The sequence below is a fragment of the Microbacterium schleiferi genome, from assembly GCF_038150145.1.
GTDB classification, from domain to species: domain Bacteria; phylum Actinomycetota; class Actinomycetes; order Actinomycetales; family Microbacteriaceae; genus Microbacterium; species Microbacterium schleiferi_B.
Genome location: NZ_JBBWSA010000004.1, coordinates 171,798 through 228,858, shown reverse-complemented (window position 1 = coordinate 228,858; position 57,061 = coordinate 171,798). Strand labels below are relative to the sequence as shown.

The window sequence follows — 57,061 nt, the reverse complement described above, 5'->3', positions numbered from 1 at the left end:
GCATCCTGTGCCCGGCGTGGGGCCCGAGCCCTGCACGGTGCAGGGCGGAGTGCCCGGTCCGTGGCACTCCCGGCTGCCGCACTTCCGGCTCGAGTTCACGCCATCGGCTGGCGCGGAACTGCAGAGCGAATACCTCATCGACCGGCGCGATGTTCTCGCCGCGATCGAGGCGCTGCGGGCACTCGCGCCGGCGATCGCCCCGCTGCTCTATGTCTGCGAAGTGCGCGAGATGGCGGCTGACGACCTGTGGCTGAGTCCCGCGTTCGGGCGGGAGACCGTCGGTCTTCACTTCACGTGGCGACCTGACGTAGCGGGGGTCGAGGGGCTCCTACCCCGAATCGAAGACGCTCTACCCGAGTCGGCGCGGCCACACTGGGGCAAGGTCTTCACGATGGATGCTGACCGCATCCGCAGTCGGTACCCGCGGTGGGACGAGTTCGCGGCGCTGCGTGCGCGGATGGACCCCCGCGGCAGGTTCACCAACGACTACCTCTCGCGCCTCGGCTTAGCCTGACACGTGAGCGCCAGCGATATGTAAAGAACACTTGACACGGATGCCTCGCGACTCTACGCTCGGAGATGTCAAACATTCTATACATTCAAGCTCGAGGAGTCGACATGGGATACGTCGAGAGAAATACCTGGTCGCAACTGATTGCAAGTGCTGCGGGGACCGCTGTGTACCTGGTGCTGGTGCTGCCCCAGCTAGGGACCACCCCCATAGGAGAGATCGCCTGGCAGTGGCCGATGGTCTGGACGATCGCCGGTGCCATCGTGGTTTCGATCGTGATCAGCATCCTGTGGGGTATCGGCGCGGGCATGCGCGACCCCGACGAGGAGCACCGCGCCGACCAGCGTGACCGGGAGATCGAGCACCTCGGCGACCGCGTCGGACAGGCCTTTCTGGTCATCGGTGGGCTGGCAGCGCTCATCCTGGCGATGGTGCAGGCCGAGTGGTTCTGGATCGGCAACGCGGTCTTCTTCGGCTTTTTCCTGTCCGCGTTCATCGGCGGCATCGCCCGCATCGTCGTTTACCGCCGAGGGATGCCGTAATGGTCAAGCCGACAAGAATCACCAACACGATTCGCGCGACGCGGGAAGCTGCCGGGATGACTCAGGCCGAGGTGGCCCGCCACATCGGAGTCACCCGCCAGACGCTCATCGCGATCGAGCAGGGCAAGTACTCCCCGTCGCTCGAACTCGCCTTTCAGCTCTCGCGGCTGTTCGGGGTCGCGATCGACGACCTGTTCCAGTACCCAACGGATGCCCCGGACGGAGCGACACGATGATCGAGAACGAATCCGCGCCCGGCTCTTCAGCCTCCGCGACCACGATGGCGGCGTGGCTCCAGCGCCGCTACGGCGGACCCGAGGTCGTCGAGTCTGTTCAGCTGCCCCTGCCCACGCCGGGCGCCACTGACCTTCTCGTCCGGGTGCGTGCGTGCGGCATCCACGCCGGAGACGTGCGCCTGATGCGAGGCGACCCGTACCTCCTGCGGCTGGCATTCGGCATCCGTCGCCCGCGCACGGCTACCCGCGGCATCGATGTCGCGGGCACCGTCGTCGCTGTCGGATCCGAGGTCACGGACCATCGGCCCGGGGATGAGGTCGTAGCCGAGATCGGCGTCGGCGGGGGCCTCGCCGAGTATGCCATCGTGCCCGCCGCGCGCGCCGTAGTGCGGCCGGCTGACGTGCCGGTTCAGCATGCTGCGGCGCTGCCCGTCTCCGGCGGGACGGCCTGGCAGGCGCTGGATGCCGCGCACGTCGCATCCGGAAGCCGCGTCCTCGTGATCGGAGCGGCGGGAGGTGTGGGCACCTACACCGTGCAGCTTGCCGCCCAGCGCGGCGCGGAGGTGTGGGCGCTCGCCGGGGAGCGGGCGCTCGATCTCATGACAGACATCGGGGCGGCCCACGCGTTCGACTACCGGAGGGTCCAGCCGGGCTCGCCCGAGATTCCCGCGGAATCCTTCGACGCGGTAATCGATATCGCCGGCACCGCCCCTCTCTCCGCGCTTCGCGGACTGCTGCGGGACGGTGGCACGGTCGCGCTCGTCTCGGGCGCGGGGGGAAAGATTCTCGGCCCGATGGGACGGATGCTGAAGGCCGTCTTCCTTTCGCGGCGCCGGCGACGCATCCGCTCCCTCGCTGCCACCGCGAAACCCGAGATCCTGGCGCAGCTGGTGGAGCTGACCGGTCAGGGCAGCATCCGTCCCGTGATCGAGCGGACGTACCCGTTCCACGCGGCACGCGACGCGCTCGCGTACGTGGATGCCGGGCACACCGTCGGCAAGGTTGTCGTCATGGTCGAGTGACCCGCCCAGGTTCTCGGCCGGCGGCGACGATCGTGCGACAATGGATGCCGGCGTGCCCGTGTCGCCGGCATCTTTCTGCTCCGTCGGGCCTCTGGACAGCGTCCGCCAGCCGCACTCTCTTGGAGAACGACGTGACGACTACGACGCCCACAAACAATGCCCCAACGACTCGCACGGCTCAGCACCGCCGCTACCTGATGTGCCGTCCCGGGCACTTCACGGTCAGCTACACGATCAACCCGTGGATGGAGCCCGCGAAGCCCACCGACACCGCCAAGGCTGTCGCGCAGTGGCAGGTGCTCTACGACACCTACCTGCAGCTCGGCCACGAGGTCGAGTTGATCGACCCCGCCGAGGGGCTGCCCGACATGGTCTACACGGCCAACGGCGGCTTCATCATCGATGGCGTCGCGTACGCGCCGAAGTTCCGCTTCGCCGAGCGCGCCGGCGAAGAGCGCCACTTCATCGACTGGTTCCGTGCCGCAGGGTTCGACACCGTCATCCCCGAGGAAGTCAACGAGGGCGAGGGTGACTTCCTGCTCGCTGGCGACGTGATCTTGGCCGGCACCGGCTTCCGCTCTACCGGCGACAGCCACCGCGAGGTCGGCGAGGTCTTCGGCAGAGAGGTCGTGTCGCTGACCCTCACCGACCCGCGGTTCTACCACCTCGACACCGCGATCTCGGTCCTCGATCCCGTCGTCGGTGCTGCCCATGGCGGACCGGATGCCGCGAACATCGCCTACCTTCCGGGAGCCTTCGACGGGGCAAGCCAGCGGATCCTCGCCGAGCGTTTCCCCGACGCCATCCGAGTATCGGATGCCGACGGTGCGGTTTTCGGTCTGAACTCCGCAAGCGACGGCTACAACGTGTTCATTTCCCCCCGCGCTACCGGATTCGAGGCGCAGTTGCGCGAGCGCGGCTACAACCCGGTACTCATCGACCTGTCCGAGCTCCTTCTCGGTGGCGGCGGCATTAAATGCTGCACGCTCGAGCTGCGCGCGAAGCGGGAGCCGGTATGAGCGCCGACCAGATTTCCGTCGACACGACGACGCTCGAGATCATCCGGGCAGAAGACGAGCACCTCGCCCACAACTACCACCCGCTGCCGGTCGTGATCTCCCGCGGCGAGGGCGTGTGGGTGACAGATGTCGAGGGCAAGCGCTACCTCGATCTGCTGTCGGCGTACTCGGCGCTGAACTTCGGCCATGGGCATCCGGCTCTTTTGGCGGTGGCACGGGAGCAGCTGGACCGGCTGACCCTCACGAGCCGCGCGTACCACAACGACAAGCTCGGAACGTTTGCTGCGGCGCTCGCGAAGCTCGCCCGCAAAGACATGGTGCTGCCCATGAACACCGGTGCAGAGGCCGTCGAGACCGGCATCAAGGTCGCGCGGGCGTGGGGATATCGGGTCAAGGGCATCCCCACGGATGCCGCACGCGTGATCGTCGTGGGAGGGAACTTCCACGGCCGCACCATCACGATCGTCGGCTTTTCCGACGATCCGGCCGCCCGGGACGCCTTCGGCCCCTACAGTGGCGGTTTCGCGCAGGTTCCGTTCGGGGATGCCGCGGCCATCGAGGCAGCCATCGACGAGAACACCGCGGCGGTTCTTCTTGAGCCGATCCAGGGTGAGGCCGGCGTCATCGTGCCGCCGGAGGGCTACCTGCGGGAGGTTCGCGAGATCTGCGACCGCCACAACGTGCTGCTCATCGCCGACGAGATCCAGTCAGGGCTCGGCCGGGTGGGCGAGACCTTCGCGTGCGACCGCGAGGACGTCGTCCCCGACATCTACCTGCTCGGCAAGGCGCTCGGCGGCGGCATCCTGCCCCTGTCGGCAGTCGTGGCGAACGCCGACGTTCTCGGCGTCATCCGTCCCGGCGAGCACGGCTCGACCTTCGGGGGGAACCCGCTCGCTGCCGCGATAGGTGAGCGTGTCGTTGAGATGCTCTCGACCGGAGAGTTCCAGGAGCGAGCTCGAGCACTCGGGGAGCACCTCGAATCGCGCCTTTCGGACCTCGTCGGGCACGGGGTGACCGCGATCCGCGTCGCGGGGCTCTGGGCAGGCATCGACATCGACCCGAAGGTCGGAAGCGGGCGTGAGGTCGCCGAGCGGCTCCTCTCCCGTGGCGTGCTGGTCAAGGACACGCACGGTCAGACGATCCGGATGGCGCCGCCCCTCGTCATCCGTGCCACCGAGATCGACTGGGCAGTCGAGCAGCTGCGATTCGTCCTCGCGGCCTGACCGGCGGGATCAGGCCACGTTGCCGATGATCTCCTGAGGCGCGAACCCACAGCATCCTGCTTGAGCCCACAGGTTTTGGTGCCTTGAACGTGTGGGTTCGGCGCGAAGGTTGTGGGTTCGGCAGAAGGTGATTGACGGGCGCGGACGGATGCTGCGCGCGTTGCACCGCGCGCTGGCGGGCTATGCGACGTTGACGATGATGGTGTGCCAGCCGGTCGCACCGTCCGGAGCGGGCGGGGCCTGATCGGATGTCTGCGTTTGGCCGTCTGCGTTCGTGGCGCGGCACCGGATGGTGTGCTGGCCGGCATCCGTCGCGTCCCACGGGATGCTCCACTGCACCCAGGTGTCGTCCGAGATCGCGGTGGCAAGCTCTGCCTGCTGCCACAGGCCGTCGTCGATCTTCACCTCGACGCCGGCTACCCCGACATGCTGCTGCCACGCCACACCGGCGATGACGGTCTGGCCGACGGGGAGGGTCACGCCCGACCGCGGCACATCGATGCGCGACTGCAGCTTGATCGGGCCGAGTGCCGACCAGCCGCGCGGGGTCCAGTAGCCCTCGGCCTGATCGAACCGGGTGACCTCGAGATCGACGACCCACTTGGTGGCCGACACGTAGCCGTACAGGCCTGGCACGACCATCCGCGCCGGGAACCCATGTTCGGGTGGAAGAGGCTCGCCGTTCATGCCGATAGCAAGGATCGCGTTGCGGTCATCGGTCAGCGCTTCCAGCGGCGTCCCAGCGGTGAATCCGTCGACCGAGGTCGACAGCACCATGTCGGCATCCGCCGTCGGTCGAGCCCTCGTGAGCAGTTCGCGGATGGGGTAGCCGAGCCATACGGCGTTGCCGATGAGGTCGCCGCCTACGTTGTTGGAGACGCAGGCGAGCGTCGTCGTGCTCTCCTCCAGGGGCAGGTCGAGCAGCTCGTCCCAGGTGAGTTCGACCTCTTCCTCGACCATGCCGTGGATGCGCAGACTCCACGTCGCGGGATCGACCTGGGGGACGACCAGCGCCGTGTCGATGCGGTAGAAGTCGGCGTTCGGGGTGATGAGGGGCGAGATCCCGTCGATGCCGAGTTCCGTGCCCGCTGGGATCGGCGGAGCTGTCGTGGCGGGGGTAGGCAGTTTCAGCGCCTCCCGCACGCTCGTCACGACGCGCGCGCCGCCGCGGGCGATGTTCCCGGCGATCGCCGCGACGATGCCGACGACTGTTGCGCCGCCCATCCAGGCCAGTGCTTGGCGGCGGTTCGGTCGGGTGTCGGCATCCGTGTCGGCAGTGTCGTCATCGCGAACGCCGGTGCGTCGCAGCAGCCCGATGAGGTACCGCAACACCACGACCGAGACGATGCCTGCGATGCCCGAGGGAAGCCACGCGATCCCGCTGGCATCGCTGCGGGTGAGGGCGACGACAGCACCCACGACACCGAACGCGCCGAGGATGACCAGGCCCCACGGGGGCTTGCGCAGCTGCAGGATGCCGGCAATGCCCGCCAGCAGCACGAGCACGATTCCGATGCCCGTCAGCAGCGCGATCTTGTCGTTCGTCCCGAACAGGGCGATTGCGAGGTCCTTGCCCCACGGCGGCGCGGCATCGATGATCGCCCCGCCGACGACGGCGAACGGGCTGGATGCCGGAGCGAACAACACCGCCGAGAGTTCCCCCAGGCCCGCGCCCAGTATCGCCGCGGCGGCACCCGCGAGAGCGGCGACGGCGTTGTCTTGCCTGTGTCGGGTGTCACCCACGTCCTCGAGGCTAACCGCGTTCGGAGGGGGTGCGGCCCGTTCGTACGGAACCCGAAAGAAGGAAACATCCGTGCAACACGCCCGCGACTAGGCTCAACCCATGGGTGACCTGTTCGATGGATACGGCTCCACCGCATCGACGCGGAAGACCTCGTCGGGTATCCCGCCATTCGATGAGATGTTCGCGTCTGCACCGGCCAAGGACGGTTCCGCCGAGTTGAGACGGGCGTACCGCGAGCTGTACCAGGCGCTCGCGCAGATGACCCAGGAGGAGCTGCGCGGACGCACCGAGTCGCTGGCGAGTTCTTACCTCGCACAGGGAGTCACGTTCGACTTCGCGGGTGAGGAACGCCCGTTCCCCCTGGATGCCGTGCCTCGCGTCATCCCCTACGACGAGTGGTCGCGCGTGGAGGCGGGAGTCTCGCAGCGCGTCCGCGCGCTGGAGGCGTTCCTCGACGACGCCTACGGTCGCCAGCACTGCGTTCGCGACGGTGTGCTGCCGGCGGCTGTGATCGCGTCCTCGCAGTACTACTACCGGCAGGCAGCCGGGATTCACAGTGCCAACGGAGTCCGTATCCAGGTGTCGGGGATCGACCTCATTCGCGACGAACACGGCGAGATGCGGGTGCTCGAAGACAACGTTCGTGTGCCATCCGGTGTGAGCTACGTCATTTCGAACCGGCGAGTGATGGCCCAGACCCTCCCCGAGCTGTTCGTCTCCATGCGCGTGCGCCCGGTCGGCGACTACCCCAACAAGCTGCTGGGCGCGCTGCGCGCTTCGGCGCCGCCCGGCATCGAGGACCCGAACGTCGTCGTCCTCACCCCCGGCGTCTACAACTCGGCGTACTTCGAGCACACGCTGCTGGCCCGGCTCATGGGCGTGGAGCTCGTCGAAGGCCGGGATCTCGTCTGTATCGGCGGCAAGGTCTTCATGCGTACCACCCGCGGACCGCAGCGCGTCGACGTCATCTATCGGCGGGTCGATGACGACTTCCTGGACCCACTGCAGTTCCGCGCCGACTCGATGCTCGGAGCTCCGGGTCTGTTGCTGGCGGCGCGCTTGGGCAACGTCACGATCGCCAACGCAGTGGGCAACGGCGTTGCCGACGACAAGCTGCTCTATACCTACGTTCCCGACCTCATCCGCTACTACCTCGCGGAGGAGCCGATCCTCAAGAACGTCGACACGTGGCGCCTCGAGGACCCGAACGCTCTCGAGGAGGTCCTCGACCGCCTCGACGAGCTCGTCGTGAAGCCGGTCGACGGCTCCGGCGGCAAGGGTCTGGTCGTCGGCCCGGATGCCTCGCCTGCCGAACTCGGGAGGCTTCGCGAGCGCCTGCTCGCTGACCCCCGCGGCTGGATCGCGCAGCCGGTCGTCATGCTCTCGACCATCCCGACTCTCGTCGAGGATGGGGTGCGGCCACGGCACGCAGACCTGCGTCCGTTCGCTGTCAACAACGGTGACGAGGTGTGGGTGCTCCCGGGCGGTCTCACCAGGGTGGCGCTTCCCGAAGGACAGCTTGTCGTCAACTCGAGCCAGGGCGGCGGATCGAAAGACACGTGGATCGTCGGAGGCGATGCGCCGCCCCACGTGGAGTACGGGCAGGGTCACGGGCTTGCCGGGCTCGTCGCCGATCAGGCGTCGGTCACCGAGGCGATCCGGATCATCTACCCAGAGCAGACCGAGCCGACGCACTCGCCGCAGGATCGTCCCCGGACGCGCACCGAGCAGCAGGAGCAACAACAGCAGCAGGCCGAGGATGGTGCGCCATGCTGAGCCGCATCGCCGAGAGCCTCTTCTGGATCGGACGCTACATCGAGCGCTCAGACGGGACCGCCCGCATCCTCGACGTGCACCTCCAGTTGCTGCTCGAGGACCCGTGGATCGACGAAGACACCGCCTGCCGTTCGCTCCTGAGTGTCATGGGATCAGTCCCTCCGGATGGCCTGGAGGTCGTCGGGCGCGACGATGTGCTGCAGCGGCTCGCTGTCGACCGGATGAACCCGTCGAGCATCGCCTACTCGGTGGCATCCGCTCGCGAAAACGCGCGCCGGGCCCGCGAGATCGTCTCGACCGAGCTCTGGGAATGCCTCAACACCACCAATTCCCGGATGCCGCGGCGCCTACAGACCGAGAAGGTGCACGACTTCTTCCAGTGGGCCCGCGAACGCGCAGCACTCGCCGTCGGAATCGTCGACTCTTCGACCAGCCGTGACGAGTCGTGGCAGTTCTTCACGCTCGGTCGCAGCATCGAGAGGGCCGACATGACAGCGCGGCTCCTCGCCACGCGATCCCTGACCGAGGCATCCGGCCCGTCGTGGACGACGATTCTGCGCTCGTGCGGCGCGTACGAGGCCTACCTGCGTACCTACCGGGGCATCCCGAGCGCGCGCAACGCCGCCGAGTTCCTGCTCTTGGACCGCCTCTTCCCGCGCTCGATCATCTACTCGATCCAGCAGGCCGAGGCATGCATGTCGGCCATCGACCCGCGTGCCGACAGGGTCGGACACTCCAACAGCGTGCTACGGGCCCTCGGCCGGATCCGCAACGAGCTCGAGTACAAGCCCGTGGCCGACATCCTCAGCGACCTCCCCGAAGAAATGGAGCGGGTCCAGCTCGTCACCCGCGAGGCGTCGGAAGCGATCCGCCACCGCTTCTTCCCCACGCAGGCTGAGCCGAGCTGGATCGGAGAGATCTCATGAAGCGCCTGCGCATCGAACACCAGACAGCGTTCGCCTACCAGGGCGACGTCTCGGCGTCTTACAACGAGGCACGGATGCTGCCGGGTTCCACCGACAGCCAGTTCGTCCTGAGCGCATCGCTTGATATCGAACCCTCGACCTCGGTCAACCAGTACGTCGACTACTTCGGCACGCGCGTGACCTCGTTCGACATCCTGTCTCCTCACGCCTCACTGACCCTCACCGCAAGGTCCCTCGTGGAGGTGCGCCCGCGTCCGCTGGAGCACGCTGACATCACCTGGGATCAGCTCCGCCGGGAGGCGGCGCGTTCGGTCGAGGTCGTCGAGCAGCTCGGCCAAACCTCGCGTACTAAGCCGCACCCGGATGTTGCCGAGATCGCGCGGGCGATTGCTGCGCAACACGATCAGCCCGGCCAGGCCGCACACGCCATCGCGATGGCGATCGGGGATGCCGTCGAGTACGTCCACGGTGTGACCGGCGTGCACTCCACCGGGGCAGAAGCCTGGGAGGCGCGAAAGGGCGTCTGCCAGGACATCGCGCACATCGTGCTCGGCGCGTTGCGAGAGGTAGGCATTCCCGCGCGCTACGTCTCGGGATACCTGCACCCGAGCGTGAACGCCGAGGTCGGCGTTCCGGTCGAGGGAGAGTCGCACGCCTGGGTCGAGTGGTTCGCGGGGTCGTGGGAGGGCTTCGACCCGACGAACAACACCGAGATCGGAGACCGCCACGTCTTGGTCGGTCGCGGCCGCGACTACAACGACGTGCCGCCGGTGCGAGGCGTCTATGCGGGACCGTTCAAGAGCGACATGTCGGTGAAGGTGACGATCACCCGCGAGGCGTGAACCCCGCGGGTGATCTGGCCCGCATCAGTGTGCGAGAGCTGGCGCCTCGGTCGATTCGGTGTGGAAGGCGCTTGCCACCGAGAACCGCTTACGTCGGAACAGGATCGCCGCGATGATCGCGCCGCCCGCGAAGAACGCGGCGCTCCACCAGTACGCGACCGTGTAGCTGTGCACAGCGGCGTCGGCGAGCACGGCATCGGATGCCGGCTGGTTGGCAGCGACATAATCGGCCAGGGCGGTCGCGGCGAGGGTGTTCAGGAGCGCGGTTCCGATGGAGCCGCCGACTTGCTGGCTGGTGTTGACCATGGCCGAGGAGACGCCGGCGTATCGGCGATCCACCCCGAGCGTTGCCGTCTGGATCGCAGCGGGCATGATCGTTCCCATACCGAAGCCGAGGGTGAGCAGGGCTGGGAGGGCGTCGAGGTACGCGCTGTCGACATCGAGCCGGGTGAACAGCACCATCGCGGTGGCAGCCAGCAGCATCCCGGTGGGCACGAGGATCTTCGGTCCCAGCCGCGGCAGCAGCAGGTTCGTGCTGAGCTGCGCAGCGATGACGAGCATCACGATCATCGGGAGGAAGGCGACTCCGGTCTGCATCGGGGTGTAGGCGAGCGACAACTGGAAGTAGTAAGTCACGAAAAGGAAGACCCCGAACATTCCGGCGCCGGTGATCATGACCGACAGGAACGATGCACCGCGGTTGCGGTCGACGACGACGGGAAGCGGGAGCAGCGGATGCGTCGTGACACGCTGCCAGATCACGAAAGCAACCAGGAGCACCGCCGAAGCGACCAGTGACCCCCACGTCAACGAGGCATCCCACCCGTCTGACTCGGCGTGGGAGAAGCCGAACACGAGGGCGAACAGCCCAGCAGACGCCAGGAGGGTGCCGGGGATGTCGAGGTGGGGGCGCGGACCCTGCCGGGATGCTGTGGGAACGAACACGAGGGCCAGAACGAACGCGATCGCCGCGAAGAAGACGTTGATCGTGAGGTTCCACCGCCAGTCGAACTGCTCGGTAAGGAAGCCACCGAGCAGCAGGCCCACAGCACCTCCGGCGCCGGCGATCGCGCCGAAGACGCCGAACGCGCGGGATCGCTCGCGCGGAATCGTGAAGGTTGTCGTCAACACGGCAAGGGCGGTGGGTGCCAGCAGTGCCGCGAACACACCCTGCAGCGCGCGAGCGGCGACGAGCATCTCGAACGACACGGCAAGACCGCCCAGCAACGAGGCAGCCGCGAATCCGACGAGTCCGATGAGGAAGGCGAGTTTGCGGCCGATGAGGTCGGAGAGGCGGCCGCCCAGCAGCAAGAGGCTGCCGAAGGCGAGGGAGTAGGCGGTCACCACCCACTGGCGGTCACCGTCTGAGAATCCGAGGTCGGCTTGTGCGGCGGGCAGTGCGATGTTCACGACAGTCGCGTCGAGCACCACCATGAGCTGGGCGATGGCCACGGTGCCGAGCGTCCACCAGCGGCGCGTGGCGGGGGTTGTCGATGAAGAGATGTCGGGAGTCGTCACGGCGTCAGCGTATACGAAACCGGCGAGTATCGGAAATGAATAGTTTCTGAAGTAGACTGGCGGTGTTCGACAACCAGGGAGTGCGATGGATCCGCAGGCGACGCAGCCGGCAGCCGCCGGGGCGCGGCTGGGACGCCCCCGGGACGCGTCTCGCGACACCGACATCCTCGAAGCGACGATCGAGGTTCTCGCCGAGCAGGGCTTCGACGGGATGACGATCGACATGGTCGCGGCGAGGGCAGGAGCGGGCAAGGCGACGGTCTACCGACGGTGGCCGTCGAAGGCCGACCTCGTCATCGACGCCGTGGCATGCATGAAGAAACGGGATCTCGACCCCGCGCAACTGCCCGACACGGGGACGCTGCGTGGTGACCTCATCGCCCTGGTGAGAGCGCCGTCGGCTGCCGATGCCGATCGGAAGATGCATGTCATGGGGGGGATCCTCTCGCTGATGTCCCGGGAGCCTGAACTGGCGCGCACCGCGTATGCGGCGATTCTGCAACCGCGCATCACGGCGAACCGCATTCTGCTGGAGCGCGCGCGCGACCGGGGGGAGACCCGGCCCGATATCGACGTCGACCGCCTCGCCGCCCTCATGCCAGCGATGGCCTCGTTTCGCACTCTGGCTCAGCGCGAACCGATCACGAGGGAATTCCTCATCTCGCTCATCGACGACGTGTTGCTCCCCGCGGCCGGCGTCGTGAGGGCAGCGGTGTGACGGTATCTGACACTGCGTGACGGCATCTGACGGTGCGTGACCATACGTGACGTACTGAGTATTCAGGATGCTGTCGAGCGTCTAGCGTCGCGGCATGACAACTCTTACCCCGACCTCTGATGACCTTGCTACCGAGCGTGCGTCGCGCCTGGATGCTGCGGCATCCGCGTGGGGAGCGCGGATCGACGCCGACCGCACTGCCTCCCATCTCACCTATCGCGTCCGCGGCACTGGCGAGGGAGCCGTTGCGACCCGCATCCGTGCCGGCGGACACGAGTTCGTGATCGACGAGCCCGCCGCGCTCGCCGGTGACGATGCAGCTGCCAGCCCCGTCGAGTACGCGCTGGGCGCGATCGCCGCCTGTCAGGTTGTCGTTTTCCGCCTCTATGCCCATGCGCTCGGCATACCGCTGGATCACGTCGAGGTGACTGCAGAAGGCGACCTCGACGCCGCGCGACTGTTCGGAAAGGACGAGACGGTGCGCCCTGGCTTCTCTGCGGTGCGCGTCGCGATCGACGTGAGCGGCACAGCGAGCGCCGCCGACTACGAGCGCCTGCGCCAGGTCGTCGACGCGCACTGTCCTGTGCTCGACCTGTTCGCCAATCCCACGCCGGTCACGACATCCGTGACGGTGCGCTGATCGACCTCCTCAGGACTCGGCCCGGTCGACCTGTTCGCGCAGGTCTTCCGGGTCGAGGTTTGCCTGGGCGAACTCGGGGGTGCGGGGGAGCTCAAGATGCAGATCCGTGCCCACGCACACCTGCACCCGACCGTGCAGCATGACGTGATCGAGCACGTGTCCACCGCTGCGGCGCTCATCGAGCAGCACGTGGGCGTGGTAGCCAGGAACTGACAGACCTTCCTCGAACGCCGGCGTTCGAAAGCCGACGACGGTGCCGGAGACATCGGTGAACTCCGTCACCTTCTGCTCGGCGGTTGCCTGCACGAGTGGGCGGTACGGCTGCTGCTGAACGTGGACGGCACGCACCGTCATCCGCTCATAGACGCCGTCGACCCGCACCGCGTACATGTAGTTCGCCGAGCCGAGCTTCTCATCGATGAGCGCCGTGACTTCCGCCCGGGTGTGCCGCCCGGTGATCTCGAAGCTCAGGTGCGGTTCGAAGCGCGTCACGACGGCGTAGGGCACTCCTTCGCCATCGGCTGCCACCGTCGCCGTGCCGTCGTCGCGGATGCGGTAGCAGGTGTCGTCGAGAAGGATGAGCTCGCCGTCAAGGCCTTCGAAGGTGCCGATCCCGAAGTCACCGCGGCGGCGAAGGCTGCCGACGGTGGTCTCGCCGTCGTAGACGCCGTCGAGCAGAGCAGCGATGACGCTCGTCTGGTGGATCGTGTGGCGTGAGGTCATCACTGTTCGAGGGTAGCCGGGACTGGTTGCTCGATCGCAACGTGCTCGATAGCGGGGATGCCCTGCATGAGTGTTTCGAGTCGATCGCCGACCTCAGTTCCGTGCGGGAGCCTGCGCTATCGGCTGAGTGACGATCGACAGTGGGCGCGTCTCGTCAAGTCGCAGACGGAGCCTGCCGCCGCGGTGTACGCGCCCCGACCAGACGAGCCAGGTGATCGCTATCGCAGCGGCGACGAGCGCTGCCAGAGTCCCCAGCTGGATGGCGGCACGCGGACCGAGCTCGTCAGCGACCCATCCGACGATCGGTGCGCCCACCGGGGTGCCTCCGAGCAGAATCGCGACGTAGATCGCGAGCACTCTGCCGCGCAGGTGGGCATCTGTCGTGGCCTGCACGTACCCGTTGGCCGTCGAGAGGATCGTGACAACCGTGAACCCGGTGAACACGAGTGTCACCGCGTACAGGGCGTATGTCGGCATGACCGACGAGATCGCTGATGCCACCGCGAATCCGAGAACTCCGGCGATCACGACGCGAACGCGGGCGCGGTCGCGTCGGGCGGCGAGCAGGGCGCCCGTGAGTGACCCGATCGCAAGGACCGAGTTCAGCAGGCCGAAGCCGTCGGCTCCCGCGCCGAACTCGAGCGCCATCGTGGATGCGTAGATCGGGAAGTTCATGCCGAACGCGCCGACGAGGAACACGACGATGAAAACCACAATCAGATCGGGTCGGGTGGCCACGTACCGGAATCCGTCGGACAGGCGGGACCGACCGTGGGTGATCGCGCGGGGCGTGAGTTCGTGTCGTCGCATCGCGAGGAGCGCGCCGATCGTCGCGAGGAAGGTGAGCGCGTTGACGAGGAACATCCAGCCGGTACCGACCAGAACGATGAACAGGCCCGCTACGGCTGGGCCGATCATCCGGGCCGCGTTGAAGGATGCCGAGTTCAAGGCGACGGCGTTGCTGGTGTTCTCCTTCGTCACCAGGTCGGAGACGAAAGCCTGACGCGCCGGATTGTCGAAGGCGGCGACGATCCCGAGTCCCAGGGCGAACGCGTACATGAGCGGAAGGGTCATGGCGCCGGTGAGGATGAGGATGCCGATCGCCGTGGCAAGAAGGAGCGAGACGCCCTGTGTCGCAAGAAGGATATGGCGTCGCTCGAACCGGTCGGTGGCCCAGCCCGTGAGGCCGACCAGCACGAGGGGAGGACCGAACTGGAGGGCCATCGTGATTCCGACTGCACCAGCGTCGCCGGGGGTCAACTCGGTGAGGACCACCCAGTTCTGCGCCGTGGACTGCATCCAGGCGCCGATGTTCGATACCAACGCCCCGATGAACCAGACGCGGTAGTTGAAGATCCCGAGGGATCGGAACATCGTGCTCATTGTGCCGCCAGCCGCTGCAGAATCTCGGCAGCGGCAGCCAGCGTCATCCGGTCGGCTTCGCTGACGTCGGCCAGTATCGTCTCGACCCAGGCATCGCGGCGCCGCGTCGTCTCGTCGACCACGCTACGACCGGCATCCGTGATCGTGATCACGACCTTGCGACCGTCGTTGTCATCCGCCGACCGCGCCACGTAGCCAGCATCCTGCAGGCAGTTGACCGTGCGGTTCATCGACGGCGGCGAGACCCGCTCTCGCTCCGCGAGCTGGCCGAGCGTGCGTGGTCCGTGCAGGTACAGGCCCGCGAGAACCGCGAACTGGCCGTCGCTCATCGAGTCGACCGACCGCTCCGTGCGCATCCGCCGCGCGAATCGGAAGACGCCGATACGCAACTGCGCGGCGTCGCCGGCGAGGGGGTGCGAATCAGGATGCGGTGTGGAGTCGGTCACGATGTCTTTAGCATAGCTCATTAGTCATGCTAAAAATATGAGCACTGCGCCTCCCCGGGACCGGCGCCTCGGGCGTCAGGTTGGCTCGCGCGCAGACCACACGGTGCGTGTCGCTGCGCGGGCCCGAGCCGCTGCATCTCGCACCAGCCTGCCTACGGCTTGCTAAGCTTCCGGCATGCCCGAGTACACCGACGTGCACGGTGTCGAGATCGTCTACGACCTCGCCACTCCCGTGACCACTCCCCGCGGCGTCATCCATCTCCTCCACGGCGTGGGCGAGCACGCCGGCCGCTATGGCGCGGTGATCGGTGCGCTGACGGATGCCGGGTTCATCGTCTACGCCGACGATCATCGCGGTCACGGCCGCACCGGGATGCGCCAGCACGGCAGCAGCGAGCGCCTCGGTCGCCTCGGCCCCGGCGGCTTGCGTGCGACGATCGACGCGGTCTGGCAGTTGAGCGAGATGGCTAGGGCGGAGCATCCGGATCTTCCCTTCATCCTGCTCGGTCACTCGTGGGGATCCTTCATCGCGCAGATCCTCGTGAACCGTCATTCGGCGGCGATCGATGGACTGATCCTCAGCGGGTCGGCGTTGCGCTGGCCGGGATCGCTGAACTCGGGTGATCTGAACGCGCCGTGGCAGGGCCCGAACGCCAACGGCATGGAATGGCTCTCGACCGATCCGGCAGTTGCCGAAGCGTTCCTCGCCGATCCGCTCACGACCTCGACTCCGCTGGCCAAGCTCTTCGGGCCCGTCGATACGCTCCGACTGATCGGCAAACCCGGTCGTCATCTCGAGCACGACGTGCCGACCCTCATCATGGTGGGGCGCGAGGACACCGTCGGCGGCCCGCGCAGCAACCATTTGCTGGCGGATGCCTATCGCACGCGTTCGGGGTTCACCGATGTCACCACGCTCGTCTACCCGGGAGCGCGGCACGAGATCTTCAACGAGGCCCAGCAGGCCGAGGTCCGCGCTGACCTCCTGGCGTGGCTCGATGCCCGCTTCCCGGTCCGCGACTGACGGTCCGCGCCTCGGCGCGCAGCTCCTCCTAGGCTGGTGCCATGCACGCTGAGTACAAGGTCCCGGGCGGAAAGCTCGTCGTCGTCGACCTGGATGTCGAAGCCGGGCGCTTGGCGAATGTGCGACTCGCTGGCGATTTCTTCCTCGAGCCCGACGATGCCCTCGGCGCGATCAACGCGGCGGTGTCGGGCCTTCCCTCCGAAGCCGACGTGCCCACGATCGCTGCGGCCGTACGTGCGGCGCTCCCTGACGGAGCACAACTTCTGGGGTTCACGCCCGAGGCCGTAGGCACCGTGGTGCGCCGGGCGCTCGTGACCGCATCCGGCTGGAAAGACTTCTCATGGCAGATCGTCCACGACCGCCCGGTCTCGCCACGCATGAACCTCGCGCTCGACGAGGTGCTCACGACCCGGGTCGGCGACGGGCGACGGATGCCGACCCTGCGCCTCTGGGAATGGAACGAGTCGGCTGTCGTCATCGGGTCGTTTCAGTCGTACCGCAACGAGGTGGATCCCGAGGGCGCGCGCCGTCACGGCTATGACGTCGTGCGGCGGATCTCGGGCGGCGGCGCGATGCTCATGGGCGCTGATGCGATCATCACGTACTCGCTCTCGGTTCCCGCCTCGCTTGTCGCGGGCATGACCTTTGCCGACTCCTACGCGTTCCTCGACGACTGGGTTCTGCAGGCGCTCCGCTCCCTCGGGATCGATGCGACGTACCAGCCGCTCAACGACATTGCGAGCCCGGAGGGCAAGATCGGCGGTGCAGCGCAGAAGCGCCTCGCGAACGGTGGGGTGTTGCATCACGCGACTCTCAGCTACGACATGGACGGCGAGGTGCTCACCGACGTGCTGCGCATCGGCCGTGAGAAACTCAGCGACAAGGGAACGACCTCGGCCGCCAAGCGCGTCGATCCGCTGCGGCGCCAGACGGGGCTGCCGCGCGAGGCGATCATCCAGGCATTCGCCGACACCTTCACCACGCTGTACGGTGCCGAGGTCGGACATATCACCGAAGAGGAATACGCCGAAGCGGAGGCTCTCGTCGCCTCGAAGTTCGCCACCGACGCGTGGCTGCATCGGGTTCCGTGACCGTCACGATCCATCACGGCGACAATCTGTCGGTGATGCGCGGACTGCCGGATGCGTCATTCGGTCTGGTCTACCTCGACCCCCCGTTCAACACCGGTCGCGTGCGTGAGCGAGCGGTCGAATCAGCCAGCACGCCGCGCGATGCGCCCCTTCCCGGATCGGTGACCCGGCGCGGCTTCCACGGCCGCGACTACGAGCGGTTGCGGGGAGACCTGCGCGTGTACGACGACAGGTTCGACGACTACTGGGGCTTTCTCGAACCGCGGGTGCTCGAAGCCTGGCGTCTTCTCGCCGACGACGGCACTCTCTACCTCCACCTCGATTACCGGGAGGCGCACTACGCGAAGGTGTTGCTGGATGCGGTGTTCGGCCGCGACCACTTTCTCAACGAGATCATCTGGTCGTATGACTACGGAGCGAAGACCCGCAAGCGCTGGCCGACCAAGCACGACACGATCCTTGTCTACGTGAAGGACCCGGCGCGCTACTGGTTCGATTCCGAGGCCGTAGATCGCGAGCCCTATATGGCCCCGGGACTGGTGACCCCCGAGAAGGCGGCGCGTGGCAAGCTCCCGACTGACGTGTGGTGGCACACGATCGTCCCGACGACCGGGCGTGAGAAGACCGGGTACCCCACCCAGAAGCCCGAGGGCGTGCTGCGGCGAATCGTGCAGGCATCCTCGCGCCCGGGCGGAGCTGTGCTCGACCCGTTCGCCGGCTCGGGAACGACAGGTGCTGTCGCGCAGGGGCTGGGACGAGACGCCGTGCTCATCGACGCCAATCCCGAGGCGATAGCGATCATGCGAGAACGGATGCCGCTCGCGACGATCATCGAAAGCTGACCCGCCTCCGCCTCGGCGACCTAGGCTGGAGCTATGCGATTCGGAATCTTCATCCCGCAAGGCTGGCGTCTCGACCTCGTGGGGATCGATCCCGCGCAGCAGTGGGAGGCGATGAACGGACTTGCCCAGCGGGCCGATGCCGGCCCCTGGGAGTCCCTCTGGGTCTACGACCACTTCCACACCGTGCCTGTTGCCACCCAGGAGGCTACGCACGAGGCGTGGACGCTGATGTCGGCGTTCGCCGCGTCGACCAGCCGCATCCGTCTCGGCCAAATGTGCACCTGCATGGGCTACCGAAACCCGGCCTACCTCGCAAAGGTCGCGGCGACAGTCGACATCATCTCGGGTGGCCGTGCCGAGATGGGAATCGGCGGCGGATGGTACGAGCACGAGTGGCGCGCGTACGGGTACGGCTTTCCGGAGGTTCGCGATCGCCTCGCGATGCTCCGCGAAGGAGTCGAGATCATGCACCAGGCCTGGACGACCGGGTCGGCAACCCTCGACGGGAAGTACTACCAGGTCGACGGCGCGATCGTGCAGCCCCAGCCGCTGCAGCGTCCGGGAATCCCGTTCTGGATCGCCGGCGGCGGCGAGAAGGTCACGCTGAAGATCGCCGCGAAGTACGCGTCGTACACGAACTTCACCGGCAGCGTCGAGGAGTTCGACCACAAACTCTCGGTGCTGCACGAGCACTGCGCAGCGCTCGGCCGGAACCCGGGCGAGATCACCGCATCCTCGAATGTCAACACGATCATCGGCGCGAACGAGGCCGAGGCCGAGGAACGTCTGCGCGCGGTCCTGGATCGGTTGGCGCCTTTCGTCGGCGGCGAGCGCCTCGCCAGCATCGAAGCCGAGTACCGCGGATCACTCGGATTCGGGACTCCTGAACAGGTCGTCGAGCGTCTGCAGGAGCGCGCCGATCATGGACTCGGCTACGCCATCCACTACTTTCCCGAAGCGGCATACGACACGAGCGGCATCGAGCTGTTCGAGCGCGAGGTCATACCGGCGCTCTGACCCCCGCGCCGGCGGCTCCGAGGCGAGTCGCGCCTACAGGAGCGCCCGGACGCTGCGGTAGCCGTCGTCGATCTCGTCGGGCCCGGTGACGTCGAAGACGCGGGTGCGACCGGGCTCGGTCGACCACGGCTCCCATCCGGGCGCGCCGTTACGGACGAAGGCGGATGCGGCGCCGTGAACGGCCTCCGCGAGGGCAACGGGCGGGTTCTCGCCCGTGAGGAGGTCGACCCGTTCACGGTCGAGCACGTCGAACCAGAACGGCACGTCGATGCAGTGGCAGGCCCAACCGATGCGGGTGGAAGCCCACGAGAAGCGGTAAACCCAGGTCGGGGCCGCGCCACGAGCCGTCGCGATCCGAGCCACACCGCTACGGAACACGGCGTCCGAAACGTAGCGACCGAGCAAAGCAGCGGTGCCGAGTCGGTGTTGCTCAGCGTTGTCGGCGAGGTATCCGCGCCGAGTCGGTCCATCCACTCCCAGGGCGCCGAGTGCGACGGCGGCCGGCACGAACCGGAGCTTTGCCCGCGCGTCATCGGTGACCATCGTGAACTCGTCGTCGGTGGAGCCGACGACGAGTGGCTTCTCGGCGCCGACCCCGTTCGCGATGGATGTCGGCGTGGCGGTCGGCAGCAGATCGCCGTCGACCGAGGGGCCCCACGGGAGGCCGTCCTCGAGCAGCTCGCGCATCCCGGACAGCCGGGTACCCCCGCGCTCGCTGACCGTCTGTTGCAACCCGATCAGTACATCCGGATCGACGGATGCGAATCCGTCCCGCGTGGGCGCCACGCCGGCGAGCTCCGCGAGCTGCGTCGCGACGCTCCGGGCCCGCGCCTGCGACACATCGCCGAGCGCTGGCGAGAGCGCCCACGCCCGGTGGAACAGGTGCTGGGCTGCCGGCATCCCGAGCAGCGTGAGCACGGCGCCGCCGCCAGCAGACTGCCCGGCGATCGTGACGGCATCCGGGTCTCCGCCGAACGCCGTGATCTCGCGCTGGACCCACTCGAGCGCCGCGAGCCAGTCGCGCACACCGCGATTGCTCGGCGCGCCCTCGATGAGACCGAACCCGTCGAAACCGAGCCGATACGACACCACGACGGTCACGACCCCGTCGCGCGCAAACGACGCGCCGTCATACCAGGGGCTCGCCGGCGATCCCGAGACGTAGCCGCCCCCGTGGATGTAGACGAGCACCGGCAGACGTGCCGACGAGTCGCCGGGTCGGGGCGTGAAGACGTTGACGTTCAGTGTCGAGTCTCCGGGGACCGACGGCTCGGGGATGAGCGTGACTTCGGCGACGGGGCCGCGCTGTGGGGTCGCACCGAAACTTGTCGCATCTCGGACGCCGGCCCACGGCTCCACCGGAACCGGTGCAGCGAACCTCAGCTCGCCGATGGGGGGCTGCGCGAACGGGATGCCGAGGAAGGCGGCAGATGGAGCCTCGGGGTCATCCCGCCACAGGCCCCGGAATGCTCCGGCAGTGGTATCGACAACGGGTGCCTCGCGGGTCGGCCGGGATGGGGGCGTGGTCACGATGCTGACGCGGGATTCTGCTGCAGGGTGGCGAGGAGTTGGTCGACAATGCCCGCCATGTCGACGGTGGGGTCGACGAGCCACTGGAGCTGGAGGCCGTCAGCGACTGCCTGGAGGATCCGGGCGTACACGTCCGGGGGCATGGGGCCAGTCGGCGCCGTCAGGGTAAATCCATCACGCACCGCTTCGCCTCGCTCGAGAAAGTAGTCGTGGGCGGGATGCTCGGGGTTGGCGGCCTCGACGGCAAGGCGGGAAAAGAGCTCAACGAGCCCGGGAACCTCTGTGTTGTGACGGATGACGCGCAGGAAGCTCTCGCGGATCACGGCGACATCGATCGCGGCGGCGTCAACGGATCTGCCATCCGGAAGGCCGAACTCCTCACCGTCGTGCTCATCACGCTTGCGCAGGACTTCGGTGAACAGCTCCTCTTTGCTGTCGAAATAGTGCAGTAGTCCCGCTTGACTGAGCCCGACGGCCTCCGCGATGCGCTTGACGCTTGCGCCGTCGTAGCCCTCTGTCGCGATCACGTCGAGGGCGCGTTCGAGGATCTCTTCGCGTTTGGCCACGCCCTTCGCATATGAACCTCGCTGTGCCATGAGTCGAGTGTGCCGAAGAATGCTTGTAATTCAAAACCTAGTGCCGTATGGTTTTCGCAGGTCCGATGTTGGACCCCTCGTTCGCCCGAAAGAAGCGTGCCATGACATCGCCGTCTGAATCCCCCCTGAGCCCCGCCGATCCCGCGTTGGTCGCGGCATCCGCGCCCATGACCGAGACCACGTTCCTGGCCTCGGCCTCCGGCACCGACGACCCGCCGCCGCCCATCAAGGGACTGCGCCGACTGATGTGGTGGATCATCCCCGCCAACCTCGGCATCTTCATGCTCTGGGGCGCGATTCCCGGCATCCTGCTGCCGCAGCAGATCACGGTCCTGTTCGGTGAGGCCGACAAGGTCGCAAACCTCGCGATCGCCTCGACGATCGGCGCGTTCGCCGCGATGGTGGCCCAGCCGATCGCCGGCCAGATCTCGGACCGCACCCGCACCCGATTCGGCCGCCGCGCGCCGTGGATGATCATCGGCGCCCTCGCAGGCTCGCTCGCGCTTGTCGGCCTCGCGTTCGCGAACTCGTTCCTCGGTGTCGTCATCGCGTGGACGCTCGTGCAGATCAGCTTCAACTTCGCGCAGGGGCCCCTGTCGGCGGTCATGCCTGACCGGGTGCCGGTCGCTCGTCGCGGGACCTTCGCGGCGCTCACGGGCATTGGGCTCATGGTGGGTGCCTTGGGTGGCTCGATCCTCGGGGCGCTCTTCTACAACAGCGTCACCGTCGGGTACATCGTGTTCGCCGTCTTCGCCCTGGTGATGCTGATCCTGTTCGTACTGTTCAACCCGGACTACTCCAGCCGCGACATCCAGCCCGAGCCGTTCAAGCTCGGCGACTTCCTCCGTACGTTCTGGGTCAACCCGATCGCGCACCCCGACTTCTTCTGGGCCTTCACCGGGCGCCTCCTGCTCTACACCGGCTACTTCGCGGTAACCGGGTATCAGCTGTTCCTTCTGACCGACTATTTCGGCGTTGAGGCGCCCGAGACCGTCATCCCGCTTCTCGGGCTCCTGAGCCTCGTGGGCATTCTGATCTCGACAGTCGTCTCCGGACCACTCTCTGACCGGATCGGACGTCGCAAGCCTTTCGTGTTCGCCTCCGCTGCAGTTGTGAGTCTCGCCTTCCTTCTGCCGTGGTTCTGGCAGGACCTCACGGCATGGTTCATCATGACCTTCATTGCAGGCTTTGGCTTCGGCATGTTCCAGGCAGTCGATACGGCTCTGATCAGCCAGGTGCTCCCCTCGGCGAAGTCCTTTGCGAAGGACCTGGGTGTCGTGAACATCGCCGCGACGCTGCCGCAGACTCTCGCGCCCGCGGTCGCTGGCGCAATCGTGTTGACCGTGGGATACCAAGGCCTGTTCCCCGTCGCGATCGTGCTCGGCATCCTCGGCGCGCTCGCCGTCTGGCCCATCCGATCCGTCAAGTAGCGTCTTGCCCGGGGCGCGTCGAGCACGCCCCGGCGACCTGTCCATCCCCGCGAAAGGAACCCCATGACTGACAACGACCGCGCCGTCGAGGCGACAGTCGCCGATCTGACCCTGGAAGAGAAGGCCTCGCTGACCAGCGGCCTGAACTTCTGGCACACCAAGCCGATCGAGCGGGTCGGGATCCCCTCGATCATGGTGACCGACGGACCCCACGGCCTCCGCAAGCAAGGGGGGACCGGTGACCACCTCGGCCTCGGCTCGTCGGTTCCGGCGACGTGCTTCCCGCCGGCGGTGGGCCTGGGCTCCTCGTGGGATGTCGAGCTTCTCGATCGGGTCGGTCAGGCCCTCGGCGCCGAGACATCGATCGAGGATGTGGCCGTCCTGCTCGGGCCCGGCATCAACATCAAGCGCTCGCCGCTGTGCGGGCGCAACTTCGAGTACTTCTCCGAAGACCCGCTGATCTCGGGAGTTCTGGGCGCCGCCTTCGTGAAGGGCGTCCAGTCGCAGGGAGTGGGCACCTCGCTCAAACACTTCGCCGCGAACAACCAAGAGACGGATCGGATGCGGGCAAGCTCCGATATCGACCCGCGGCCGCTGCGCGAGATCTACCTGCGGGGGTTCGAGCGCGTCGTGCGCGATGCCCAGCCGTGGACTGTCATGTGCTCGTACAACAAGATCAACGGGGTTTACGCCTCGGAGGACCCGTGGCTGCTCACGCGCGTGCTTCGCGACGAGTGGGGCTTCGAGGGTCTGGTCGTCTCGGACTGGGGTGCGGTCAACGAGAGGGTGAAGGGTCTTCCCGCCGGTCTCGACCTTGAGATGCCCTCCTCGAACGGGCGGACGGATGCCGAGCTCGTCGCCGCTGTCCGCTCCGGTGAGCTCGATGAGTCGGCGCTGGATATCGCAGCGGGCCGTGTCATCGACCTTGTCCGCAAGGCCCAGGCCGGGGCCGGCGCGGTGCCAGGACCGCTCGACGTCGACGCACACCATGCCCTCGCCCGCGAGGCTGCTGGCCGCTCGATCGTGCTCCTGAAGAATGAGGGAGGCATCCTGCCCCTGGCCAAAGACGCGAACCTCGCCGTCATCGGCGCGTTCGCCGAGAAGCCGCGCTACCAGGGGGCCGGCTCCTCGCTGATCAACCCGACCCGTCTGGACACGGCGATCGACGAGATCCGTGCGCTCGCGACAGGTGAGGTCGCCTACGCTCCCGGGTTCTCGCTTGCTGCCGAGGTCGAGGAAGCCGAGACGGTGAGCCTACGTGACGAGGCGGTGGCCGCGGCATCCGCTGCCGACGTCGTCGTGCTGTTCCTCGGGTTGCCTGCGCGCCTCGAGTCCGAAGGCTATGACCGCGACGACATCGATCTGCCCGCCGAGCAGCTCGCCGTGCTGGATGCCGTGCGTGCCGCGAACCCGAACGTCGTCGTCGTGCTCTCCAACGGCGGGGTCGTCGCCCTCCCCTTCGCGAACGAGGTTCCCGCGATCCTCGAGGGGTGGCTCCTCGGTCAGGCCGGCGGTGGGGCGACAGCCGACGTGCTGTTCGGTGACGTGAACCCGTCGGCCAAGCTCACCGAGACGATTCCGCTGCGGCTCTCGGACACCCCGGCGTACCTGGACTTCCCGGGTGAGTTCGGCCACGTCCGCTACGGCGAGGGTCTGTTCGTCGGCTACCGCTGGTACGACGCGCGGAACCTCGAGGTTGCCTATCCCTTCGGCCACGGCCTGTCGTACACGACGTTCTCGTACACGGATGCCGCGGCCCGCGTCACCGAGACGGGAGACCTCGAGGTGACGGTCACCGTGACCAACACGGGTGAGCGCGACGGTCGCGAGATCGTGCAGGTCTACACCTCGCTGCCGGGGTCGGCGGTGCAGCGCCCGGTGCGCGAGCTGAAGGGCTTCGCCTCGGTGGCGCTCGCTGCCGGCGAGTCCCGGAAGGTCGCGATCGCGGTGCGCCGCGCGGACCTCGCCTACTGGGACATCCGTGTCGACGGTTGGGTCGTCGAGGGTGGGGCGTACACCGTGGAGGTCGGGGCATCGAGCCGCGACATCCGTAGCTCGGCGACGGTTAGCGTCGAGGGCGACCCGGTGGCGGTCCCGCTGTCGCGCGAGTCGTCGCTCGGCGAAGTGATCGCGCATCCGGTCGTCGGCCAGATGGTGCAGGCGGCGATGCAGCAGCTGATGGCGGGGATGGATGGTCTCGAGTCCGTCATGCCCGAGGGCGTGTCGATGGACAAGATGATGATGTCGTTCCCCATTGGCCGGATGTCGATGATGGCCGGCGACCAGGTCAGCCCTGAAATGATCGACGGCCTCATCGCGATGGCGAACGCGCCGCAGCAGTAGGTGCCCGCCGCCTCATGAAGGTAGGCGAAATCCCCGGGGTAGGACGTTTGGTGAACCATTCGTCCTCCCCCGGGGATTTGTCCTACCTCGGCGAGAGGGGTAGCGGTCACTGTCGCGCTGCGGTCAGCTGTCGCGGTGGGCGCCGGCCGAGGGCTGCACCGTGAAGATGCGCGGAGTCCGGAAGTCGGATGCCGAGAAGGCGGCGGTCACGGCATCCGTCACCGCGTCCAGCCGGTCGCGGGGGACCAGGGCGATCGCCGCGCCCCCGAAGCCGCCGCCGGTCATGCGCGCGCCGATTGCGCCACCCGACATCGCCGCCTCGACCGCCGTGTCGAGCTCCGGGACCGAGATCTCGAAGTCGTCGCGCATCGAGGCGTGCGAGGCCAGCAGGAGTTCGCCGATGGCCCGCGGGCCGGACTCGCGCAGGACGCGAACGGTCTCGAGCACGCGGGCGTTCTCGGTCACGACGTGCCGCACCCGGCGCAAGGTGACCTCGTCCATGACGGATGCCGCCCGCTCGAGGTCGACAGGCGTCAGATCGCGCAGCATCGCGACGTCCATCGCCGCGGCACCCTGCTCGCAGGATGCCCGGCGCTCGCGGTACCCGCCGGTGGAATGTGCGTGGGTCACGAGCGTGTCGATCACGAGGACCTCGAGGTCGGCTGCCTCCAGCCCCAGCGGCACGACCTCGGTCTCGAGCGTGCGGCAATCCAGGAACACGGCGGCATCGGCTTCGCCGAGCATTGACGCGGTCTGATCCATGATCCCCGTCGGTGCGCCCACTGCCTCGTTCTCGGCAGTGCGGCCGACGCGCGCGAGATCCTTCGCGCCGAGTCCGGTGCCCCACAGCTCGTTCAGCGCCACCGCGACGGCGCATTCAATGGCGGCGGATGACGACAGACCCGCGCCGACGGGAACCGAAGACGCGATCGCGAGGTCGAGCCCCTGCGGGTTCGCGGTCTCACCGGCGGCGTGCAGCAGGGCCCACGCGACCCCGAGCGGGTAGGTCGTCCATTCAGGGACGGATGCCGGTGCGGGGGTCTCGAACAGCGCGTCGAGCTCGGCGATGGCCACGGAAGCACCGGACTCGTCGAAGCTCGAGCGAACCCGCAGGACCCCATCCGTGCGCGCGGCGACAGCGACCGCAGTGCGGGCGTCGATGGCAAACGGCAGCACGAAGCCGTCGTTGTAGTCGGTGTGTTCGCCGATGAGGTTCACGCGTCCCGGCGCGGACCAGACGCCGAGCGGGGCGGCATCCGTCATCTGGTCGAGCAGAGCGAGGGCAGCGGCCTGGGGATCGCCGGCGCTCACAGCTGCACCCCCTCGACGGCCTCGCGCAGGCGTTCGGCGGCGGCCTCGGGCGGGATGTCGCCGATCCAGGCGCCCATGGCCGCCTCGGACCCGGCGAGGAACTTCAGCTTGTCGGCGGCTCGCCGCGGCGAGGTGATCTCCAGGTGCATCCGCACGGTGTCGCGGGCGACGCTCACCGGAGCCTGATGCCAGGCGGCGATGTAGGGAGTCGGGGTCTCGTAGAGTGCGTCGATGCCGCGCAGGAGACGCAGGTACACGCGGGCGAGTTCGTCGCGTTCGGCATCCGTGGACTCCGCGAAGTCGGGGACGTGGCGGTGCGGCATAAGGTGCACCTCGATCGGCCAGCGGGCGGCGAACGGGACGTAGGCGGTCCAGTGTTCACCGGCGAGGATGACGCGGCCGCCCTCTCGCTCGAAGTCGAGCACGCGCTGCATCAGATCGGGAGAGGTGCGCGAGATGTTCTCGAGCAGACGACGAGTACGCGGGGTGACATACGGGTAGGCGTAGATCTGGCCGTGCGGGTGGGGCAGAGTGACCCCGATCGCCTCACCGCGGTTCTCGAACGGGAACACCTGCTCGACGCCCGGGAGGGCAGACAGGGCTGCGGTGCGATCGGCCCACGCTTCGATGACGGTGCGGGCGCGGGTGACCGACTGGGTTCCGAACGATCCGGTGTGCTCGGGACTGAAGCACACGACCTCGCACCGGCCGACGGAGGTGCGCACGCTGCCGAGGCCGAGGGCATCGAGATCATCGAGACCGCGGGGCGGGTTCGCAGCCTCAGGTGCGTCGCCGTGAGCCTCGGTGAGGGCCGGGCCGAACGAGGGTGAGCGGTTCTCGAAGACCGCAACGTCGTAGCGCGACGGGATCTCGGACGGATTCGTCGGCGTCTGCGGGGCGAGCGGATCCAGCTCTGCCGGCGGCAGGAAGGCGCGGTTCTGCCGCGCGGCGGCGATCGAGATCCAGTCGCCGGTCAGGATGTCTTGCCGCATCGTCGCCGTTGTCGGGCGCGGATCGAGCGTTCGCTGATCGATTCCGCGATCAGCGCCGAGCGTCGTATCGGGATCGTCGTAGTAGAAGAGGTCTCGCCCATCGGCCAGCGTGGTGTCGCGTCTGATGACACCGGCGCCGAGGGTTATCGGTTCCCGAAGCATGTTCACGATAACACGCTAGTGCTCGGCCGTGATATCGTCAACATTGGAGGGCCCAATGACCCAGCAACGACGCGCATCCATGGCCGATGTCGCGGAACTGGCCGGCGTGTCGACGCAGACTGTATCGCGGGTTGCCAACGGCAGCCCGCGCGTCGACCCCGTGACGCGCACGCGTGTCGAGGCGGCCATGGCCCAGGCCGGCTATCGAGTCCACCGGGCAGCCCGGGCGCTGCGCACCGGCCGCACCGGAGTCGTCGGGGCCGTCGTGTCGACCCTCGCCACCGTCGGTAACTCCATGCTGCTCGAGGCCGTCGTCGACGAGGCATCTGCGCGCGGCTACGCCGTCGCCGTCGCACGTATCGGCGAGGGTGGCCCGGCCGAGGCCTTCGAGCGGCTCCGCGATCAGGGTGTGGATGGGGCGATCGTGGTCAACGAGGCGTCAGCGCTTCTTCGTCAGAGCGAGCTGCCCACCGACCTGCGTCTGGCTGTGGTCGATTCACCGCCCGACGACCGGTACGCGGGGGTGGAAACCGCCCACGCTGCCGGCTCAGCAGCCGCGACGGCGCACCTTCGTGAACTCGGGCACCGTGTCATCGCTCACATTGCCGGGCCAGAGTCGTCCTATGCCGCCGCCGAACGTGAGCGCGGGTGGCGTGAGACTCTCGTGGCTGCGGGTCTGCAGCCAGGCGCGCTGTTGCGCGGCGCGTGGGACTCGGCGTCGGGTTACCGGGCGGGTCTAGAGCTTCTCGCGAACCTCGACGCCAGTGATCCCGTGACAGCGGTTGTCGTCGCAAATGATCAGATGGCGCTCGGCGTCCTGCGAGCGGCCTCCGAACTCGGCATCCTCGTGCCCGAACAGCTGAGTGTCGTCGGGTTCGACGATGTGGCGGATGCCGCGAACTTCACCCCAGCGCTCACGACGGTGCGTCAGCGATTCGATCTGCTCGGACAGCGCGCGGTAGCCGCCGTACTCGACGGCGCAGAGGCGGGATCGCGAGAGGTGATCGATGCGCCGCTGGTTGTTCGCGGCAGCAGCGCAGCGCCCTTCGTGCAGCCTGCCTGATCGTTTCGCGACCGCGACCGCGACCGCTCAGAGCGCGTTCTGGCGCGCTTCCCACCCGGTGCGCACCATCTCGTCGATCGAGTAGCGCATCTGCCAGTCGAGGTCGCGGGCAGCGAGTTCTCCCGTCGCGACGATTCGGTCGGGGTCGCCAGGGCGACGCGGCCCGACCTCGGGAGTGAACGCGATCCCGGTGACCCGAGCCATGGCATCCATGATCTCGCGCACCGACAGCCCGTTCTGCGACCCGAGGTTGTAGGCGGCCTCGATCGGTTCGCCCGCGATCAGGCGTTGCGCGGCGGCGACGTGAGCGGCGGCGATGTCACCGACGTGCACGTAATCGCGCACGTTGGTGCCGTCGGGGGTGTCGTAGTCGTCGCCGTTGATGCGTGGTGTCTCGCCCGCAATCAGCTTCTCGAAAACGATCGGGAAGAGGTTGTGCGGGCTCGTGTCGTAGACGCTCGGGTCGGCCGACCCGACGACGTTGAAGTAGCGCAGCGACGTGTGCCGCAGCGGTGCGTGGGTGTCGGCAGTCGCGCGCGCCTGATCGGCGATGAGCCACTCGCCGATGAGTTTGGACTCGCCGTAGGGGGAGGCTGGGCGCTTGGGGAGGTCCTCGACCACGAGCGGCACATCCGGGGTCCCGTACACCGCGGCGCTGGACGAGAACACGATCTTGGTCACTCCCGCCGCCGCCATCGCCTCGAGCACGATCCGGGTGCCCTCGACGTTCTGGTGGTACGTGTGCAGGGGCCGGGTGACCGAGACGCCGGCGTACTTGTAGCCGGCGACATGGATGACGCCCTCGACCTCATGCTCGCGCAGCGTTTCTTCGACGAGCTCGCGGTTGAGGATGGAGCCGCGCACGAACGGCACGCCCGCCGGCACGAAGCCGTCGTGTCCGCTGGACAGGTCATCGATGACGACCGGGGCGATCCCCGCGGCGGACAGCGCGCGGACGACGTGGGCACCGATGTATCCGGCACCGCCGGTGACAAGCCAGCTCATGGCTTCCATCCTGTCAGGTCGGGGATCACTCTTCGGTCGGGCCGAGGAGCGCGGAGGGGACGAAGCGTGCGGTCGCCGAGCTCGCGGCATCCAGAGTCAGCACGACGATCTCATTGGTCCTGGCGCGCGTCACCGGCGCTGGGACGTAGAGCGTGCGCTGGGGGCCTGCGCTCCAGAAGCGGCCCAGGAGGAACCCGTTGATCAGGGCGAAGTTCGGAATCGAGCTTGTCGTCGCTCGCAACTATGCGCTCGCGCTCGTGCTGATCACGCCCCTGGTCCTCGTCCTGACAGGCGCGGCAGCCGGAGAGTTCGGCTCGGTGGCGATCGCCGGCGAGCGTGTCGTCGACACGATCGTCGGGTCAGCGCTGGCGGTTGCCGTCAGCTTCGTTCCGCTTCGGGCGTACCGCAGGCCGGCCTAGGAACCGAGAGCCGCGGAAACGACGGCGCGCGCCTGCTCCTGCACCTCGCGCAGGTGCTCTTCGCCCTTGAGTGATTCGGCGTAGAGCTTGTAGACGTCTTCCGTGCCCGACGGCCGTGCAGCAAACCACGCGCTCTCGGTCTGCACCTTGAGGCCGCCGATCGCTGCGCCGTTGCCGGGCGCGTGCGAGAGCTTCGCGGTGATCGGTTCGCCGGCAAGCTCGGTAGCTGTCACCGACTCGGGGGAGAGCTTCGAGAGCGTCGCCTTCTGCGCGGGAGTGGCCGGCGCATCAACCCGCTGGTAGGCGGATGACCCGAACTGTTCGTCGAGCTCGGCATAGCGCTGCGAGGGTGTTTTGCCGGTGACGGCGAGGATTTCAGCGGCGAGCAGGCACAGCAGGATGCCGTCCTTGTCGGTTGTCCACACCGACCCGTCCTTGCGGAGGAAGGACGCGCCGGCCGACTCTTCACCGCCGAACGCGACAGATCCATCGAGCAGACCTGGCACGAACCATTTGAATCCAACCGGCACCTCGTAGAGGTCCCTGCCCAGGGCCGCGACGACGCGGTCGATGATCATCGACGAGACCAGGGTCTTGCCGACCGCGGCATCCGATTCCCATCCGTCGCGGTGCGAGAAGAGGTAGTCGATCGCGACGGCGAGGTAGTGGTTGGGGTTCATGAGTCCGGCATCCGGGGTGACGATGCCGTGGCGGTCGGCGTCGGCGTCGTTGCCGGTGAGGATGTCGAACTCGTGGCGGCGGGCGACCAGCGATGCCATCGCGGAGGGGGAGGAGGGATCCATGCGGATCTTCTCGTCCCAGTCCAGCGTCATGAATCGCCAGGTCGGGTCGACGTCGGGGTTCACGACGGTAAGGTCCAAGCCGTAGACCTCGGCGATGTAGGCCCAGTACTCGACTGACGCACCGCCGAGCGGGTCGGCGCCGATCCGGATGCCGGCGCGGGCGATCGCGTTGACGTCGATGATGTTCTCGAGGTCGCGCACGTAGGCGTCACGGAAGTCGTAGGAACCGATGCGCTCGCCGTCCATATCGGCGAAGCGCACCCGCTTCACACCCTCGAGACCTGCCGCGATGAGCTCGTTGGCCCGGTTCGCAATCCAGCCCGTCGCGTCGGTGTCGGCGGGACCACCGTGGGGCGGGTTGTACTTGAAGCCGCCGTCCCGGGGCGGGTTGTGCGATGGGGTGACGACGATGCCGTCGGCACGCGTCGGGTCGTCGCCGGCCTTGCCGCGGTTGAAGGTCAGGATCGCGTGGCTGAGCGCCGGGGTCGGTACCCAGGAGTCACGCGAGTCGACGCGCACGCCGACGCCGTTGGCCACCAGCACTTCGATGGCGCTGCGCTCGGCCGGTCGGGAGAGCCCGTGGGTGTCGCGGCCCAGGAACAGGGGACCGGCGATGCCATTAGCCGTGCGGTAGTCGACGATCGCCTGCGTCGTGGCGAGGATGTGCACCTCGTTGAAGCTCGTCGACAGCGATGAACCGCGGTGACCGCTCGTTCCGAACGCGACGCGCTGCTCCGGCACCGCCGGATCCGGGACCCGTTCGTAATACGCGGCGATCAGTTCGTCGATGTCGATGAGGTCGGATTCTTCGGCTGGCAGACCTGCGCGGCTCATGAACACAGTCTGTCACCCGAGCGAGCGCACGCAATCCCGCGTGGCCTCTCGATGCCGATGCCCCCTGCTCTGGGGGCTGAACTGCGTGGGGTCGAGCCGCAGGTCTAGGCTGGGTTGCCGTGAGCGACGAGCCCGAAGCTACCCGCCGGACCTATAGCTATCTCGGACCCGCGGGGACCTTTACCGAAGCGGCTCTGGCGCAGGTGCCGGAGGCCCGCGGGCAGATCTGGCGCCCCGTCCGCAATGTCGGCGAGGCGCTCGCCGATGTCGTCGAGGGTCGATCGGATGCCGCGATGATCGCGATCGAGAACTCGGTCGACGGTGGGGTTTCGACCGCGCAAGACGCCCTCGCGACGATGCCCGGACTGCGCATCGTCGGCGAGTACCTCGTTCCGGTCGAGTTCGTCCTCGTCGGGCGGCCCGGCACACGGCTTGAGGACGTGTCGCTGGTGGCTGCGCATCCCGTCGCCTACGCCCAGTGCCTGCGGTGGCTTACCGGCACTCTTCCCGCCCACGCCCATATCCCGGCGGCGTCGAACGTCGCGAGCGCTGTCGGGCTGATCGACGGTACCTCGGATGCCGATGCCGCGATCGCTGCCCCCGGCATCCTGGAGCACCTCGATGTCGAGCTGCTGGCCGAGGGTATCGGTGACAACGCCGAGGCTGTCACGCGGTTCGTGCTGGTCAGTCGGACCGTCGCGCCACCTGAGCCGACCGGTGCCGACAAGACATCGCTCATCGCCGAGCTGCCCGATGATCACCCCGGGGCCCTTCTGGAGATGCTCGAGCAGTTCGCAACGCGCGGGATCAACCTGAGTCTGCTTGCATCGCGGCCGATCGGCGATGCGCTGGGCCGCTATCGATTCGTGATCGACGCCGACGGGCACATCAAGGACGAACGTATGGCCGATGCGCTCTTGGGGCTGCGGCGTTTCAGTCCCAAGGTCATCTTCCTCGGTTCCTATCCCCGCGCCGACCACGCGGTCGTCCGCTACCCCGACCGGTACTCCGACGATGTGTTCGTCGAGGCTCGAGACTGGTTGCGCGGCCTGCTCTCGGGTGAACCCGACCGCTGAGGCCTGCGATGGAAACTCTGGCGGTGGTTGCGGCATGGGTCGCGGTGGTCCTGCTCCTTGTGCTCGTCGGATTTCAAGTAGCGCTCGCGGCCGGGGTGTCGTGGGGGAAGGCGGCCTACGGTGGCGCATCGGCGACGCTCGAGCCACGGCTTCGTATCGCCAGCGGCATAGCGGCGGTGGTCTGGGCACTCGTCGCGTGGTTCTTCCTGTCCCTTGCAATCCCCGCTCTCGCGGGGCCGGTGCCTGACTCGTGGAACATCGTTGTGCTGTGGGTGCTCGTGGGGCTGTTTGCGATCGCGACCGCGATGAACGGAATCTCACGGAGTCGCATCGAACGTGCGATCTGGACGCCCGTTTCTGCCGTGCTCCTGGGGTGCGCGTTGGTGATCGTCTTTCGCATCATCGGCGCCTCGACCATGGCCGGTTAGTCAGCGCGCGTTCTTGACCGTCTCGTAGGCGGCCAGCGCCGCGTCACGTGTGGCCTTGAGGTCGACGATCGGCTCGGGCGCATCCTCACCGGCGTGCTCGGGAGCCCACCGGCCCACGTAGGCTCCGTCGGGATCGAACTTGGCGGCCTGCAGCTCCGGGTTGAAGATGCGGAAGTAGGGTGCGGCGTCGGCGCCGGAGCCGGCCACCCACTGCCAGCCGAACGGGTTGGATGCGGCATCCGCATCCACGAGGGTGTCCCAGAACCACTGCTCGCCCTTACGCCAGTCGATCATGAGGTTCTTGGTGAGGAAGGATGCCGTCACCATCCGGACGCGGTTGTGCATCGTTCCGGTGTGCCAGAGCTCGCGCATCCCGGCATCCACGAGCGCGACACCGGTGCGCCCGCGCTGCCAGGCCTCCAGTCGGGCCGGGTTCAGCCGCGGCCAGGGGAACGCGTCGAACTCGGAGCGCCAGTTCTTGGTCGCAAGGTCGGGGAAGTGGAAGAGGACGTGCCAGGCGAACTCGCGCCAGCCGACTTCGGCGAGGAACTTCTGTGCCGCGTTCGCGTGAGGCCCCCCTGCGTGGCGCGCCCGTGTCTGATGCCAGATCTCGTGCGGGCTGATCTCTCCCCACCGGAGGTGCGGGGACAGGCGCGAGGTCACTGCACGGTCGGGCCGGTCGCGCTTTGTCGCGTAGTCAGGCAGGTCGTCGGCCAGGAACGCCTCGAGTCGGGTATGAGCTGAGGCCTCGCCGGGTTCCCAGGTCTCGCGAAAGCCCGTGGCCCAGTCGGGGTCGGTGGGCAAGAGCTGCCAGTCGGTCACGTCGTCGCTGTCGACGGCGGGCCGGGCGCCGCGTGCCCCCGTGGGGGCGGGAAGCGGCTCGCGTGGTTCGGGGAGTGCCAGGCACGCCTTCCAGAACGGGGTGAAGACACCGTACGGTGTGCCGGAGCCGGTGCGGACGGTCCACGGCTCGAACAGCAGGTTCGCGCCGAAGGAGCGCACATCGAGGCCGGCATCCCGCAGCTCGGATTTCAGCTGGGCGTCGATGTCGCGCTCGGGCAGGCCGTAGCGCCGGTTCCAGTAGATCGCGTCAGCGCCTGTCTCGGCGACGAGCTCGCGGATCATCTTGCCCGCGGCTCCTCGCCGCAGGACGAGGGTGATGCCGAGCCCGTTCAGCTCGCCCTCGAGGGCGTTCAGGCTGTGGTGGAGCCACCAGCGACTCGCTCCACCGAGCGGACGGATGCCGGGGGAGCGTTCTTCGAAGACGAAGACCGCGACGATCGGCTCTCCGCGGTTCACGGCTTCGTGAAGGGCGGGATTGTCGCCGATCCGCAGGTCGTCTCGGAACCAGACGATCGTGCGAGAGGTCACGTTGGGATGCTAACGCCCTGTCAACGCTGCTGGGGCCGTTCGAGCGCGACCCGACGCGATAGGTTCTGTCGTGTGGGCACACCCGAGTGCCTGCGTCATCGGTGCAGAGGAGCCCCCGATGCGACGTCAGGTCGTCTCCACCCCACCTCGGTCCCGCCGGTCGGTCGGCCCGACGCGCGGCATCCGTCGCTCGGCCATCGTGTCGGCGGTTGCCGGGGCTTTGCTGCTGTCGGCGTGTGCCGCCGACACCGATCCGGACCGGTCTGTCACCATCGAGGGCGCCGACGCGTCTCTCATTCGCGCCACCGTGGAAGAGTCGATCGCCCAGACCGGCGCGCAGGCCGTCATCGTTCGGGTGATGCGCGGCGACGAGGTGCTTCTCACGCAGGCCTGGGGTGAGTCCATGACGGGGGTTCCCGCCACCGTTGACATGCACTTCCGAAATGGTGCGGTGGCGATCCCGCAGGTCGCGACCGTGCTGCTGCAGCTCGTCGACGAAGGGGTCGTGAGCCTGGATGACCGGCTGTCGACCTGGCTGCCCGACGTGCCGTTCGCCGACGAGGTAGAACTCGGTCAACTCGCCCAGATGACCTCGGGGTATGCCGACTATCTGTGGAGTGATGAGTTCCGCGATGGATTCTTCGCCGACCCGTTCCGGCAGTGGACACCCGACGAGCTCGTCGCGATGGCGACTGCCCAACCCCACGTGTACCCGCCGGGGACCAACTGGAACTACGCGCACACGAACTACGTGCTGCTCGGTCTCGCGCTCGAGGAGATCATGGGGCGACCTCTGGACCAGCTCATCCAGGAACGCATTCTTGATCCGCTCGGGATGACCGAGACTGCCGATCCTGGGACGCCGGAGCTGCTGCAGCCCGCGCTCCACGCCTATGACAGCGAGCGGCGGCCAGCGCTCGGGATCCCGGACGGTGTGCCCTTCGTTGAGGAGTCGACGTCGTGGAACCCGTCGTGGTCTCTCGCGCGCGGAGCGATTCAGAACTCCGACATCACCGATACCGCCACGGTGATCCGTGCCGTGGGTCGAGGCGACCTTCTCAGCGACGAGAGCCACGCCCTGCAGATCGCGCCGACATTGCGGGGCACGACGACTGCCGTCGACGGATGTCCGTCCTGCTTGGAGCAGAACGAGGCGTACACCTACGGCTATGGGATCGTGCTGTCCGGCGACTGGTTGATACAGAACCCCCTCTTCCACGGATATGCCGGCGTTGCTGCCTATCTCCCCACCGAGGACCTCACGATCGCGGTCGCTGCCACATACGGCGACGAATCGTTCGACGAGGACGGCCAGCCTCGAGGGAACATCGCGATGACGATCTTCCGCGACCTTGCGGCGGTGCTCGCCCCGGAGCACCCGGTTCCGTCCCGCTCCTGACGAGAGGTCGGGTCGTGCCCGGTGGGTGCTCTCAGGCCGCCGGTGCGAGCAGTTCGAGGGTTCGAAGGCGGGCGGGCGCGGCATCCATCGGGTCGCTGTCGCGAGCGGCCGCGACCGGCGAGATCATGACCTCATCTACCTGCCACCGCGTTGCGAACTCCCGCAGTCGCTCGGCCACGGCGTCCGGTGTGCCGATGAACCAGCGCTCTGCTGCCCACGATTCCAGAGGCGCCGCCAGGCGGTCTGCTGCCTCGGCGGCGTGCGCCTGTTCCACGGTTTCGAGTGCTGTCAGGGGCCGCCCTCCGCGAAGCCGCGCCATCATGCGAAGCTGCGGCAGAGCGAGGGCTCGGGCTTCGGCATCCGTGTCGGCGACGACGACGTTTGCCGTGAGGAACGTCCTTGGGGTCTCGCCTTCGCTGGCCGGGCGGAACTGCGAGCGGTACAGGTCGAGTGCGCGTTCAAGCCCGTCACCGGAGAAGTGATTGGCGAAGACGTAGGCAAGACCCATGGATGCCGCGAGCTGCGCCGAGTAGTCGCTGGAGCCGAGCAGCCAGACCTCCGGTGCGGCACTGGCCGCGGGAGTGGCCCGAACGGCGTACTCCTGGCCGGAGGTGAAGCGAAGGCTCGCGCCCTCGGGAGAGGCGAGGGCGAGGATGTCGCGGATGTTGTCGGGGAAGCGGTCGACGTCGCTCGTGGTCCCGGACTGTCGCAGGAGTTGCGTGATGACGGGGTCGCTGCCGGGCGCTCGGCCGATGCCGAGGTCGATGCGCCCCGGGGCGATCGCTTCGAGCGCGGCGAACTGTTCGGCGACGACGAGGGGCGAGTGGTTGGGCAGCATGACCCCGCCCGAGCCGAGCCGGATGCGCGAGGTGCGTGCCGCTGCTGCCGCGACCAGGACCGGCGGTGTGGTGGAGGCGACCGCCGGCATGTTGTGGTGCTCGGCAAACCAGTAGCGCCGGTACCCGAGCCGGTCCGCCGCGTCGGCGGTGGCGAGGGATGCGGCGATCGCCTGGGCGCTGGTCTGCCCGGTGCGGACCGGGACGAGGTCGAGGACGGAGAGGGCAAGCGGTGTGGCAGACATCGGTATCGGAAACGCCGGATGTCCCCCGGTCATTCCGGTGCGCAGCACCCGCTCTATCGGGTGGCGCCGGGCTCGGACGCGTGGACGGCGTCGGCGAGCAGTGTGATCGCTGCGTCAACCGCGGCGGGCAGGACCTCCTCGGGTTCGTCGCCGAGGTCGAGGCGAACGTGCCCCACACCGCTCGCGGAGGCCCAGCCGAGGTAGACCGTCCCCGGCGGGTGGCCGTCGCTCGGCTCGGGACCGCCCACGCCCGTCGTGGAAACGGCGACGTCGGCATCCATGAGGTCTCGGACTCCCGCGGCAAGTTGTTCGGCGCATTCGGGCGAGCAGGGGTCGAGGTTCGGCTCGACGCCGAGCACGTTCTGCTTGATGTCGTAGAGGTAGGCGACGACGCCGCCGGCGAACCATTCCGCGGCGTTTTGGCCCTTGCCCACCTCGCTCGCCAGCAGCCCTGACGTGAGCGACTCGGCGACGGCTACGCGGATGCCTCGGTGCTGTGCGATCTCGGCGAGTCGACGAATGTCGTTCATGGTCACCTCCGCGAGCAGGATAGCCGCCGAGGTGTGCCACAGCGTGCTCAGTCGAGGGGGCTTGCGCGCGAGTCAGAAAGGTGCTGGGTCGCTCTGACTACTCGGGGGTTCGTCAGGTGTGAAGTGCACGGAGACGGGCGGCGGATGGTCTGTGTAGATCCGGCCGGTCGGCGAGGTGAACTGGAGGATGCCGCCGTCGAGTTGCTGCACCTGCCAGGCCGTGAATTGCTTCATCGAGTGATGTCGCTGACAGAAATGGCAGAGATTCCCGTGCTCGGTCCTGCCGCCCGTGGCGTGATCATCGTTGTGGTCGACCTCGCAGCGGATGGCTGGGATGCGGCATCCGAGTGTCCGACAGTGTTGGTCCCGGGCTCTGAGCCAGCGGTTCAGTGCCGCGGGCCTCGCATACCCGTCGGCCGCGAGCACCGACCCGTTGACCGGATGGGTGACGAGCCGCTCCCACCAGGTCGCGCCAGCGGCGAGCTCACGCGCCGTCTCAGGGTCGATGGGGGAGTGCCCGACGAGGTCGGCGGGCCCAGCGGTTTCGGTACCGGCCAGGGCGAGCGCGGGAACGACGACCTGTACCTTGGCGCGGATCGCGCCGAGCGGGCCCGGTCCGTCGCCGGCGGCAGGGTCGACAACGGGTGAGCCAGCGAGCAGTAGCTGTGCGAACAGGTCGGCCCGGATCTGATCGATCGTGCGGGTATCGCCGGTGAAGACGTTTCCCTGCACGTCGGGCCCCTGCTCGGTGGCATCCGGGCTCGGTCGCGAATCGATGACGGCGCGCGCCATCTGGGTCAGCCGGTCGTCGATGCCGACAGCGATCACCGTCGGCACCGGCGTGCACACCTCGCTCATTCCGTCTGACAACGGCCTGATTCGCACGGCGCGCCCCTCGCGCGCTTCCTGGTGTCGCTCCTGCGGGGTGCGGGGGTGTATGCGCTCGGCGAGGATCATGACAGAGGCGCGGACCCGGTTCGCCGAGTCGGTCAGGCATCGTTCGGTGGCCAGCCGGTCGAACTCCGCGCGCACGTCGGCGGGAAGTGGGGTGCCGGCCTCGACGACGAGGCTGACGTGCTGTCGGGTGATCGAGCCGGTCTCGCGTGCCGCGAGCAGGGTGGGGTAGTCCTCGACGAGCTGAACCGCGTCATTGATCTGGCGCTGCATCGACCGGTCACTGACCCGCGAGGCGGCGCCGAGCTCCAGCGCGATCGACCGCAGCGCCATGTCGTGGGCGCGCACCCTGGCCGTCTGGCCCATCGCCTGCTTCCGCGCCAACTGACCGGCGCGAGCGAGGACCCGCACGCGAGCTACCTCTTCGCGAGCTGCCCGAATCTCGACGTCTTCGAAGTCGGCGACGATCTGGCACAGGGCGCCGCGGTCGGCATCCGTGTACCCGATCACCGGTCCAATCGACCGGTCACCCTTCTCGACATTCGAAGACATGTTCTAATGATGACAGGGGCCTCGGACATTGAGTCAGTCGCGCGGGCCGTTCTCGAACAGCGACAGAACCCGCTTCTCACGCTCCACTGATGTCGTGACCGGCGGGGATTGCGATGACGAGACCCTTCTGCTCGATGCGGCACTCGATCCGCACGGCCTCGCCGAACTCGTCCCCGTCGAGCTGTACAGGCTGGGCTGCCTCGGGCATGATCTCGACGGTCGTCCCGCGCGAGTAGACGATCGCGTTGTCAGCTGTGCGCAACTTCAGGAATGCCCGGCTGCGATGGAAGTGACGGCGAAGGAAGCCATTGATCCATGCGACCCTGCGCCACACGAAGAACCAGCCGAAGAAGCCCTTGGGCTGGATGACCGCGACATCCAGCTGTCCATCGGCGACCGACGCTTCGGGGATGAGCGACAGGCCAGCGGGGAGCGAGCCGCAGTTGGCGAACAACACGCTCTGCACGCGGGCGGTCCGCATCCGCTGTCCCGACACTTCGTACAGGATGCGGAACGGCTTGGCGCTCCACAGGGAACGAGCTGCTCCGTCGACGTAGGCGATCCAACCGAGGCGCTTCTTGAGGTCGCTGTTCGTGTTGGCGATCATCGCCGCATCCATGCCCATGCCGCCCATCACGACGAAGGCGTGCTCCTCGCTGGACCCATCGGCGCGTCGGATCTCGGCGATCCCGACGTCGATCGTCTCGTGATCTCCCGAGAACGTCGCCGTCACCATCGCATCGGGCGGCGACAGCGGTAGTTGCAGGTTGCGCGCAAGCAGGTTCCCGGTTCCCGACGGAACGATCGTCAAGGGCACGCCGGTTCCGGTGAGCGCCTCGGCCACCGCCCGAACGGTGCCATCGCCGCCGGCGACGAGCACTGCATCCGCGCCGGCGTCGAGCGCCTCTCGCGTCGCGAGCTGGCCGAGATCATCGACTGTCGTCTCGAAGAACAGCGGGGCTCCCCAGCCGGCGGCGGCAGACTCCCGCTCGACGGAAGCGCGGATGGCATCCTGATCGACCTTGATCGGGTTGTATACGAGGGCCGCTCTCTTGGCATCGCCCGGTGCCGCTTCGTGACCGGTGGCGTCGACCGGCGAATCGGTGCCGGGATCGTTAGTCGGCGCGGCTTCCTCGTTGGATGCGGAAGCGTGCGTCATGCACACACGATAACCCTCCCAGCCCGGCGAGCCTGATGTCCGGGCGCCAAGCCCCGGACCGAACGCAGGATGAACTAGCTGCCATGCCGTCGTACGGGGGCCGGATGCTGTTCTCCTCCTGCGTTCGGGACGAGAGGGTGTCGCCCCGATACAGCGGAGCCGGTTCCGGGTGCTGTGACAGACTTATCGGGTGATCGATCCCGTGCTGCTTCGTGAAAATCCTGAGCTGGTCAAGCGCTCGCAGGAGGCTCGCGGGCACTCGTCCGAGACGGTGGATGCCGCCCTCGACGCAGACCGCGAGCGTCGTGCCGCGATTACGGCCTTTGAGGAGCTGCGTGCCGCGCAGAACGCCCACGGCAAGCGGGTCGCGCAGGCGCCGAAGGATGAGAAGGCTGCGCTGGTGGCCGAAGCCAAGGAGCTGAGCGAGCAGGTCAAGCAGGCCCAGCAGCGGGTGACTGTCGCCGAAGAGGCTGCCGATGCAGCACTGTCGCGCATCGAGAACATCGTCATCGATGGCGTGCCGGCCGGTGGCGAGGCCGACTTCGTGACGCTCCGCACGCATGGCGAGCCGCGCACATTCGACTTCACCCCGCGCGACCACCTCGAGATCGGCGAGATCCTCGGCGCCATCGACATGGAGCGCGGCACGAAGGTGTCGGGCAGCCGCTTCTACTTCCTCACCGGGATTGGTGCGCGCCTCGAGCTGGCGATCATGAACCTCGCCCTCGACCGCGCCCTGCAGGCGGGGTTCATTCCCGTCATCCCGCCGACCCTCGTCCGTCCCGAGGTGATGCGCGGCACCGGATTCCTCGGTGAGCACGCCGACGAGATCTATCATCTCGAGGAGGACGACCTCTTCCTCGTCGGTACCAGCGAAGTTCCGCTCGCCGGCTACCACATGGACGAGATCATCGACTTCGCGAAGGGCCCCAAACGCTACGCCGGCTGGTCGACGTGCTACCGGCGCGAGGCGGGTTCGTACGGCAAGGACACGCGTGGCATCATCCGGGTCCACCAGTTCAACAAGCTCGAGATGTTCGTCTACACGAGCCTCGAGGATGCCGAAGCCGAGCACCTCCGCCTCGTCGAGATGCAGGAGCGGATGCTGCAAGACCTCGGCCTCGCGTACCGGGTCATCGACGTGGCCGCCGGTGACCTCGGGTCGAGTGCCGCTCGCAAGTACGACGTCGAGGCGTGGGTCCCCACGCAGGATGCGTACCGCGAACTCACCAGCACGAGCAACTGCACGACGTTCCAGGCGCGTCGGCTCGACATCCGCCACCGCCCCGACGGTGGCAAGACCCAGCACGTCGCAACGCTCAACGGGACGCTGGCAACGACCCGGTGGATCGTCGCGTTGCTTGAGACCCACCAGCGCGAGGACGGGTCGGTCACGGTTCCCGAGGTGCTTCGCCCGTACCTCGGCGGGCTGGAGATCCTGGAGCCGGTAGCGTGACGGATGCCGGGGTGCCGCGGGCAGGCGAGGTCGAGGCGGTTCCCGAAGCGGATGCCGCCGAGATCGTCGAGGAGCTCGCTGAAGAGACCGAGCGCCACCCCGGGAGCACGCCGAGACTGCTGATCGCCCTGGATATCGACGGCACGGTGCTGCTTGAGGACGAAACCCTGAGCCCCGGCGTCGTCGAGGCCGTGGAGCACGCTCGCCGCGCCGGGCACGAGGTCATGCTCGCCACCGGCCGCTCGTGGGCGAGCACTCGCGGGGTCGTTCGCGTCCTCGAGATCGAACCCGATTACGTCGTGTGCTCGAACGGCACCGTCATCCTCAAGAAGATCGAGGGTGACGAGGTGCGGTACGAGCAGGTGCACACCGAGACTTTCGACGCGACCGAGGTTGTTACGCTGCTGCGCGAGCACCTGCCCGACGCGAAGTACATGGTCGAACTCGAAGACGGCAGTCGCCTCTATACCGAGGAACTCGATGACTGGAACCTGCTCGGCGCGCGCCGCGTCGCGTTCGAAGAGCTCACCCGTGAGCCGGTGTGCCGCGTCGTGGTCGTTTCGCCCGATCACGCCGAGGGGGACTTCGTCGACCTCGTCGCACAGGTCGGGCTGAACGAGGTCTCGTACGCGATCGGATGGACCGCCTGGCTCGACATCGCCCCGCCGGGCATCGACAAGTCCACCGCGCTGGAAATGGTGCGCGACTGGCTGGGATTCGACCCGCACGACGTGCTCGTGATCGGCGACGGCCGCAACGATGTGGGTATGTTCGCCTGGGCGCTCGAAAACGGCGGTCGTGCCATCGCGATGGCGCAGGGTCCGCAGGAAGTGCTCGACGCTGCCGGCGAGATCACGTCATCCGTTCACGAGGGCGGTGTGGCAGCGATCCTTCGCGCACTCTGACCCTCGCGGCGAGAACCTCGCCGGGGTGGTCGGATAGAGTGGACGCCGTTCGATGGATGCCGCGCGCGGCGTCATCGGGAGGGTTGTCCGAGCGGCCGATGGACCTGGTCTTGAAAACCAGTGGGCAGCAATGTCCCGTGGGTTCGAATCCCACACCCTCCGCAACGACGAAAGCGGGTCCCATAGGGGCCCGCTTTCGTCGTTATGGCCGGTTGAGCGGGATACGAACGCAGTTGGGCCCACGCCGCTGGAGGCTCCGCGCGCCGCGTAGCGGCGTGTGGAGCGGCGGTGGGGAGAATCCCACACCCTCCGCCATCTGAGGCCGCGCCGATCCGGAGCGAAAAGTGGGCTCGTCTTGTCGCATCCTGCGCCTATGGCGACAACATGCGCCAGTCTTTGCCTTGGATGCCGACGATTCGCGCCCACTTCTACCAGGCGCGCGAGCGCGCGACGCGTCGGGGGTTCAGCCGATCTTCGTCAGGGAGATATTCGTCGAGCCTTCGGGGCTGGCGAACAGGCCCGCGCAGTTCGCGTCGACTGTGACCTGGGTGTCGTTCGCACCCGGGGTGTGACGCAGCTGCAGTGGACCGAGCGGACCTTCGGGCAGCTGAACCGTGTACGACACGGTGCGGGACTCGCCCATCGGGAGCAGCAGCGTGCGGCTGAGCCCCTCGTTGCCGTGGTCCACTCCCGAGCGATCGCGGAAGTACGAGTCCTGGTAGTCGCCGCGTTTGGGATCGGTCGACAGAATCTCGCCACCGGGCGGCGCGAAGAAGAGGACATCGAGCATCATCGTGCGGGGATCGATACCACGGTTCACGTTGCGAAGCCCCAGCGTGTACTCGCTCTTGATGTCTTTGGTGATGCTGTTGTGCAGGTTCATGGTGACCGTGATCGTGCGCTCGTCGACGTTGCATGTGGCGTGCTGGTCGTAGGTCAGGTGATAGTTCAGTTTGCCGATCGAGTAGTCGTTGAAGTAGATGCCGAGCTGAGTGGCATCCGTGTTGTCTTCGCGCAGTGAGGCGTCGAGGCCGTACTCGGTCGCGAGAGCTTCGAGGCCCGGGTCGTTGAACCACATCTGGATGCGGCCTTCATCGGCGCTGCGCACGAGTTGATCCCACATCGCACTGAACTCCCAGTCGCCGCTGGTGAGTGCGCTGAACATCTTGGACGTCACCTCGTTGAAGTAGGCATCCATCGCTGCGTTGTCGGCGCCAAACCGCTCGTACGGCTCGCTCATGAGCAGCGATGCGGTGTTTTCGGCCGTGACCTGCTCGCCCGAATCGAGAGCGAGGGGTCCGGTCGCCTCGATGAGGTGAGCAAGCACGATCGGATCGATGGAGATCGCACCGTCGAACTCGGGCAGGTCTTCCCACTCGCGGGTCGCCTGGAAGAGTTCAACGGCGCGCGGGAATTCAGGCGTCATCGTGAAGTTCGAGGACCAGCTCACGAGCTCGCGGGGGTAGAGAGACTTGACGTCGCGGGGGAGCGTGATCAGCGAACCGTTGACGGTGTCGAATCCTAGCGAGGGAAGCCGCGTGTACATCAGGTCGACGCCGTTGTCTTGACCCACGAGCTCTGCCTGCCCGTTGTCCACCTTCAGAATCAGCCAGTGGGCGACGCCACCGCCGGTCGCACGGATCTCGGCCGGGGTCTGGATCATCACCTGGTAGAGCATCGGCCCGTTGGCGCCGGCTGCCTGCAGCAATGCAGGAAGGTTCTCTTGCGCGACCTTGAGGATCGGGATCGCCTGGTCGAGGAGGCCGACCATCTCGTCCATCGGTTCGTAGACGGCGGGCAAGACGTCGGTGCGGTCCATGCTCGCCGCGATGGCTGAGGCATCCTCGAACGACGAAATGATCGTCGGAAGCACCGTCTCGGCTTCGAGGAACGGTTGCAGGTTGATCCCGAGGCTGCCGTCCGCGCGCTGCTGGTCGACGTTCGCGGCCGAGACCATGTTGACGACGGGTGGGATGGATTCGCTCGCGATCGTGTTCACGGCTTCGGCGACCGTGCGCACCGCGAGGACGTTGTTACCGATGCGGGGGAGCGTGGATGCCAGGTCCCACAACGGACCGTTCGCGGTTTCGGAGGCGCGCTGGGTGCGAGCGACGATCTCGTCGCCAGCCTGCTGGAGGGTGTCGGTGTTACCCGACACAGCTGCCTCTGCAAGGCCCCCCAGCTGCGACTTGACGGTTTCGAGGTCATCGCGAACCTCGAGCACCTGGAGCGCGAAGACGCCTCCGAGAATGACGGTTCCGACCAGGATCAGTCCGAGCGGACTGAGCGCGATCCAGAACGTCCGCCATCCGCGCCGCCTGCGCGACGCTCCAGACTCAGGCGCGGCGTGCCGAGCCAGCGGCCGGGCCGGGGTGCGCCCTGTGCGCGTCTCGCGCCGGGTCGCCGGTGGCTTCGGGGTGACGGATGACGCCCTCGACCGGGTGCGTCGGGTGAGGGCCTGCGAATCCGGCGAATGGCCCGCGCTCAGGGCGGGCGGATTGCTAGGGGAGGGCTCGCCTGCCGGGACGGAATCGGCCTGCCGGTCGCCGTCAACGGTGGTCACGGCGCTGATGTTACCGGTCCCGTGTTGCGTAAAAGCCGAGCGCGAGCCGTGAAAGCGGGAATGGATGCTGTACATCGCATATGTGTCTCAGCAGCCGCGGTCAGCGACCGCACAGTGCACGTCCAGCGGCCATGGCATAACCTACCTTTCTTAAGGCATCCGTTCTTCGGCTTCGCTAACACCCGACGTCTTCGAGGTCAACGACGTGTGACCGAGAGGCGTCGCGCATAGCTGTCGAATCGAGCCTTGCGTCGCACGCCTGCGGACGAGGTGGGGTCGCGACGGTCGTCGGAAAGGAACTCTGTGAGCAAGACAGCACCGCAGGGCGGTCGCCAGACGGTGGCCCGTCATGGAGCGCTGAGGTCGCCGCATCCTTTCTCCGTCTTCATGAAGGCGCTCGGCATCGTCGTTGCCGTCATCCTCGTCTCCGGCACCGGAGTTGCCGCGTATGCCGTCTACGACCTGGCGGCCAGCTACGTCACAGAGAACACCGTCGAGCTTGAAGACCAGGTCGTCGTTCCGCCCGACATCGGTGCGATCGAGGGTGGCGTCAACCTGTTCATTGCGGGCACTGACGCGTGTGAGCCCGAGTTCTCAGCGATCTTCGGCGACCGCTGTTCGGGTTCCGACTCGGAGGGCGAACTCAACGACGTCAACATGCTCGTGCACATCTCGGATGCGCCGCGCCGTGTGACAGTCATCTCGTTCCCGCGCGACCTGATGATCCCGATTCCCTCGTGCGACCGCGGTGACGGTTCGACCTCATCCGCGATGAGCAAGCAGCCCCTGAACTCCGCGTTCTATGCGGGCGGTGGAGCAGAGGGCGGCGGGCTGTCCTGTGTCGTCAAGACCATCTCTCAGCTGAGCGGCCAGAGCATTCCGTTCGCCGCGAAGGTCACGTGGGGCGGCGTGATCAACATCACCGACGCGATCGGCGGGGTTGACGTCTGCGTCCAGGGCGGCATCAGCGACCCGCTGGCCGGCCTCTATCTGCCCGACGGGATCTCGACAGTTTCGGGAACCCAGGCGCTCGCCTTCCTGCGCACCCGCAAGGGGGTCGGTGACGGCTCGGACCTCGGCCGGATCAGCAACCAGCAGCAGTACATGTCGAGTCTCGCGAAGAAGCTCGTGAGCGAGAACGTGCTGTCTGACCCGACCACCCTCTACCGGCTCGCGACGGTCGCCATCGACAACATCACGAAGAGCTCGAGCCTGACCAACCCGCTGACACTCGTGCAGATCGCGCTCGCTATCAAGGACGTTCCGTTCGAGGACATCGTCTTCGTCCAGTATCCGGTCAATGGGGACCCCGACGACCCGAACAAGGTTGTGCCGAACTACGACGCCGCCGACCAACTGTGGGCAGCGCTCGCGGCCAACGCACCGCTCGAACTCACGGGCACGGCTGGCGCGAACGGCAGCGTTGTCGATGTGACTCCGACCGAGGAGCCGGCCCCCGAGACCACCGCAGACCCGAGTGCGACAGCCGCGCCTACGGAAGCACCTGCCCAGGAAGCCGCGGTTCTTCCGAACTCGATCACCGGCTCCACCGCAGCACAGACAACCTGCTCGGTCGGAAACCTCGGCTGACGGCATCCATTCGTCGCGGCGCACCGCAGCGGTTAGTATTGACGAGGCCATCCGCCCGATTCGGTACCGGATGCCTGGAGACGTCGCATAGTCAGGCCTAGTGCACCACCCTGCTAAGGTGGAGTCCCCTCCGGGGGACCGAGGGTTCAAATCCCTCCGTCTCCGCTCAGGTGGGCTCGTTTCAATCAGGTGAGCCGGTTTCGGCCCGATTCGGTTCGTGGCAAGTCGTGGCAGAACTGAATGCCTGGTCAGTGCCCGATCGGCGGACCGCCGCGGAGGCCGGTCACATTGCCATGCAGATCGCCATGGACGCGGGCATAACGCTGTGGGTGGCGCGTTCTGCCACGAACTTGCCACGTCGGAGACCGAGGGGCTGCGCGCCTCGGTCCGAGACCGGTACGTCGAATCCCTCGGTCTAGGGGCCGCGAGACGCTCGCGCCCGCGGCCCGTCGGTTCCTCCACAGCGCGGGTTTCGAACGCGTTCTCCCCACGGCGTCGGATGCGGCGATCGAGGCTACGCCTGCGTCGGGATGCTGGCCGCATGGGAATCCGCTACTACGCATATGCCTTCGACGCCGACCTCGCTCAGCAGGCGGTCGATGACCCGCACAGCATCCTCTCCAGTGACCCGCTTGCTGACGCATGGGGCCTGGAACCGCACGCGAGCGTGAGTGTCGCGACGTTCGAGCAGGTCTCGCCGAAGCGCGACATGCTCTACCTCGACAAGGCCTGGTCCGCCCTGCAGTCCCTCACGTGTCCGACGACCGATGTTCCCGACGCAGGCTCCTGCTACCGGATGTTCGAGGGGAGCGTAACGATGCACGGGCTCGGGTGGGACCCGTGGGTGAGGACGATCCTCCCGGCGGAGGTGCCGGCGATTCGGGACGACCTCTGTGCGATCGACGAGGACCAGGTGCGAACGTGGGCGCGCACCTGGCGCAGTCGGCACGGAGCCGACGATGACGACGAGCTCCGCTACCTCCTCGAGTACCTCACGCGGGCACAGGAGTTCGTCGAGGCGCTCGCGACAGACGGTCGCGGGATGGTCTACCTCATCGGGTGACTCAGTCCGAGCTATCCGCTGCCGCCGCGTCAACGGATGTCGGTGCGTTCCTTCAGAATGGACGCGTGCCCGCCGTCGCCCAGGTTCTCGAGCTCGCCCAGCTTGCGGAGCGCGATGCGGCGTGGAAGCTGCTTCGAGCCGACAGTGCACCCGTGGTCGCCGGTCTTCTCGGCACCCATCTGGGTGGAGACGAGCGCCGAGTCGACGCTGAGGAGCTGTACGAGCGGATCGATGCCGACCTCGAGCGGCTCCGTGCGCAGGGGCTGATCTTGCCGCTGACTGCGAAGGGGTACTGCGGGGAGTGGCGATCGGCCGGCTTCCTGGTGCGTCGGCCGTCATCGGAAGCGCGGGGTGAGACGCTCGAGCTTTCCCCGGATGCGATCGCCGGGATCCGCTTCTTGCAGGGGCGTGCCGCCCCGCGTTCGAGTGTGACCGAGTCTCGGCTTGCGAGCCTTGCGGCGCAAGTCCGTCGCCTCGCGATCGACACCGATCCTGATGCGTCAGCGCGCATCGCACTGCTCGAGGAAGAGATCGAGTCGATCGAGCGGCGGATCGAGAGCCTGCGTTCGGGTGACGAGACCGCGATCGACGAGGACCGGGCGCTCGAGCGCGTTCGCGATGTGTTGGCGCAGGCGGCGGACGTACCGGACGATTTCGCTCGGGTGCGTGCTGAGTTCGAGACGCTGAATGCGTCGCTGAGGGCGAAGATCGTCGAGTCCGATGTTTCTCAGGCGTCAGTCGTCGACGAAGTCTTTCGCGGAATCGACCACATCTCCGACTCGGATGCAGGCCGCAGTTTCGCTGCCTTCTCCCAGCTCGTGCTCGACCCTGCACTCGGTGCCGCGTTCGAGGCCGACATCCGCCGCATCCTCGACCGCGGATTCGCTCGTGATCTCACCTCGGATGAGCGCCGGGCACTGCGCGCCTTCCTCACAACGCTCAAGGGACGAAGCGCGGAGATTCACGACGTCATCACATTGTTCGCCCGGGCGCTCCGCCGCTACGTGCAGTCGCAGGACTACCAGCGCGACCGGGTATTGAGGACTCTTCTGCGGGAGGCTCAGCACGCGGGGGTGGAAGCCGCTGCGCATACGCGCCCGTGGTATCCGACGTCTCTCACGCTGGATCTCTCTGCTGTCGCGCTGTCGAGCGTTGGAGCGATCGATCTTCACGATCCTGCCGAATTCGCTGCCACCGAAGAGGTCGTCACGCAGCCGGCATCCCTCGCGAGTCTTGAGGAGTTGCGGGCGATCGCACGCGAGACCGAGATCGACTTCGACGAACTCACCCGGAATGTCAACGACCTGCTCGCCGAGGTGTCATCGTGCACCGTCGCAGATGTCCTTGCTCGATACCCCGCGACCCAAGGTGTGGGCAGCGTGATCGGACTTCTCTCGATCGCCGCCGAGCAGGGCACCGTCGACGATGAACCCGAGGTGCTCGCTTGGCAGGGCGCAGACGGAGTTCCGCGGGCGGCGATCGTCGCCGCGCACCGATTCACAGGAGCGGTGACATGACCGAACCGACCACAGCGGATGTCGCCCCCGACGAGCACACTGGCCTCTGGCGTGGCGACGCGGGCGAGCTTCCGGATCGTACGCGGCGGGTCTTGCTGCGTCTGGTGCGCGGCCCGTATCTTTCCGGAGCGCGCGAGGCGCAGCTGTGGGCGGTGCTGCTCACCGACGAGGCTGTCCTCCGCTCCCGGCTTGCCGACCTGTTCCTCGAACTGGTCATCGATCGGGACAACGAGTTCGCCTTCGTCCGCAACGCTCCGTCCGAAGATGCCCCGAAGGCGGTGCGGTCTGAGGCGTTGACGTTCCTCGACACCGCAATGCTGCTTGTCTTGCGCCAGACGCTGCTGAGTGAGGAGGGCCGCGGGCGCGTGATCGTGGGGCAGGCGGAGGTGTTCGAGCAGCTCGCCGTGTTCCGCACCCCGGACCGTGATGAGAAGGACTTCGCGAGCCGCGTCAACTCGTCGTGGAACAAGATGCAGAACAAGCTCCGCGTGCTGCACGCCGTTGGCGATGACCGTGCCGAGATCTCGCCGGTGCTACGACTGCTCGTCGATGCCGACCAGATCCGCGCGATCACATCTGAGTACCACCGGATCGCCCGAGAGGGCGGAGGAGAATCCGCTGCCCCGTCGACGGATGCCGAGGACGACACAGAATGACGATGCTGAGCTTCCCCACCGACGAGCCGCAAGTCGATCCGACCAGGCCCGGCCAGTGGCGACTCGCCCAGATCGAACTCGTCAACTGGGGTACGTTTGCGGGCCACGTCTCCGTGGACGTCGCGCGCGCCGGCCACCTGTTCACCGGCGCATCCGGATCGGGCAAGTCGTCGCTACTCGACGCGATCGCCGCCGTCCTCACCCCCGACAAGTGGCTGCGCCTCAACGCGGCGGCTCAGGACGGCGCATCCCGGCAGAGCGATCGCACGCTGATGAGCTATGTGCGTGGCGCCTGGAGCAAGGAAGCTGACGAGACTGCCGATCGGGCCACCACGACCTACCTGCGCTCGAAGGCAACCTGGAGCGGCATCCTGCTGCGCTACCAGAATCTCCGCGACGAACCAGTCGTCCTGCTGCGGGTATTCCACGCACCCGGCACGCGCACCGAACCGACCGCGTTGAAGGACGCACGGATCTTCGCCCGCGGTCACCTGGGGCTTCTCGAGGTGAAGCCCCACGTCGAGGGCGGAATCGACGCTCGCCGCATGTCGAAGGCCTTCCCCGACGCGCTGATCACCACCGGCGGGAGACACGGACGCTTTCATGAGCGCGTCGTCCGCCAGTTCGGCTTCCGCGGAGACGCGACACTTCAGCTTCTCCACAAGACACAATCAGCGAAGAACCTCGGCACCCTCGACGCCTTGTTCCGCGGGTTCATGCTCGACCAGCCGGGAACCTTCGCGCGAACCGCGACCGCAGTCGAGCAATTCACGGAGCTCGATGCTGCCCACAAGCACGTCGTCGACCTGCGGAAGCAGGCTGATGCGCTCCGAAAGGTCGATGAGGCGATCACCGCGTTCGATCTGGCCGGCGCCGAGGTGGCGGCGATCTCTGATCTACACGATGCAGTCGAACCCTTCACGGCGGGACTCAAGCTTCGGCTCGCGAAGGAGGCCGCGGGCCCCGCGCGCGCCAGGCTGGCACGCGCCGAGAGCGAGTTGAGCGACGCCGCGCGCGAGCAGCGGTTGGCATCCGAGGCGCTGGACAGCGCGAAGGCGCGTGTTCGGGACGAGGGCGGCGCGCGGGTCGAGCTTCTGCAGGAGCGGATCGAAAGTGCGCAGCGCGCCGAGGATATCGCCGGGCAGTATCGAGCCCAGCTGACCGCTGAGTTGGCGCGCATCGGTGCGCCGATGCCCGAGGATCCCGAGCAGTTCGCCGAGCTCCTTGCGGCGGCCGTCACCGAGGCTGCGCGCGATATCCCCGCGGTGTCGTATGAGGTGCGTGACGCCGCGAGCCAGGCGCGCAAGGCAGTGGACGAAGTCACGAAGCAGATTCAGGCGTTGAGAGATCACCGGAGCAACCTCGATGAGAGGCTTCTGAGCGCCCGGCGATTCCTCGCGGACGCTGTCGGCGTGCCGGCATCGACATTCCCCTTTGCGGGCGAGCTGATCTCGGTGGCCGAGCAGCACTCCGGCTGGCGCGGCGCGGCAGAGCGAGTGATGGCGCCGTTTGCGCCGACGCTCCTCGTGCGCGACGAACACCTTGTCGCCGCGCGGCGGGCAGCCGACTCGCGGACACTCGGCGTCCGGCTCGTCATCGAAGCGGTCCCGCACTCCGTCGACGAGCCGCGTCGCCCCAAGGATTCCCGCTCGCTCGTTCATCGCCTCGTGGTGAGCGACGGGCCCTTCGCGTCCTACGTCCGCAAGCGAATCGCCAACGAGTTCGACTACGCCTGCGTTTCACACCCCGACGAGCTCGACGGCGTCGACCGGGGCGTCACGATCGGGGGCCTCGTCAAGCGCAACTCACGCAGGTACGAGAAGGACGACCGTCACGATGTCGGCGATGCCACCCGGTGGATGCTCGGCGGCGACACTCAAGCGCGACTTGAAGCGCTGCTAAGCCGTCGCCGCGAAGCGGAACTCGCGAAGGACAAGACTGCTGCCCGCGAGTCGGATGCGGACTCGCTCCATCAGGACGCTGTCAGTCGGCGCGACGTCTTCAACCGCGTATCGATGTTCACGTGGAACCAAGTGGATCTCGCATCCGCGACGGCGGTCACCGCCGCCCGGCGCGACGAACTCCGGGTGCTCACCAGCGAGTCCGGGACTCTCCGTGAAGCACAGGAAGCCGCGGAGCGTGCAACCCAGCGGTTGAACGAAACGAACGAGGGTTACGAACGGGCGGTCGGAGATCACGCTGTCGCCGGCAAGAACGTAGAAAGCATCGCGGCGCATATCGCCGGACTCGAGGCAACACCGCATGCACCGGTCGACGAGCGGATCACCGACGCCCTCGAAGGCCGGTTCCGAGCCGAGCGACGCTCGGTGATCCTGGAAACGGTGGACGAAGTCGCGCGAAAGGTGCAGTCGGCACTCTCGAAGGAGAAGGACGCCGCGGCCGGCCGCGCGGCGGATGCTGAGGCCAGCTTCGCCGGGCGCGCCGCCGAGTTCCGGCTCGAGTGGTCCGCTGCATCCGCTGAGCTGACTGCTGACATCCGCGACCGCTACGGCTACCGGGAACTGCGGGAGGGCATCCTCGCGCGCGGCCTGCCCGAGAAGGAGACCGAGTTCCGCAAGCTGCTGCGGGAACGATCGCAGGACGTCGTCGCACACTTGCTCAGCGATCTCCGCGACGCCCCGGGTCTCATCCGCGAGCGAATCCTCCCCGTCAACGCATCCCTGGGGCGGTCCCCGTTCGAGGGAGCGGACCGCTTTCTCGAGATCGATGTGAAGACGACGCGGACCCCGGAGGTTGACGAGTTCCTCACCGACCTCCGCCGCATCGTCGAAGGCAACTGGGCCGACGAGTCGGCCGCCGGTGCCGAGCAACGATTCGCCGTGCTGCAGCGCGTAATCGGTCGGCTTGGATCCAAGGACCGCGTCGACATGGACTGGCGCAACCGAGTGCTCGACACGAGGCTGCATGTGAGCTTCCTCGCGCGGGAGAAGGACGTCACCGGCCGCGTTGTGCGGGTGTATGACTCGGCCGAGGGGCTGTCGGGCGGCCAGAGGCAGAAGCTTGTCATCTTCTGCCTCGCCGCAGCGCTGCGGTACCAGCTGACTGAAGAAGAGGACGACGTTCCGCGGTTCGGGTCGATCGTGCTCGATGAGGCGTTCGACAAGGCTGACAGCCGATACACGCGCAACGCGATGGAGGTGTTCCGCGAATTCGGATTCCACATGATCCTCGCGACACCGCAGAAGCTGCTGCAGACGCTCGAGCCGTACGTGGGCGCGATCACGTCGGTGTCGAACCCCGACCGCGACGCGTCACGGCTGGCGAACGTGGTGTTCTCGGTCGATGAGACTGAGGTCGCCGTCCCGCCGCACGCGGAGTCGCGCGCGTGAGCACGCTTGTCACACCGTCTGACCTGCGCGCGCGGGCGAAGAAACTCTTCGAGCGCGATGCACGCACTTGGGCCGCCGAGCAGCAGACCGATGTCGCGCTCGACGTTCCGCTACGCCCGCCAACGGAGCGGGAGGCGCTGGACGATCTCGATCGGGTTCGACAGTGGGTCGACGCATGGCGCGGTGTGAGCGAGGATTCGGGTATTGAGCTCGAGTGGGTCGTCCGTCATTGGTCACGCATTGGGTCGCAGGAAGTCCCCATTCGCGCGGTGCTGCGCGGTTCGGATTCGATCGCTCGAGCGGCGGGCGAGGCGGATGGTTGGCGACGTCTGGTGGCGCGACTCGACGAGTTGAGGGGCCTGGCCGGGTCCGACGCCGGCGGCGTGCTTCGCGCCCATGCCCGCGCGATCGGCGATCTCGATGGCGCCGACTTCGACAGGCTCGTCCATGTGCTGGCCTGGTTGCGCGAGAACCCGGAATCGGGCCGCCTGGTGCGGGAACTGCCGATCCGCGGCATCCACACCAAGTGGATCGAATCTCGCCGCGGACTCGTGGAGGCGTTGCATCGGGCGGGAACCGGTGCGCCCGGACTGGGCCTTCGCGAGCCGTCACCGCTCATACGGATCCGTGCTCTCGATCCGTCGCTCTCATTCCAGGGGCTCTCCGATGTGTCGGCGCCCGTCGACGACCTTGCGGCAAGCACGATCCGACCCGAGCGTGTGTTCGTGTTCGAGAACCTCGCCACCCTGCTCGCGATGCCGGATGTGCCCCGAGCTATAGCAGTGCACGGTGGCGGTCACCGCGTCGATCTCGTCGCCCGCCTCCCGTGGGCGCAGACGGTCACCTACTGGGGTGATCTCGATTCGCACGGATTCGCCATTCTCAACCGACTTCGAGCCAGGGGAGTGGACGCAACGTCGGCATTGATGGATATGGATACTCTGTTCGACCACCGTGATCTGTGGGGGATCGATCCGGATCCGAATGTCGGCGTGTTCGAGCTGCTCACGCCTGATGAGCGCGCGGCTCTCCAGTCGCTGAGCGCGGAGGGCAACATACGCCTCGAGCAGGAGCGCATTCCGTGGAGCTACGCGCTCGCACGGCTCGGGGTGTCCTGACGAGGCATCTGATCGTTGCTCCAGCGCGCTCCTATTGACTTGTCGGTGACGCGTGGTACCTTAATCGCAACAAACGCAACCACCTGCGTTTACGTGTATTGAGGTGATTTCCGTGTCTCGCGCTGCAGTTGTTGAAGAGACGTACCTTCCCAGCAGGGGAGTCGAGCTTGCCCCTGTGCTGGACTTCCTCACCGCCCATGAGGCCGCCGGTCGGGCTCTTCCCGAGCCGAGGTACTTTCTTGCGGGGGCGCGTCCAGGTGACCAGGTGGAGCTTCCGGAAGAGGTCTACCTCGCTCTCCGCAAGATCGTGGACGCGATGCAGAGCGGGCTTGCCGTGTCAGTTGTACCCCAGACAACACGGCTCACCACCCAGCAGGCAGCGGATCTCCTGAACGTGAGCCGCCCGACCATTGTGAAGCTCCTCGACGAGGGCGAGATCCCGTTCGAGAAGGCGGGAACGCACCGCCGCGTTCTCCTCGCGGATCTCCTCGAATACCGAGAGCGCCGCCGTGAGCGTCAGTACGACATGCTCGCCGCCACGCGCGACTCCGTCGGCGAAGACAACATCGAGCAGACGCTCGAGGACCTGAAAGCGGCGAGGAAGGCAGTGGCAGCGAGGCGGGCTGCCCGACTCTGACTTCGCAGGCTGAGAGGATGGGGTCGTGTTCACGGCGACCCTCGACACCAGCGTGCTGTGGCCGAGCCTGCAGCGTGACTTCCTCCTTTCCCTCGCGGTCGAGGGCGCGTATCGACCGACCTGGAGTTCGGCGATCCTCGACGAGCTCGAGTTCCACGAGGAGGCCAAGCTCGTGAAGCGGGGGATACCCATAGCGGAGGCGGCCAGCCGCGCAGCGACCCTCATCGCTGCGATGCGGCGAGAGTTCGCCGACGCGGAGGTCGAAGGCTGGGAGCCGCTGGAAGGTACGTTCGGGCTTCCCGATCCGGATGACGAGCATGTGGTCGCTGCGGCCGTCATCGCGGGAGCCGGAGCGATCGTCACCGAGAACCTGAAGGACTTCCCTGCAGGCAAGATTCCGCCGGGCATTCAGGTGCTCAGCGCCAGGGAGTTCGCGAAGAACACTGTCGCGCTCAACCCAAGGCATGCACTCGCTGCGGTGCAGGAGATCGCGAGTCGTTCTGGCCGCTACAGTACAGCGCTCACCGTCGAGGAGATTCTCGACATCTTGCGAGATCGATACGGCATGATCGAAGCCGTCGAGATGATGGTCGAAGCCACGTCCGCGTAGTCTCCAGATCGCGTGACTGAAGGGCGAGTGCAGCCACCTGATTTCGCGCCGAACACTCGCCACGTTTCTGCCACGAATCGAACCCGGCCGACCTGATCCAGGAGTACGTCGGCGACGTCAGAATCCGCGGAATCATGCGGTTTGAGTTGGGCTCGATTGTCATTGGCGTGATTTCAAATCCCTCCGTCTCCGCCACTTTTCCTGAACGTAGCTGAGCTGATCTCTTCTCGAAGCGGCATGCGGGCACGATGGAGCATGTGACACATCATCCTCGAGCCGACGAGTGGATTGAGCGGCTGGGACTGCGCGTGCTCGAGGGTGAATCGGGGTGGTGGGCTCCCGCCTTCCGTTCGGATGTGGAAGTCCGAACTGCCGACGGCGCGGCGTCTCCAGCCGCGAACGCAATCTATTACCTGCTCGACCCTCGTCGCCCCATCAACGCGTGGCATTGGCTTGCTGTCGATGACACCCACGTCATCGTCGACGGTGGTCCGGTCGAGTACGTGGTTGTGGATAGCGACGGTGCGGTGACCAGGTCGGTGGTGTCTCGGGAGACGCGGCCGATGATCACTGTCCCGGCCGGATCCTACAAAGCACTTCGACTCGTCGACTCCGCGGGCTTTGCGTTGATCTGTTCAGTTGTCACGCCGGCCTGGACTCCCGAAAGGGTCCGAATCGAACCGCCGGCGCAAATCATGCGGCCCTCATGGCTCGACGACCTCACGATGTCTGAGCTGACGACCGGGAACGTGAGTGCTCCGGGGCGTCCTGACCGGCCGCTGACCTGATCAGGGGTACAAGCCTTCGGCCCGGCGAACTTCAGTCACGTCGCGACATCATCGGCTGTCCGACTCATCAATGCCTCCTCGAGCCGATCGACGAGCAGGATGAAGGCGTCAGCGCCACGCTGCTCTTCGGTGCGTTTGTTGCGTGTTCCTCCGGGGAGGAAGCTGCGCATGTCCTCGGCGTGCAGCTCGGCCGTTATCCGTCCGAGCGCGTGCACGAGCGCCGCGCCGCTATCGCCTGCCAGTTTGCCTCCAAAGCTGGTCATGCCGGCGGACTCTTCGGAGTTCTCCATCAGGGCCGTGATCGCTTCGAGAAGCAGTTCGGCGGGTTCGTCTTCCACAAGGACATCAGTGATCGTCATGACGGCACGCTATGTCGTGCATCCGACAGCGATAGAGTTCTTCAGTTTCTGAACACGTTCAGAAAAGCGCTATCGTCGATGTATGGACACCGAGAGGCGGCAGGTCGCCGTGATCGCCGGCGGCAGCGGCTTCGTCGGACGAGCCGTTGTTCAGGCGCTCGCCGAAGACGGCTACGCGGTCCGTCAGATCGGGCGAACTGCGCCGGTCCAGTGGCACGATGCCGCGGC

52 protein-coding genes and 2 tRNA genes (2 of these 54 only partly in view) are annotated in these 57,061 nt (G+C 67.1%); 36 read left to right on the top strand and 18 right to left on the bottom strand.

All coding sequences use genetic code 11. The features are described from left to right. The 6 genes from AADH62_RS06185 to rocD form a co-directional block, all read left to right on the top strand. On the top strand, window positions 1-514 hold the final stretch of the coding sequence (locus AADH62_RS06185; RefSeq protein WP_341578718.1) for an FAD-binding protein. It extends 734 nt beyond the left edge of the window; the window shows 514 of its 1,248 coding nt (coding positions 735-1,248); the start codon falls outside the window, past its left edge; the stop codon is at window positions 512-514. 104 nt (window positions 515-618) lie between these two features. After that, a complete protein-coding gene (locus AADH62_RS06180; protein WP_228178383.1) occupies window positions 619-1,053 on the top strand; it encodes a hypothetical protein in 435 nt (144 codons plus the stop codon). Next, on the top strand, window positions 1,053-1,289 hold the full coding sequence (locus AADH62_RS06175) for a helix-turn-helix transcriptional regulator (RefSeq protein WP_341578717.1): 237 nt from the start codon (window positions 1,053-1,055) through the stop codon (window positions 1,287-1,289). The genes AADH62_RS06180 and AADH62_RS06175 overlap by 1 nt, the downstream gene beginning before the upstream one ends. Beyond that, window positions 1,286-2,311, top strand: coding sequence for an NAD(P)-dependent alcohol dehydrogenase (locus AADH62_RS06170; protein ID WP_341578716.1), 1,026 nt, complete (start codon window positions 1,286-1,288; stop codon window positions 2,309-2,311). Before AADH62_RS06175 ends, AADH62_RS06170 begins: the two co-directional genes overlap by 4 nt. A gap of 131 nt (window positions 2,312-2,442) precedes the next feature. Continuing rightward, window positions 2,443-3,330, top strand: coding sequence for a dimethylargininase (gene ddaH, locus AADH62_RS06165; protein ID WP_341578715.1), 888 nt, complete (start codon window positions 2,443-2,445; stop codon window positions 3,328-3,330). Further along, window positions 3,327-4,553, top strand: a complete 1,227-nt coding sequence (gene rocD, locus AADH62_RS06160) for an ornithine--oxo-acid transaminase (RefSeq protein ID WP_341578714.1) — start codon at window positions 3,327-3,329, stop codon at window positions 4,551-4,553. Before ddaH ends, rocD begins: the two co-directional genes overlap by 4 nt. A 180-nt stretch (window positions 4,554-4,733) precedes the next feature. On the opposite strand, the gene AADH62_RS06155 is transcribed toward rocD, so the two are convergent. After that, window positions 4,734-6,296, bottom strand: a complete 1,563-nt coding sequence (locus AADH62_RS06155) for a molybdopterin-dependent oxidoreductase (RefSeq protein WP_341578713.1) — start codon at window positions 6,294-6,296, stop codon at window positions 4,734-4,736. Window positions 6,297-6,396: 100 nt separating this feature from the next. Here AADH62_RS06155 and AADH62_RS06150 point away from each other — a divergent pair, with 100 nt between their 5' ends. From AADH62_RS06150 to AADH62_RS06140, 3 genes are read left to right on the top strand one after another with little or no spacing between them, the layout of a single operon-like run. Further along, window positions 6,397-8,073: a circularly permuted type 2 ATP-grasp protein gene (locus AADH62_RS06150; protein WP_341578712.1), complete on the top strand. Its 1,677-nt coding sequence runs from the start codon at window positions 6,397-6,399 to the stop codon at window positions 8,071-8,073. Further along, the gene (locus AADH62_RS06145) at window positions 8,067-8,999 is read left to right on the top strand and encodes an alpha-E domain-containing protein (RefSeq protein ID WP_341578711.1); all 933 of its coding nucleotides are present in this window, start codon (window positions 8,067-8,069) and stop codon (window positions 8,997-8,999) included. The genes AADH62_RS06150 and AADH62_RS06145 overlap by 7 nt, the downstream gene beginning before the upstream one ends. Continuing rightward, complete coding sequence (locus AADH62_RS06140) at window positions 8,996-9,841, top strand: transglutaminase family protein (RefSeq protein WP_341578710.1); 846 nt, start codon at window positions 8,996-8,998, stop codon at window positions 9,839-9,841. Before AADH62_RS06145 ends, AADH62_RS06140 begins: the two co-directional genes overlap by 4 nt. Before the next feature lie 24 nt (window positions 9,842-9,865). On the opposite strand, the gene AADH62_RS06135 is transcribed toward AADH62_RS06140, so the two are convergent. Beyond that, window positions 9,866-11,359, bottom strand: a complete 1,494-nt coding sequence (locus AADH62_RS06135) for an MFS transporter (protein WP_341578709.1) — start codon at window positions 11,357-11,359, stop codon at window positions 9,866-9,868. Window positions 11,360-11,444: 85 nt separating this feature from the next. Between AADH62_RS06135 and AADH62_RS06130 the strand changes: the two genes are divergently transcribed. Together AADH62_RS06130 and AADH62_RS06125 are read left to right on the top strand one after the other, a co-directional pair. Next, entirely contained in the window at window positions 11,445-12,077 is a 633-nt protein-coding gene (locus AADH62_RS06130) for a TetR/AcrR family transcriptional regulator (protein WP_341578708.1), read from the top strand. A gap of 94 nt (window positions 12,078-12,171) precedes the next feature. Further along, window positions 12,172-12,717: an OsmC family protein gene (locus tag AADH62_RS06125; RefSeq protein ID WP_341578707.1), complete on the top strand. Its 546-nt coding sequence runs from the start codon at window positions 12,172-12,174 to the stop codon at window positions 12,715-12,717. A gap of 9 nt (window positions 12,718-12,726) precedes the next feature. Here AADH62_RS06125 and budA read toward each other — a convergent pair whose 3' ends face one another. The 3 genes from budA to AADH62_RS06110 all read right to left on the bottom strand — a co-directional run bounded on the left by budA (window position 12,727) and on the right by AADH62_RS06110 (window position 15,290). Then, a complete protein-coding gene (gene budA / locus AADH62_RS06120; protein WP_292707826.1) occupies window positions 12,727-13,440 on the bottom strand; it encodes an acetolactate decarboxylase in 714 nt (237 codons plus the stop codon). 93 nt (window positions 13,441-13,533) lie between these two features. Continuing rightward, entirely contained in the window at window positions 13,534-14,814 is a 1,281-nt protein-coding gene (locus AADH62_RS06115; RefSeq protein WP_425355650.1) for an MFS transporter, read from the bottom strand. A gap of 5 nt (window positions 14,815-14,819) precedes the next feature. Next, a complete protein-coding gene (locus tag AADH62_RS06110; RefSeq protein ID WP_341578705.1) occupies window positions 14,820-15,290 on the bottom strand; it encodes a MarR family transcriptional regulator in 471 nt (156 codons plus the stop codon). A gap of 154 nt (window positions 15,291-15,444) precedes the next feature. Between AADH62_RS06110 and AADH62_RS06105 the strand changes: the two genes are divergently transcribed. Genes AADH62_RS06105 through AADH62_RS06090 form a run of 4 tightly spaced genes read left to right on the top strand, consistent with a single transcriptional unit; the run spans window position 15,445 to window position 19,243 of the window. After that, on the top strand, window positions 15,445-16,293 hold the full coding sequence (locus tag AADH62_RS06105) for an alpha/beta fold hydrolase (protein WP_292800507.1): 849 nt from the start codon (window positions 15,445-15,447) through the stop codon (window positions 16,291-16,293). Window positions 16,294-16,334: 41 nt separating this feature from the next. Beyond that, entirely contained in the window at window positions 16,335-17,384 is a 1,050-nt protein-coding gene (locus AADH62_RS06100; protein ID WP_292800509.1) for a lipoate--protein ligase family protein, read from the top strand. 35 nt (window positions 17,385-17,419) lie between these two features. Then, window positions 17,420-18,226, top strand: coding sequence for a site-specific DNA-methyltransferase (locus AADH62_RS06095; protein ID WP_341578760.1), 807 nt, complete (start codon window positions 17,420-17,422; stop codon window positions 18,224-18,226). Window positions 18,227-18,259: 33 nt separating this feature from the next. Then, window positions 18,260-19,243, top strand: a complete 984-nt coding sequence (locus AADH62_RS06090; protein ID WP_341578704.1) for an LLM class F420-dependent oxidoreductase — start codon at window positions 18,260-18,262, stop codon at window positions 19,241-19,243. A gap of 33 nt (window positions 19,244-19,276) precedes the next feature. Here the strand turns inward: AADH62_RS06090 and AADH62_RS06085 are convergent, their stop codons facing one another. Beyond that, the gene (locus AADH62_RS06085; protein WP_341578703.1) at window positions 19,277-20,773 is read right to left on the bottom strand and encodes a carboxylesterase/lipase family protein; all 1,497 of its coding nucleotides are present in this window, start codon (window positions 20,771-20,773) and stop codon (window positions 19,277-19,279) included. Further along, window positions 20,770-21,369: a helix-turn-helix domain-containing protein gene (locus AADH62_RS06080; protein WP_341578702.1), complete on the bottom strand. Its 600-nt coding sequence runs from the start codon at window positions 21,367-21,369 to the stop codon at window positions 20,770-20,772. Before AADH62_RS06080 ends, AADH62_RS06085 begins: the two co-directional genes overlap by 4 nt. A 101-nt stretch (window positions 21,370-21,470) precedes the next feature. Here AADH62_RS06080 and AADH62_RS06075 point away from each other — a divergent pair, with 101 nt between their 5' ends. Next, entirely contained in the window at window positions 21,471-22,799 is a 1,329-nt protein-coding gene (locus AADH62_RS06075) for an MFS transporter (protein ID WP_341578701.1), read from the top strand. Between the two features lie 63 nt (window positions 22,800-22,862). Next, the gene (locus AADH62_RS06070) at window positions 22,863-25,142 is read left to right on the top strand and encodes a glycoside hydrolase family 3 C-terminal domain-containing protein (RefSeq protein WP_341578700.1); all 2,280 of its coding nucleotides are present in this window, start codon (window positions 22,863-22,865) and stop codon (window positions 25,140-25,142) included. Between the two features lie 123 nt (window positions 25,143-25,265). Here AADH62_RS06070 and galK read toward each other — a convergent pair whose 3' ends face one another. Together galK and galT are read right to left on the bottom strand one after the other, a co-directional pair. Continuing rightward, window positions 25,266-26,405 carry a galactokinase gene (galK, locus tag AADH62_RS06065; RefSeq protein ID WP_341578759.1) on the bottom strand — a complete coding sequence of 380 codons (1,140 nt, stop codon included), beginning with the start codon at window positions 26,403-26,405 and terminating at the stop codon, window positions 25,266-25,268. A gap of 44 nt (window positions 26,406-26,449) precedes the next feature. Continuing rightward, window positions 26,450-27,607 (bottom strand): galactose-1-phosphate uridylyltransferase, encoded by a 1,158-nt coding sequence (galT, locus tag AADH62_RS06060; protein ID WP_341578758.1) that lies wholly within the window; start codon window positions 27,605-27,607, stop codon window positions 26,450-26,452. 55 nt (window positions 27,608-27,662) lie between these two features. Between galT and AADH62_RS06055 the strand changes: the two genes are divergently transcribed. After that, complete coding sequence (locus tag AADH62_RS06055; RefSeq protein ID WP_341578699.1) at window positions 27,663-28,670, top strand: LacI family DNA-binding transcriptional regulator; 1,008 nt, start codon at window positions 27,663-27,665, stop codon at window positions 28,668-28,670. Window positions 28,671-28,697: 27 nt separating this feature from the next. Here the strand turns inward: AADH62_RS06055 and galE are convergent, their stop codons facing one another. Then, complete coding sequence (gene galE / locus AADH62_RS06050; protein WP_292800515.1) at window positions 28,698-29,675, bottom strand: UDP-glucose 4-epimerase GalE; 978 nt, start codon at window positions 29,673-29,675, stop codon at window positions 28,698-28,700. A gap of 197 nt (window positions 29,676-29,872) precedes the next feature. On the opposite strand from galE, the gene AADH62_RS06045 reads away from it, so the two are divergent. Continuing rightward, a complete protein-coding gene (locus AADH62_RS06045) occupies window positions 29,873-30,094 on the top strand; it encodes an FUSC family protein (protein ID WP_267189684.1) in 222 nt (73 codons plus the stop codon). Here the strand turns inward: AADH62_RS06045 and pgm are convergent. Next, complete coding sequence (gene pgm, locus AADH62_RS06040) at window positions 30,091-31,731, bottom strand: phosphoglucomutase (alpha-D-glucose-1,6-bisphosphate-dependent) (protein WP_341578698.1); 1,641 nt, start codon at window positions 31,729-31,731, stop codon at window positions 30,091-30,093. The two genes, AADH62_RS06045 and pgm, sit on opposite strands and share 4 nt — an antisense overlap. Window positions 31,732-31,850: 119 nt before the next feature. Here pgm and pheA point away from each other — a divergent pair, with 119 nt between their 5' ends. Both pheA and AADH62_RS06030 read left to right on the top strand, forming a co-directional pair. Continuing rightward, window positions 31,851-32,807: a prephenate dehydratase gene (pheA, locus tag AADH62_RS06035; protein ID WP_228178406.1), complete on the top strand. Its 957-nt coding sequence runs from the start codon at window positions 31,851-31,853 to the stop codon at window positions 32,805-32,807. Between the two features lie 23 nt (window positions 32,808-32,830). Then, on the top strand, window positions 32,831-33,235 hold the full coding sequence (locus tag AADH62_RS06030; RefSeq protein ID WP_341578697.1) for a hypothetical protein: 405 nt from the start codon (window positions 32,831-32,833) through the stop codon (window positions 33,233-33,235). Here AADH62_RS06030 and AADH62_RS06025 read toward each other — a convergent pair whose 3' ends face one another. Further along, window positions 33,236-34,606, bottom strand: coding sequence for a deoxyribodipyrimidine photo-lyase (locus AADH62_RS06025; RefSeq protein WP_341578696.1), 1,371 nt, complete (start codon window positions 34,604-34,606; stop codon window positions 33,236-33,238). Window positions 34,607-34,724: 118 nt separating this feature from the next. On the opposite strand from AADH62_RS06025, the gene AADH62_RS06020 reads away from it, so the two are divergent. Further along, window positions 34,725-36,005 (top strand): serine hydrolase domain-containing protein, encoded by a 1,281-nt coding sequence (locus AADH62_RS06020; RefSeq protein WP_341578695.1) that lies wholly within the window; start codon window positions 34,725-34,727, stop codon window positions 36,003-36,005. Between the two features lie 31 nt (window positions 36,006-36,036). Here the strand turns inward: AADH62_RS06020 and AADH62_RS06015 are convergent, their stop codons facing one another. The 4 genes from AADH62_RS06015 to AADH62_RS06000 form a co-directional block, all read right to left on the bottom strand. Beyond that, window positions 36,037-37,086: an LLM class flavin-dependent oxidoreductase gene (locus AADH62_RS06015; RefSeq protein ID WP_341578694.1), complete on the bottom strand. Its 1,050-nt coding sequence runs from the start codon at window positions 37,084-37,086 to the stop codon at window positions 36,037-36,039. 53 nt (window positions 37,087-37,139) lie between these two features. Then, the gene (locus AADH62_RS06010; protein WP_341578693.1) at window positions 37,140-37,616 is read right to left on the bottom strand and encodes a nicotinamide-nucleotide amidohydrolase family protein; all 477 of its coding nucleotides are present in this window, start codon (window positions 37,614-37,616) and stop codon (window positions 37,140-37,142) included. A 72-nt stretch (window positions 37,617-37,688) separates the two neighbouring features. After that, a complete protein-coding gene (locus AADH62_RS06005) occupies window positions 37,689-39,062 on the bottom strand; it encodes an HNH endonuclease (protein ID WP_341578692.1) in 1,374 nt (457 codons plus the stop codon). A gap of 76 nt (window positions 39,063-39,138) precedes the next feature. Then, window positions 39,139-40,221, bottom strand: coding sequence for a diacylglycerol/lipid kinase family protein (locus AADH62_RS06000; protein WP_331791889.1), 1,083 nt, complete (start codon window positions 40,219-40,221; stop codon window positions 39,139-39,141). 190 nt (window positions 40,222-40,411) lie between these two features. Here AADH62_RS06000 and serS point away from each other — a divergent pair, with 190 nt between their 5' ends. The 3 genes from serS to AADH62_RS05985 all read left to right on the top strand — a co-directional run bounded on the left by serS (window position 40,412) and on the right by AADH62_RS05985 (window position 42,744). Then, on the top strand, window positions 40,412-41,677 hold the full coding sequence (serS, locus tag AADH62_RS05995) for a serine--tRNA ligase (protein WP_341578691.1): 1,266 nt from the start codon (window positions 40,412-40,414) through the stop codon (window positions 41,675-41,677). Continuing rightward, window positions 41,674-42,582 carry an HAD family hydrolase gene (locus tag AADH62_RS05990; protein WP_341578690.1) on the top strand — a complete coding sequence of 303 codons (909 nt, stop codon included), beginning with the start codon at window positions 41,674-41,676 and terminating at the stop codon, window positions 42,580-42,582. Before serS ends, AADH62_RS05990 begins: the two co-directional genes overlap by 4 nt. Before the next feature lie 77 nt (window positions 42,583-42,659). Then, window positions 42,660-42,744, top strand: a tRNA-Ser gene (locus AADH62_RS05985). A gap of 301 nt (window positions 42,745-43,045) precedes the next feature. Here the strand turns inward: AADH62_RS05985 and AADH62_RS05980 are convergent. Then, window positions 43,046-45,145 (bottom strand): DUF4012 domain-containing protein, encoded by a 2,100-nt coding sequence (locus AADH62_RS05980; protein WP_341578689.1) that lies wholly within the window; start codon window positions 45,143-45,145, stop codon window positions 43,046-43,048. 303 nt (window positions 45,146-45,448) lie between these two features. On the opposite strand from AADH62_RS05980, the gene AADH62_RS05975 reads away from it, so the two are divergent. The 10 genes from AADH62_RS05975 (at window position 45,449) to AADH62_RS05930 (ending at window position 56,474) form a co-directional block, all read left to right on the top strand. Continuing rightward, the gene (locus AADH62_RS05975) at window positions 45,449-46,735 is read left to right on the top strand and encodes an LCP family protein (RefSeq protein ID WP_341578688.1); all 1,287 of its coding nucleotides are present in this window, start codon (window positions 45,449-45,451) and stop codon (window positions 46,733-46,735) included. Window positions 46,736-46,811: 76 nt separating this feature from the next. Beyond that, a tRNA-Ser gene (locus tag AADH62_RS05970) sits at window positions 46,812-46,900 on the top strand. Window positions 46,901-47,276: 376 nt separating this feature from the next. Beyond that, a complete protein-coding gene (locus AADH62_RS05965) occupies window positions 47,277-47,798 on the top strand; it encodes a DUF1877 family protein (protein ID WP_292725986.1) in 522 nt (173 codons plus the stop codon). Window positions 47,799-47,863: 65 nt separating this feature from the next. Further along, on the top strand, window positions 47,864-49,315 hold the full coding sequence (locus AADH62_RS05960; protein WP_228178417.1) for a DUF3375 domain-containing protein: 1,452 nt from the start codon (window positions 47,864-47,866) through the stop codon (window positions 49,313-49,315). Then, entirely contained in the window at window positions 49,312-49,971 is a 660-nt protein-coding gene (locus AADH62_RS05955) for a DUF4194 domain-containing protein (protein ID WP_228178418.1), read from the top strand. The genes AADH62_RS05960 and AADH62_RS05955 overlap by 4 nt, the downstream gene beginning before the upstream one ends. Continuing rightward, window positions 49,968-53,321: an ATP-binding protein gene (locus tag AADH62_RS05950; protein WP_228178419.1), complete on the top strand. Its 3,354-nt coding sequence runs from the start codon at window positions 49,968-49,970 to the stop codon at window positions 53,319-53,321. Before AADH62_RS05955 ends, AADH62_RS05950 begins: the two co-directional genes overlap by 4 nt. Next, window positions 53,318-54,439, top strand: a complete 1,122-nt coding sequence (locus tag AADH62_RS05945) for a DUF3322 domain-containing protein (RefSeq protein WP_228178420.1) — start codon at window positions 53,318-53,320, stop codon at window positions 54,437-54,439. Before AADH62_RS05950 ends, AADH62_RS05945 begins: the two co-directional genes overlap by 4 nt. A gap of 112 nt (window positions 54,440-54,551) precedes the next feature. After that, a complete protein-coding gene (locus AADH62_RS05940) occupies window positions 54,552-55,076 on the top strand; it encodes a helix-turn-helix domain-containing protein (RefSeq protein WP_228178421.1) in 525 nt (174 codons plus the stop codon). Between the two features lie 25 nt (window positions 55,077-55,101). After that, the gene (locus AADH62_RS05935; RefSeq protein WP_228178422.1) at window positions 55,102-55,686 is read left to right on the top strand and encodes a PIN domain-containing protein; all 585 of its coding nucleotides are present in this window, start codon (window positions 55,102-55,104) and stop codon (window positions 55,684-55,686) included. Window positions 55,687-55,943: 257 nt separating this feature from the next. Beyond that, the gene (locus AADH62_RS05930) at window positions 55,944-56,474 is read left to right on the top strand and encodes a cupin domain-containing protein (RefSeq protein WP_228178423.1); all 531 of its coding nucleotides are present in this window, start codon (window positions 55,944-55,946) and stop codon (window positions 56,472-56,474) included. Between the two features lie 35 nt (window positions 56,475-56,509). Here AADH62_RS05930 and AADH62_RS05925 read toward each other — a convergent pair whose 3' ends face one another. Further along, window positions 56,510-56,833, bottom strand: a complete 324-nt coding sequence (locus AADH62_RS05925) for a DUF222 domain-containing protein (protein WP_228178424.1) — start codon at window positions 56,831-56,833, stop codon at window positions 56,510-56,512. A gap of 82 nt (window positions 56,834-56,915) precedes the next feature. On the opposite strand from AADH62_RS05925, the gene AADH62_RS05920 reads away from it, so the two are divergent. Next, window positions 56,916-57,061, top strand: the beginning of a protein-coding gene (locus AADH62_RS05920; protein WP_228178425.1) for an epimerase. The gene runs 847 nt beyond the window's last position; only the first 146 of its 993 coding nucleotides appear in the window; it begins with the start codon at window positions 56,916-56,918; the stop codon falls past the right edge of the window.

Excerpts from the sequence above, each read along its gene's own strand:
- AADH62_RS06180 (WP_228178383.1), top strand. The coding sequence starts at position 619 with ATGGGATACGTCGAGAGAAATACCTGGTCGCAACTGATTGCAAGTGCT.
- AADH62_RS06175 (WP_341578717.1), top strand. The coding sequence starts at position 1,053 with ATGGTCAAGCCGACAAGAATCACCAACACGATTCGCGCGACGCGGGAA.
- AADH62_RS06170 (WP_341578716.1), top strand. The coding sequence starts at position 1,286 with ATGATCGAGAACGAATCCGCGCCCGGCTCTTCAGCCTCCGCGACCACG.
- rocD (WP_341578714.1), top strand. The coding sequence starts at position 3,327 with ATGAGCGCCGACCAGATTTCCGTCGACACGACGACGCTCGAGATCATC.
- AADH62_RS06150 (WP_341578712.1), top strand. The coding sequence starts at position 6,397 with ATGGGTGACCTGTTCGATGGATACGGCTCCACCGCATCGACGCGGAAG.
- AADH62_RS06145 (WP_341578711.1), top strand. The coding sequence starts at position 8,067 with ATGCTGAGCCGCATCGCCGAGAGCCTCTTCTGGATCGGACGCTACATC.
- AADH62_RS06140 (WP_341578710.1), top strand. The coding sequence starts at position 8,996 with ATGAAGCGCCTGCGCATCGAACACCAGACAGCGTTCGCCTACCAGGGC.
- AADH62_RS06130 (WP_341578708.1), top strand. The coding sequence starts at position 11,445 with ATGGATCCGCAGGCGACGCAGCCGGCAGCCGCCGGGGCGCGGCTGGGA.
- AADH62_RS06125 (WP_341578707.1), top strand. The coding sequence starts at position 12,172 with ATGACAACTCTTACCCCGACCTCTGATGACCTTGCTACCGAGCGTGCG.
- budA (WP_292707826.1), bottom strand. The coding sequence starts at position 13,440 with ATGACCTCACGCCACACGATCCACCAGACGAGCGTCATCGCTGCTCTG.
- AADH62_RS06115 (WP_425355650.1), bottom strand. The coding sequence starts at position 14,814 with ATGTTCCGATCCCTCGGGATCTTCAACTACCGCGTCTGGTTCATCGGG.
- AADH62_RS06110 (WP_341578705.1), bottom strand. The coding sequence starts at position 15,290 with ATGAGCTATGCTAAAGACATCGTGACCGACTCCACACCGCATCCTGAT.
- AADH62_RS06105 (WP_292800507.1), top strand. The coding sequence starts at position 15,445 with ATGCCCGAGTACACCGACGTGCACGGTGTCGAGATCGTCTACGACCTC.
- AADH62_RS06100 (WP_292800509.1), top strand. The coding sequence starts at position 16,335 with ATGCACGCTGAGTACAAGGTCCCGGGCGGAAAGCTCGTCGTCGTCGAC.
- AADH62_RS06095 (WP_341578760.1), top strand. The coding sequence starts at position 17,420 with ATGCGCGGACTGCCGGATGCGTCATTCGGTCTGGTCTACCTCGACCCC.
- AADH62_RS06090 (WP_341578704.1), top strand. The coding sequence starts at position 18,260 with ATGCGATTCGGAATCTTCATCCCGCAAGGCTGGCGTCTCGACCTCGTG.
- AADH62_RS06080 (WP_341578702.1), bottom strand. The coding sequence starts at position 21,369 with ATGGCACAGCGAGGTTCATATGCGAAGGGCGTGGCCAAACGCGAAGAG.
- AADH62_RS06075 (WP_341578701.1), top strand. The coding sequence starts at position 21,471 with ATGACATCGCCGTCTGAATCCCCCCTGAGCCCCGCCGATCCCGCGTTG.
- AADH62_RS06070 (WP_341578700.1), top strand. The coding sequence starts at position 22,863 with ATGACTGACAACGACCGCGCCGTCGAGGCGACAGTCGCCGATCTGACC.
- galK (WP_341578759.1), bottom strand. The coding sequence starts at position 26,405 with ATGACGGATGCCGCCCCGCTCGGCGTCTGGTCCGCGCCGGGACGCGTG.
- galT (WP_341578758.1), bottom strand. The coding sequence starts at position 27,607 with ATGCTTCGGGAACCGATAACCCTCGGCGCCGGTGTCATCAGACGCGAC.
- AADH62_RS06055 (WP_341578699.1), top strand. The coding sequence starts at position 27,663 with ATGACCCAGCAACGACGCGCATCCATGGCCGATGTCGCGGAACTGGCC.
- galE (WP_292800515.1), bottom strand. The coding sequence starts at position 29,675 with ATGAGCTGGCTTGTCACCGGCGGTGCCGGATACATCGGTGCCCACGTC.
- pgm (WP_341578698.1), bottom strand. The coding sequence starts at position 31,731 with ATGAGCCGCGCAGGTCTGCCAGCCGAAGAATCCGACCTCATCGACATC.
- AADH62_RS06020 (WP_341578695.1), top strand. The coding sequence starts at position 34,725 with ATGCGACGTCAGGTCGTCTCCACCCCACCTCGGTCCCGCCGGTCGGTC.
- AADH62_RS06015 (WP_341578694.1), bottom strand. The coding sequence starts at position 37,086 with ATGTCTGCCACACCGCTTGCCCTCTCCGTCCTCGACCTCGTCCCGGTC.
- AADH62_RS06010 (WP_341578693.1), bottom strand. The coding sequence starts at position 37,616 with ATGAACGACATTCGTCGACTCGCCGAGATCGCACAGCACCGAGGCATC.
- AADH62_RS06005 (WP_341578692.1), bottom strand. The coding sequence starts at position 39,062 with ATGTCTTCGAATGTCGAGAAGGGTGACCGGTCGATTGGACCGGTGATC.
- AADH62_RS06000 (WP_331791889.1), bottom strand. The coding sequence starts at position 40,221 with ATGACGCACGCTTCCGCATCCAACGAGGAAGCCGCGCCGACTAACGAT.
- AADH62_RS05965 (WP_292725986.1), top strand. The coding sequence starts at position 47,277 with ATGGGAATCCGCTACTACGCATATGCCTTCGACGCCGACCTCGCTCAG.
- AADH62_RS05955 (WP_228178418.1), top strand. The coding sequence starts at position 49,312 with ATGACCGAACCGACCACAGCGGATGTCGCCCCCGACGAGCACACTGGC.
- AADH62_RS05950 (WP_228178419.1), top strand. The coding sequence starts at position 49,968 with ATGACGATGCTGAGCTTCCCCACCGACGAGCCGCAAGTCGATCCGACC.
- AADH62_RS05925 (WP_228178424.1), bottom strand. The coding sequence starts at position 56,833 with ATGACGATCACTGATGTCCTTGTGGAAGACGAACCCGCCGAACTGCTT.